The sequence below is a fragment of the Curtobacterium sp. MCBD17_023 genome (assembly GCF_003224415.1).
GTDB lineage: Bacteria > Actinomycetota > Actinomycetes > Actinomycetales > Microbacteriaceae > Curtobacterium.
On record NZ_QKLJ01000001.1, the window covers coordinates 335,226 to 391,067 of the forward strand.

General features: G+C 70.5%; 53 protein-coding genes, 3 tRNA genes and 1 pseudogene (2 of these 57 running past the window's edge). 28 read left to right on the forward strand and 29 right to left on the reverse strand.

Annotated elements, in window-relative coordinates; all coding sequences use genetic code 11:
• The 4 genes in view from yidC to rpmH are tightly spaced (at most 17 nt apart) and all read right to left on the reverse strand, a layout consistent with a single transcriptional unit that may run on beyond the window.
• Positions 1-748: the 5' portion of a membrane protein insertase YidC gene (gene yidC, locus DEI84_RS01615; protein ID WP_110889425.1), read on the reverse strand. 227 nt of this gene lie to the left of the window's left edge; 748 of the gene's 975 nt are visible here — the first part of the coding sequence; its start codon is at positions 746-748; the stop codon falls past the left edge of the window.
• A gap of 7 nt (positions 749-755) precedes the next feature.
• Positions 756-1,121 carry a membrane protein insertion efficiency factor YidD gene (yidD, locus tag DEI84_RS01620; protein ID WP_110825776.1) on the reverse strand — a complete coding sequence of 122 codons (366 nt, stop codon included), beginning with the start codon at positions 1,119-1,121 and terminating at the stop codon, positions 756-758.
• Positions 1,118-1,468: a ribonuclease P protein component gene (gene rnpA / locus DEI84_RS01625; protein WP_110889426.1), complete on the reverse strand. Its 351-nt coding sequence runs from the start codon at positions 1,466-1,468 to the stop codon at positions 1,118-1,120. Before rnpA ends, yidD begins: the two co-directional genes overlap by 4 nt.
• Positions 1,469-1,485: 17 nt before the next feature.
• Positions 1,486-1,623, reverse strand: coding sequence for a 50S ribosomal protein L34 (gene rpmH / locus DEI84_RS01630; RefSeq protein WP_043595303.1), 138 nt, complete (start codon positions 1,621-1,623; stop codon positions 1,486-1,488).
• A 490-nt stretch (positions 1,624-2,113) separates the two neighbouring features.
• Here rpmH and dnaA point away from each other — a divergent pair, with 490 nt between their 5' ends.
• The 10 genes from dnaA (at position 2,114) to DEI84_RS01685 (ending at position 13,619) form a co-directional block, all read left to right on the forward strand.
• A complete protein-coding gene (gene dnaA / locus DEI84_RS01635; protein ID WP_110889427.1) occupies positions 2,114-3,568 on the forward strand; it encodes a chromosomal replication initiator protein DnaA in 1,455 nt (484 codons plus the stop codon).
• A 456-nt stretch (positions 3,569-4,024) separates the two neighbouring features.
• Complete coding sequence (gene dnaN / locus DEI84_RS01640) at positions 4,025-5,185, forward strand: DNA polymerase III subunit beta (protein WP_110825773.1); 1,161 nt, start codon at positions 4,025-4,027, stop codon at positions 5,183-5,185.
• 70 nt (positions 5,186-5,255) lie between these two features.
• The gene (gene gnd / locus DEI84_RS01645; protein WP_110889428.1) at positions 5,256-6,143 is read left to right on the forward strand and encodes a phosphogluconate dehydrogenase (NAD(+)-dependent, decarboxylating); all 888 of its coding nucleotides are present in this window, start codon (positions 5,256-5,258) and stop codon (positions 6,141-6,143) included.
• Positions 6,144-6,180: 37 nt separating this feature from the next.
• The gene (recF, locus tag DEI84_RS01650; RefSeq protein WP_220032853.1) at positions 6,181-7,497 is read left to right on the forward strand and encodes a DNA replication/repair protein RecF; all 1,317 of its coding nucleotides are present in this window, start codon (positions 6,181-6,183) and stop codon (positions 7,495-7,497) included.
• Positions 7,497-7,997, forward strand: a complete 501-nt coding sequence (locus tag DEI84_RS01660; RefSeq protein WP_110825770.1) for a DUF721 domain-containing protein — start codon at positions 7,497-7,499, stop codon at positions 7,995-7,997. The genes recF and DEI84_RS01660 overlap by 1 nt, the downstream gene beginning before the upstream one ends.
• A gap of 133 nt (positions 7,998-8,130) precedes the next feature.
• Positions 8,131-10,146: a DNA topoisomerase (ATP-hydrolyzing) subunit B gene (gene gyrB, locus DEI84_RS01665; RefSeq protein WP_110825769.1), complete on the forward strand. Its 2,016-nt coding sequence runs from the start codon at positions 8,131-8,133 to the stop codon at positions 10,144-10,146.
• A 112-nt stretch (positions 10,147-10,258) separates the two neighbouring features.
• On the forward strand, positions 10,259-12,943 hold the full coding sequence (gene gyrA, locus DEI84_RS01670) for a DNA gyrase subunit A (RefSeq protein ID WP_181420299.1): 2,685 nt from the start codon (positions 10,259-10,261) through the stop codon (positions 12,941-12,943).
• On the forward strand, positions 12,936-13,343 hold the full coding sequence (locus DEI84_RS01675; protein ID WP_110825768.1) for a DUF3566 domain-containing protein: 408 nt from the start codon (positions 12,936-12,938) through the stop codon (positions 13,341-13,343). The genes gyrA and DEI84_RS01675 overlap by 8 nt, the downstream gene beginning before the upstream one ends.
• Before the next feature lie 73 nt (positions 13,344-13,416).
• Positions 13,417-13,493, forward strand: a tRNA-Ile gene (locus DEI84_RS01680).
• A 53-nt stretch (positions 13,494-13,546) separates the two neighbouring features.
• Positions 13,547-13,619, forward strand: a tRNA-Ala gene (locus DEI84_RS01685).
• Between the two features lie 519 nt (positions 13,620-14,138).
• Here DEI84_RS01685 and DEI84_RS01690 read toward each other — a convergent pair.
• On the reverse strand, positions 14,139-14,699 hold the full coding sequence (locus DEI84_RS01690; protein WP_110889429.1) for a hypothetical protein: 561 nt from the start codon (positions 14,697-14,699) through the stop codon (positions 14,139-14,141).
• Positions 14,700-14,814: 115 nt separating this feature from the next.
• Between DEI84_RS01690 and DEI84_RS01695 the strand changes: the two genes are divergently transcribed.
• Complete coding sequence (locus DEI84_RS01695; RefSeq protein WP_110825766.1) at positions 14,815-15,354, forward strand: peptidylprolyl isomerase; 540 nt, start codon at positions 14,815-14,817, stop codon at positions 15,352-15,354.
• A gap of 5 nt (positions 15,355-15,359) precedes the next feature.
• Positions 15,360-16,211 carry a rhomboid family intramembrane serine protease gene (locus tag DEI84_RS01700; protein WP_110889430.1) on the forward strand — a complete coding sequence of 284 codons (852 nt, stop codon included), beginning with the start codon at positions 15,360-15,362 and terminating at the stop codon, positions 16,209-16,211.
• A 370-nt stretch (positions 16,212-16,581) separates the two neighbouring features.
• On the opposite strand, the gene DEI84_RS01705 is transcribed toward DEI84_RS01700, so the two are convergent.
• Entirely contained in the window at positions 16,582-16,836 is a 255-nt protein-coding gene (locus DEI84_RS01705; protein ID WP_110825764.1) for a cell division protein CrgA, read from the reverse strand.
• A gap of 81 nt (positions 16,837-16,917) precedes the next feature.
• Between DEI84_RS01705 and DEI84_RS01710 the strand changes: the two genes are divergently transcribed.
• Positions 16,918-17,556 (forward strand): aminodeoxychorismate/anthranilate synthase component II, encoded by a 639-nt coding sequence (locus tag DEI84_RS01710; RefSeq protein WP_110825763.1) that lies wholly within the window; start codon positions 16,918-16,920, stop codon positions 17,554-17,556.
• Positions 17,557-17,569: 13 nt separating this feature from the next.
• On the opposite strand, the gene pknB is transcribed toward DEI84_RS01710, so the two are convergent.
• The 7 genes from pknB to DEI84_RS01745 all read right to left on the reverse strand — a co-directional run bounded on the left by pknB (position 17,570) and on the right by DEI84_RS01745 (position 26,766).
• Positions 17,570-19,387 carry a Stk1 family PASTA domain-containing Ser/Thr kinase gene (pknB, locus tag DEI84_RS01715; protein ID WP_258371654.1) on the reverse strand — a complete coding sequence of 606 codons (1,818 nt, stop codon included), beginning with the start codon at positions 19,385-19,387 and terminating at the stop codon, positions 17,570-17,572.
• A gap of 150 nt (positions 19,388-19,537) precedes the next feature.
• Positions 19,538-21,268, reverse strand: a complete 1,731-nt coding sequence (locus DEI84_RS01720; protein ID WP_110889432.1) for a serine/threonine-protein kinase — start codon at positions 21,266-21,268, stop codon at positions 19,538-19,540.
• A complete protein-coding gene (locus tag DEI84_RS01725; protein ID WP_110825760.1) occupies positions 21,265-22,719 on the reverse strand; it encodes a penicillin-binding protein 2 in 1,455 nt (484 codons plus the stop codon). Before DEI84_RS01725 ends, DEI84_RS01720 begins: the two co-directional genes overlap by 4 nt.
• Entirely contained in the window at positions 22,716-24,155 is a 1,440-nt protein-coding gene (locus DEI84_RS01730) for an FtsW/RodA/SpoVE family cell cycle protein (protein WP_110825759.1), read from the reverse strand. The genes DEI84_RS01725 and DEI84_RS01730 overlap by 4 nt, the downstream gene beginning before the upstream one ends.
• Positions 24,152-25,519: a Stp1/IreP family PP2C-type Ser/Thr phosphatase gene (locus tag DEI84_RS01735; RefSeq protein WP_110825758.1), complete on the reverse strand. Its 1,368-nt coding sequence runs from the start codon at positions 25,517-25,519 to the stop codon at positions 24,152-24,154. Before DEI84_RS01735 ends, DEI84_RS01730 begins: the two co-directional genes overlap by 4 nt.
• Positions 25,520-25,525: 6 nt before the next feature.
• A complete protein-coding gene (locus DEI84_RS01740) occupies positions 25,526-26,089 on the reverse strand; it encodes an FHA domain-containing protein (protein ID WP_110889433.1) in 564 nt (187 codons plus the stop codon).
• On the reverse strand, positions 26,086-26,766 hold the full coding sequence (locus DEI84_RS01745) for a DUF3662 and FHA domain-containing protein (protein ID WP_110825816.1): 681 nt from the start codon (positions 26,764-26,766) through the stop codon (positions 26,086-26,088). The genes DEI84_RS01740 and DEI84_RS01745 overlap by 4 nt, the downstream gene beginning before the upstream one ends.
• 85 nt (positions 26,767-26,851) lie before the next feature.
• Here DEI84_RS01745 and DEI84_RS01750 point away from each other — a divergent pair.
• Positions 26,852-26,938: transfer RNA gene (locus DEI84_RS01750), tRNA-Leu, on the forward strand.
• 128 nt (positions 26,939-27,066) lie between these two features.
• Here the strand turns inward: DEI84_RS01750 and DEI84_RS01755 are convergent.
• Together DEI84_RS01755 and DEI84_RS01760 are read right to left on the reverse strand one after the other, a co-directional pair.
• Entirely contained in the window at positions 27,067-27,366 is a 300-nt protein-coding gene (locus DEI84_RS01755) for a hypothetical protein (RefSeq protein WP_110889434.1), read from the reverse strand.
• A 113-nt stretch (positions 27,367-27,479) separates the two neighbouring features.
• Positions 27,480-28,157: an SDR family NAD(P)-dependent oxidoreductase gene (locus DEI84_RS01760; protein WP_110825756.1), complete on the reverse strand. Its 678-nt coding sequence runs from the start codon at positions 28,155-28,157 to the stop codon at positions 27,480-27,482.
• Between the two features lie 184 nt (positions 28,158-28,341).
• On the opposite strand from DEI84_RS01760, the gene DEI84_RS01765 reads away from it, so the two are divergent.
• From DEI84_RS01765 to DEI84_RS01785, 5 genes are all read left to right on the forward strand, one after another.
• Positions 28,342-29,178, forward strand: a complete 837-nt coding sequence (locus tag DEI84_RS01765) for an SDR family oxidoreductase (RefSeq protein ID WP_110889435.1) — start codon at positions 28,342-28,344, stop codon at positions 29,176-29,178.
• A gap of 37 nt (positions 29,179-29,215) precedes the next feature.
• Positions 29,216-30,097 carry a manganese catalase family protein gene (locus tag DEI84_RS01770; RefSeq protein ID WP_110825753.1) on the forward strand — a complete coding sequence of 294 codons (882 nt, stop codon included), beginning with the start codon at positions 29,216-29,218 and terminating at the stop codon, positions 30,095-30,097.
• Positions 30,098-30,287: 190 nt separating this feature from the next.
• Positions 30,288-30,470, forward strand: coding sequence for a hypothetical protein (locus DEI84_RS01775; RefSeq protein ID WP_110825752.1), 183 nt, complete (start codon positions 30,288-30,290; stop codon positions 30,468-30,470).
• Positions 30,471-30,525: 55 nt separating this feature from the next.
• The gene (locus DEI84_RS01780) at positions 30,526-31,101 is read left to right on the forward strand and encodes a MarR family winged helix-turn-helix transcriptional regulator (protein WP_110889436.1); all 576 of its coding nucleotides are present in this window, start codon (positions 30,526-30,528) and stop codon (positions 31,099-31,101) included.
• A 91-nt stretch (positions 31,102-31,192) separates the two neighbouring features.
• Entirely contained in the window at positions 31,193-31,828 is a 636-nt protein-coding gene (locus DEI84_RS01785; RefSeq protein WP_110825750.1) for a TetR/AcrR family transcriptional regulator, read from the forward strand.
• Between the two features lie 103 nt (positions 31,829-31,931).
• On the opposite strand, the gene DEI84_RS01790 is transcribed toward DEI84_RS01785, so the two are convergent.
• Both DEI84_RS01790 and DEI84_RS01795 read right to left on the reverse strand, forming a co-directional pair.
• Entirely contained in the window at positions 31,932-33,035 is a 1,104-nt protein-coding gene (locus tag DEI84_RS01790; RefSeq protein ID WP_110889437.1) for a Gfo/Idh/MocA family protein, read from the reverse strand.
• Positions 33,032-33,847 carry a sugar phosphate isomerase/epimerase gene (locus tag DEI84_RS01795; protein WP_181419481.1) on the reverse strand — a complete coding sequence of 272 codons (816 nt, stop codon included), beginning with the start codon at positions 33,845-33,847 and terminating at the stop codon, positions 33,032-33,034. The genes DEI84_RS01790 and DEI84_RS01795 overlap by 4 nt, the downstream gene beginning before the upstream one ends.
• A 189-nt stretch (positions 33,848-34,036) precedes the next feature.
• Here DEI84_RS01795 and DEI84_RS01800 point away from each other — a divergent pair, with 189 nt between their 5' ends.
• The 3 genes from DEI84_RS01800 (at position 34,037) to DEI84_RS01810 (ending at position 37,434) form a co-directional block, all read left to right on the forward strand.
• On the forward strand, positions 34,037-35,338 hold the full coding sequence (locus DEI84_RS01800; protein ID WP_110889438.1) for an MFS transporter: 1,302 nt from the start codon (positions 34,037-34,039) through the stop codon (positions 35,336-35,338).
• 133 nt (positions 35,339-35,471) lie between these two features.
• Positions 35,472-36,791 carry a carboxylesterase family protein gene (locus DEI84_RS01805; protein WP_110889439.1) on the forward strand — a complete coding sequence of 440 codons (1,320 nt, stop codon included), beginning with the start codon at positions 35,472-35,474 and terminating at the stop codon, positions 36,789-36,791.
• A gap of 61 nt (positions 36,792-36,852) precedes the next feature.
• Entirely contained in the window at positions 36,853-37,434 is a 582-nt protein-coding gene (locus DEI84_RS01810; RefSeq protein ID WP_146232829.1) for a TetR/AcrR family transcriptional regulator, read from the forward strand.
• Positions 37,435-37,555: 121 nt separating this feature from the next.
• Here the strand turns inward: DEI84_RS01810 and DEI84_RS01815 are convergent.
• The 4 genes and pseudogenes from DEI84_RS01815 to DEI84_RS01830 form a co-directional block, all read right to left on the reverse strand.
• Positions 37,556-37,960 (reverse strand): annotated as a pseudogene (locus DEI84_RS01815) (alpha/beta fold hydrolase); the annotation flags it as partial.
• Entirely contained in the window at positions 37,864-38,301 is a 438-nt protein-coding gene (locus DEI84_RS01820) for an AAA family ATPase (protein WP_110889440.1), read from the reverse strand. The pseudogene DEI84_RS01815 and the gene DEI84_RS01820, both read right to left, overlap by 97 nt.
• Before the next feature lie 66 nt (positions 38,302-38,367).
• Positions 38,368-40,218 (reverse strand): ABC transporter permease, encoded by a 1,851-nt coding sequence (locus tag DEI84_RS01825; protein WP_110889441.1) that lies wholly within the window; start codon positions 40,216-40,218, stop codon positions 38,368-38,370.
• A 3-nt stretch (positions 40,219-40,221) separates the two neighbouring features.
• Positions 40,222-40,974 (reverse strand): ABC transporter ATP-binding protein, encoded by a 753-nt coding sequence (locus DEI84_RS01830; protein ID WP_258371655.1) that lies wholly within the window; start codon positions 40,972-40,974, stop codon positions 40,222-40,224.
• A gap of 213 nt (positions 40,975-41,187) precedes the next feature.
• Between DEI84_RS01830 and DEI84_RS01835 the strand changes: the two genes are divergently transcribed.
• The gene (locus DEI84_RS01835; RefSeq protein WP_110889443.1) at positions 41,188-41,637 is read left to right on the forward strand and encodes an NUDIX hydrolase; all 450 of its coding nucleotides are present in this window, start codon (positions 41,188-41,190) and stop codon (positions 41,635-41,637) included.
• A 107-nt stretch (positions 41,638-41,744) separates the two neighbouring features.
• Here DEI84_RS01835 and DEI84_RS01840 read toward each other — a convergent pair whose 3' ends face one another.
• Positions 41,745-43,064: a PP2C family protein-serine/threonine phosphatase gene (locus DEI84_RS01840; RefSeq protein WP_110825740.1), complete on the reverse strand. Its 1,320-nt coding sequence runs from the start codon at positions 43,062-43,064 to the stop codon at positions 41,745-41,747.
• 134 nt (positions 43,065-43,198) lie between these two features.
• Between DEI84_RS01840 and DEI84_RS01845 the strand changes: the two genes are divergently transcribed.
• Both DEI84_RS01845 and DEI84_RS01850 read left to right on the forward strand, forming a co-directional pair.
• Positions 43,199-43,849 (forward strand): nucleoside/nucleotide kinase family protein, encoded by a 651-nt coding sequence (locus DEI84_RS01845; RefSeq protein ID WP_258371656.1) that lies wholly within the window; start codon positions 43,199-43,201, stop codon positions 43,847-43,849.
• Between the two features lie 44 nt (positions 43,850-43,893).
• The gene (locus DEI84_RS01850; protein WP_181420300.1) at positions 43,894-44,733 is read left to right on the forward strand and encodes an SDR family oxidoreductase; all 840 of its coding nucleotides are present in this window, start codon (positions 43,894-43,896) and stop codon (positions 44,731-44,733) included.
• 43 nt (positions 44,734-44,776) lie between these two features.
• Here the strand turns inward: DEI84_RS01850 and DEI84_RS01855 are convergent, their stop codons facing one another.
• The 4 genes from DEI84_RS01855 to DEI84_RS01870 form a co-directional block, all read right to left on the reverse strand.
• Positions 44,777-46,060: a CynX/NimT family MFS transporter gene (locus DEI84_RS01855; protein ID WP_110889445.1), complete on the reverse strand. Its 1,284-nt coding sequence runs from the start codon at positions 46,058-46,060 to the stop codon at positions 44,777-44,779.
• On the reverse strand, positions 46,057-46,731 hold the full coding sequence (locus tag DEI84_RS01860) for an HAD hydrolase-like protein (RefSeq protein WP_110825737.1): 675 nt from the start codon (positions 46,729-46,731) through the stop codon (positions 46,057-46,059). The genes DEI84_RS01855 and DEI84_RS01860 overlap by 4 nt, the downstream gene beginning before the upstream one ends.
• 116 nt (positions 46,732-46,847) lie before the next feature.
• Complete coding sequence (gene nucS / locus DEI84_RS01865) at positions 46,848-47,543, reverse strand: endonuclease NucS (protein WP_110825736.1); 696 nt, start codon at positions 47,541-47,543, stop codon at positions 46,848-46,850.
• A gap of 101 nt (positions 47,544-47,644) precedes the next feature.
• Positions 47,645-48,955, reverse strand: coding sequence for an MFS transporter (locus tag DEI84_RS01870; RefSeq protein ID WP_110889446.1), 1,311 nt, complete (start codon positions 48,953-48,955; stop codon positions 47,645-47,647).
• A 54-nt stretch (positions 48,956-49,009) separates the two neighbouring features.
• On the opposite strand from DEI84_RS01870, the gene DEI84_RS01875 reads away from it, so the two are divergent.
• A complete protein-coding gene (locus tag DEI84_RS01875) occupies positions 49,010-50,230 on the forward strand; it encodes a LacI family DNA-binding transcriptional regulator (protein WP_110889447.1) in 1,221 nt (406 codons plus the stop codon).
• 98 nt (positions 50,231-50,328) lie between these two features.
• On the opposite strand, the gene DEI84_RS01880 is transcribed toward DEI84_RS01875, so the two are convergent.
• Entirely contained in the window at positions 50,329-50,586 is a 258-nt protein-coding gene (locus DEI84_RS01880) for a hypothetical protein (protein ID WP_110889448.1), read from the reverse strand.
• Between the two features lie 157 nt (positions 50,587-50,743).
• Here DEI84_RS01880 and DEI84_RS01885 point away from each other — a divergent pair, with 157 nt between their 5' ends.
• On the forward strand, positions 50,744-51,124 hold the full coding sequence (locus DEI84_RS01885; RefSeq protein ID WP_181420301.1) for an ATP-dependent DNA ligase: 381 nt from the start codon (positions 50,744-50,746) through the stop codon (positions 51,122-51,124).
• A gap of 57 nt (positions 51,125-51,181) precedes the next feature.
• On the opposite strand, the gene ctaD is transcribed toward DEI84_RS01885, so the two are convergent.
• Together ctaD and DEI84_RS01895 are read right to left on the reverse strand one after the other, a co-directional pair.
• Entirely contained in the window at positions 51,182-52,945 is a 1,764-nt protein-coding gene (ctaD, locus tag DEI84_RS01890) for a cytochrome c oxidase subunit I (protein WP_110889449.1), read from the reverse strand.
• 226 nt (positions 52,946-53,171) lie between these two features.
• Positions 53,172-54,305 (reverse strand): glutamate--cysteine ligase, encoded by a 1,134-nt coding sequence (locus tag DEI84_RS01895; protein WP_181420302.1) that lies wholly within the window; start codon positions 54,303-54,305, stop codon positions 53,172-53,174.
• A 147-nt stretch (positions 54,306-54,452) separates the two neighbouring features.
• On the opposite strand from DEI84_RS01895, the gene DEI84_RS01900 reads away from it, so the two are divergent.
• Positions 54,453-55,842, forward strand: the 5' portion of a protein-coding gene (locus DEI84_RS01900; RefSeq protein ID WP_110889451.1) for a M20/M25/M40 family metallo-hydrolase. 35 nt of this gene lie beyond the right edge of the window; the window shows 1,390 of its 1,425 coding nt (coding positions 1-1,390); its start codon is at positions 54,453-54,455; the stop codon falls past the right edge of the window.

Genomic DNA, 55,842 nt, shown 5'->3' on the forward strand with positions numbered 1-55,842 from the left:
GCTGGGCCATCGTCCAGAGGTTCGAGGCGAGCCAGTAGAACATGACGCCCAGCGGGAACGACAGGCCGGAGATGACGAAGACCAGCGGGAGGATGTACAGCATCATCTTCTGCTGGCGGTACATCGGAGACTCCTTGGTCTCCGGCGACATGTTCTTGGCGACGAGCTGCAGCTGCGTGATGAACTGCGATGCCGTCATCACGACGATCATGGCGCCCGCGATGATCCGGACTTCCCAGCCCGACGCGTTCGTGAAGGTCTCGTGCAGCGGCGCACCGAAGAGTGCAGCGTTGCCGAAGTCCGCCGCCAGCTCGTTCGTGAGCAGACCGATGCCGGCCTTGTTGATCTGCGCCTCGTGCAGCACGGAGTACAGCGAGAAGAAGATCGGCATCTGGATGAGCAGCGGCAGGCAGGAGCTCAGCGGGTTCGTCCCCGTCTCCTTGTACAGCGCCATCGTCTCGCGGGACATCGCCTCGCGCGAGAACTGGTCCTTCTTGCCCTTGTACTTGTCCTGGATCTTCTTCAGCTGCGGCGCGACCTCGAGCATCCGTCGCTGCGACTTGATCTGCCGCACGAAGATCGGGATCAGCGCGGCCCGGACCACGAAGGTCAGGAAGATGATCGACAGGACCCATGTGATGCCCGCGGACGGGTCCATCCCCATGGTCTCGAAGAGCCAGTGGAACCCGACGAGGATCGCGGACACCACCCACTTGAGCGGCCAGAGGAGAGTGTTCAGGATCTCCATGAGGAGGTCACGCCTTTCGAGTGCGCTGGGGGAGCAGCACCGGGCGGATCATGCCGACCGGGTCCTGCTGTTGCTGCGGGCTCGGTGCGAGCACGAACCCGAACCGACTGACGTTGAAGGGGCGGCGACGTTCCCGGACGTCGTCGATCCCACCGGCGGCCCAGGGGTTGCACCGTGCGATCCGCCACGCTCCCATGGCCGAACCGCGGACGACCCCGTACTGCTGGATCGCCTCGAGTGCGTACCGGGAGCACGAGGGGTGGTACCGGCACACGTTGCCGTAGAGCGGCGAGATCACCGCTCGGTAGGCCCGGAGCACGACGACGCACGCGTTGCGCGGGAGCAACGCGACGACCCAGAGGAACCGGTTCATGCTGCCTTCTCCACACCCCGCGCGAAGGCACGCGTGATGTCTCCGAGCAGGGTAGGCCATCCGGCCTGCGCGGCGGCTGGCAGTGCGCGCACCACGACGTCGTACCCGAGCGGAGCGCTCGGCAGCAGACCGTGTGCGATCGCCTTCAGCCGGCGACGCACGAGGTTGCGCGTGACCGCGTTCCCGACGGTCTTCGCCACGATGAACCCGAACCTGGTGGGACCGCCGTCGTCATCGAGGCGACGGACCACCGACACGACGACGTGCGCCGTGGCGCTCCTGCGGCCACGACGCACGGTCGATCGGTAGTCGTCGCCTCGGACGATGCGGTTGGCTCGGGCCAACACGGCGAGGACCCCGCGGATCAGGCGGAGAGCTCGGTGCGCCCCTTGCCGCGGCGTGCGGCGAGGATGGCGCGGCCGGCACGGGTGCGCATGCGGGCGCGGAAGCCGTGCTTCTTGGCGCGGCGGCGGTTGTTCGGCTGGAAGGTGCGCTTGCTCATGATGATCTCCACACGGCTGCTCGCGGCGAGCCGTCACGTATGCATTGGTTGACGCGGATGGCGCGACCGAACGGCCGCAGTCAACTGGACAACGGTACGTGACGACGGCTGGGAGGTCAAACGATCCCGTCCCCGTCCGCGCTCCCACGGTGACGCCTCCGGGTTCTCCACACTGGGGACAACTCCCGTTCGGTGGGACACGGTGCGGTCCCGTACAGTTGTGGCACTGCACGGCCGGATGCCCGGTACTGCGGGGGAGTACCTCACTCGTCTCCGGTGGACCAGCCGGGGAGGACACTGTGGACAACCCTGTGGGAAGCTCGTCGTCGGACCAGCGCCCGCACCACCGCACCAGCCGTCCGCGGAACGCGGGAGCGGTTCCGCCCGCACCCGCGTGTCGTCGGTCGGTGGCCGCCACCGCCCGTCCCGACGGGCGAGAGACCACACCCGAAGCCGCAACCGAGCAACGAGACCAGGAGACGAGCGCGACATGACGCCGGCCGACCCCGTCGAGGACCTCTGGTCGTCAGTGCTCGGCATCCTGTCCGACGACGACCGGATCACCCCGCAGCTCCACGGCTTCCTCAACCTCGTCGAGCCCAAGGGCGTGCTGGCGGGCACCCTCTACCTGGAAGTGCCGAACGACCTCACCCGCGGCATGCTCGAGCAGCGCATCCGGGTCCCCATCACCGAAGCGGTCTCCCGGATCGGAGACGACTCGGTGGCGAACTTCGCGATCACGGTGAACCCCGACATGGCCTCCGAGCCCCGGGTCGACGCCGTCGCGGTGCCGTCCTACGCCGAACCGGTCCAGGAGCAGGTGCAGCAGAGCGCCGCTCCTCGGCAGTACATCGAGGCGCCGTTCGTCCCGAGCCAGGTCGACTCCCCGGGCACCAGCGGGCGCCCCGAGTCCCGGCTCAACCCGAAGTACAACTTCGACAACTTCGTCATCGGCGCCTCGAACCGCTTCGCCCACGCAGCCGCGGTCGCGGTCGCGGAAGCGCCGGCGAAGGCGTACAACCCGCTCTTCATCTACGGCGACTCGGGTCTCGGCAAGACCCACCTGCTCCACGCGATCGGCCACTACGCGGAGAGCCTGTACCCGGGCATCCGCGTCCGGTACGTGTCGAGCGAGGAGTTCACCAACGACTTCATCAACTCGATCGCGAACAACCGCTCGAACCAGTTCCAGCAGCGGTACCGCGACATCGACATCCTGCTCATCGACGACATCCAGTTCCTGCAGGGGAAGGACTCCACGCAGGAGGCCTTCTTCCACACGTTCAACACGCTGCACGACCACAACAAGCAGGTCGTGATCACGTCGGACGTCGCCCCGAAGCACCTCACCGGCTTCGAGGACCGGATGCGCAGCCGCTTCGAGTGGGGTCTCATCACCGACGTGCAGGCGCCGGACCTCGAGACCCGCATCGCGATCCTCCGCAAGAAGGCGCAGTCCGACCACCTGCAGGTGCCGGACGACATCATGGAGTTCATCGCGTCGAAGGTCTCGAGCAACATCCGGGAGCTCGAGGGCACCCTGATCCGGGTGACCGCGTTCGCGAGCCTCAACCGGACGGCCGTCGACATGGCGCTGGTGCAGACGGTCCTCAAGGACCTCATCACGCTCGACGAGGACAACGTCATCGCGCCGACGGACATCATCAACCACACCGCGGAGTACTTCAAGCTCTCGGTCGACGACCTCTACGGCTCGTCCCGGTCGCAGGCGATCGCCACCGCACGACAGATCGCCATGTACCTGTGCCGTGAGCTGACGAGCCTGTCGCTGCCGAAGATCGGCCAGCTGTTCGGCAACCGCGACCACACGACCGTCATGTACGCGAACAAGAAGATCGCCGAGCTCATGAAGGAGCGGCGCTCGATCTACAACCAGGTCACGGAACTGACGAGTCGGATCAAGCAGGACCGCCGCTACCGGTAGCGAGCATCTCGCTGCCACCCCCCCGTCCAGGAGGCCCGTCCCAGACCCGGGATCGGCCTCCTTCTGGGTGCGTCCACCATCTGAGACGGTTCCATGCGGCGGATTCCCCACAGTGTGGAAAGCCTGTGGATAACTGTGGAGGACACGCCGCTCCGTTGTTCACAGCTGGTGGGGTGTCTGTGGAAACTGGGGATGGAAGTGGATAGATGATTTTCCTTCATCCATAGGCCGCCCACACGCCGCCAACAAGTGACACGGTTGTAGTTCCCTGTCGCCGAGCGGCATCCCCAGAGTTGTCCACAGTGTGCACAGGCGTTAAGACCATTACTCCTCTCTTCTCTCTCCCTCTCCCTGGGCCAACCCCTGGGGACGGCGGATGACACGGATCGGCGGTCTGCCGCCGCTGTGCCACAATGGGGCGGCCGGACAGTCAACCGATCGACAGGGGTCCACGCTGTGAAGTTCGAGGTCAACCGGGACGTCTTCTCCGAAGCCGTCTCCTTCGCGGTGAAGCTCCTCCCACAGCGCACGACCCTCCCGATCCTGTCCGGTGTGCTCATCCACGCCGACGGTGATCGTCTGACGCTCTCGTCGTTCGACTACGAGGTCTCGGCACAGACGTCGATCGCCGCCCAGATCGACGACCCCGGCACGGTGCTCGTCTCCGGCCGGCTGCTGAACGACATCGCGAGCCGGCTGCCGAACGCCCCGGTCACGTTCTCCACGGAGGACTCCCGCATCACCGTCACCTGCGGATCCGCGCACTTCACGCTGCTGTCCATGCCGGTGGAGGAGTACCCGACGCTGCCGGAGATCGGTCCGCAGACCGGTGTCATCCCCGGCGACTCGTTCTCCGAAGCCGTGTCGCAGGTGGCCGTCGCCGCCAGCCGCGACGACGTGACCCCGGTCATCACCGGCGTCCAGCTCGAGGTCGGCGAGAGCGACGTCTCGCTCATCGCGACCGACCGCTACCGGGTCGCCGTCCGCACCATCCAGTGGGACTCCGGCCGTCCGGGCGGAGACGCCGAGCCGGCGCCGACGCTGCATGCACTCGTCCCGGCCCGCACCCTGCAGGAGGTCGGCCGCACCTTCGGATCGGCCACCACCGTCTCCGTGTCGATCAGCGGTGGTTCGGACCGTGAGCTCATCGCGTTCCAGGCCGACGACAAGACCGTGACGTCGCTGCTCATCAAGGGCAACTACCCGCCGGTCCGCCGGCTCTTCCCCGACACGGTCCAGGACCACGCGGTGATCAACACCGCGGAACTGGTCGAGGCCGTCCGACGGGTCTCCCTCGTGCTGGAGCGCGAAGCCGCACTCCGTTTCTCCTTCTCGGTCGACGGGCTCACGCTCGAGGCGATCGGTTCCGAACAAGCGCAGGCGTCAGAGTCGATCGATGCGTTGCTGACCGGTGAGGAAACGGTGGTCTCCCTGAAGCCGGCCTTCCTCCTGGACGGGTTGAATGCAGTGCACTCCGAGTTCGTCCGGATCTCCTTCACGAAGACGGAGAACCCGAACAAGCCCGGACCGGTGCTGATCACCGGGCAGTCCTCGCGAGAGGAAGCTGCCACGGACGGGTACCGGTACCTGCTGCAGCCCAACCTGCTGCTGCGCTAGCCGCAACAGACATCCAGCGCTGGCGCGTGGACACCAGCACCAGCGCGACATCGACGAAGAAGAGGAAATCATGCAGATCGGTCTTGTCGGCCTCGGGAAGATGGGCAACAACATGCGTGCGCGTCTGCGCAACGCAGGGATCGACGTCGTCGGGTACGACGCCAACCCCGCCGTCTCGGACGTCGCCGACCTCGGCGCCCTGGCAGAAGCCCTCACCGACAGCAAGCGTCTCGTGTGGGTCATGGTCCCGCACGGCAAGATCACCGACGACGTGATCACCGACCTGGCCGGCGTGCTCAGCGAAGGCGACCTCGTCATCGACGGTGGCAACTCGAAGTGGCTCGACGACACCGTCCACGCCGAGCAGCTGGCTGCCAAGGGCATCCGCTACATGGACGCCGGCGTCTCCGGCGGTGTCTGGGGCAAGGACAACGGCTACGGCCTCATGGTCGGCGGTGCTGCCGAGGACGTCGAGTTCGCGATGCCCGTCTTCGACGCACTGCGACCCGAGGGCCCGCGCGAAGAGGGCTTCTCGCACGCCGGCGGCATCGGCGCGGGCCACTACGCGAAGATGGTCCACAACGGCATCGAGTACGCGATCATGCAGGCGTACGGCGAGGGCTACGAGCTCCTCGAGGCGAAGGACATCATCAAGGACGTCCCCGCCGTGTTCGCCGGATGGCAGCGCGGCACCGTCGTCCGCTCCTGGCTGCTCGACCTGATGGTCCTCGCGCTGAACGAGGACCCGAAGCTCGACGCCATCGAGGGCTACGTGGAGGACTCCGGCGAGGGCCGGTGGACCCTGGAAGAGGCCATCGAGCACGCGGTGCCGATGCCGGCGATCTCGGCGTCCATCTTCGCGCGCTTCGTCTCGCGTCAGGGCAGCGCGTCCCCGACGATGAAGGCCGTCGCGGCACTCCGCAACCAGTTCGGCGGCCACGCCGTCAAGAAGGCGTAGCCGGTCGGGGTAACCCCCTCGACCCGTTTCGGCCCGCGTGCACGTCGACCATCTGCAACTCTCCGACTTCCGGAACTACCGGGAGGCGGACGTCGACTTCGCACGCGGGCCGAACCTGTTCGTCGGTCGGAACGGCCAGGGCAAGACGAACCTGGTCGAGTCGATCGGGTACCTCTCGACCCTCGGGTCGCACCGCGTCCCCACCGACGCGGCGCTCGTGCGACAGGGATGTGACTCGGCGATCGTCCGGGCACGGCTCGCGCACGAGGACCGCAGCATCCTCGCCGAGGTGCAGATCAACCGGACGGGGTCGAACCGGGCGCAGGTGAACCGGTCCGCGATCAAGCCCCGCGAGCTCCCGCGCTACTGCACCAGCGTGCTCTTCGCCCCCGAGGACCTGGCACTCGTCCGCGGCGAGCCGTCGGGGCGCCGGCGGATGATCGACGAGCTCCTCGTCCAGATCGCCCCGCGCATGCAGGGCGTGCTCGCCGACTACGACCGCACGCTCCGCCAGCGGAACACCCTGCTGAAGTCGGCCCGCGCGACCGGGGCGAAGGCCGGGGCGCTCTCGACGCTCGACGTCTGGGACGACCGGCTCGTGGCGTTCGGCGCCGAGATCATCGCCGCCCGCGACCACCTCACCCGGCGGCTCGCCCCGTTCGTCACCGAGTCCTACGCGACGGTCGCGGGCGAGCGGCACCAGGCGTCGATCGCCGGTGTCCTCAGCGTGCGGGGTGCTGATCCGGAGGACGCGGCGGCCACCGACCCGGTCCTCGGGACGCCCGAGGAACCGGTCACGACCGCGTCCGCGGCAGAGGCGTTCCGCGTGGCGCTCGAGCGCCGTCGGCGGGACGAACTGGACCGCGGCCTGACGCTCACCGGACCCCATCGGGACGACGTGCTCTTCGAGCTGAACGGGTTACCGGCCCGCGGGTACGCCAGTCACGGGGAGTCCTGGTCGTTCGCGCTCGCGGTGCAGCTGGCGTCGGCGACGATCCTGCGTGCCGAGTCATCCCTCGGCGACCCGATCATCATCCTCGACGACGTGTTCGCGGAGCTCGACGAGTCACGGCGGGAGCGCCTGGCCGGGGCGGTCGCCGACTACGAGCAGGTGCTCATCACGGCCGCCGTGCACGGCGACGTGCCCGGTCAGCTCGCGGCACACACCGTGCGGATCGAAGCGGGCGCGATCGTGCGGGACGCGGACGACGCGGGTCGGGCCTCCCGTCCGGAGGCGCCGGAGGCGGCCGACGCCGCTCCGGCCGACGCCGCTCCGGCCGAACCCGCCCCGGCCGATCCCGCTCCGGCCGACCCCGCCCGGTCGGCCGACGCCGTGGACCGGACGGCACCCTGATGCCGAAGCCCTGGAGACCGGCCGAGCCCTCGCGGGTGTACCAGCACTTCAAGGCCGTGTTCGGCGACCCGTCGAAGCGGGGGGTCGACGCGCGTCGGCGCCGGGCCGCCGGACAGGACCCGGACTCGGTGCCGTACGGGAAGGGACGGGAGCCCACCGGCCTCGGCGACGTGATGGGTGCGCTGACCGCCGAGCTCGGATGGACGGAGCCACTGGCCCGCTCGGAACTGTTCGTCGACTGGCCGAGCGTCGTCGGTGACGAGCTCGCGAAGCACTCCACGCCGGTGACGATCGAGGACGGTGCACTCGTCATCCGGTGCGACTCGACGGCGTGGGCGACGCAACTCCGACTCATGCGCGGGACCGTCACGACGACCATCGCCCAGCGGTACCCCGCGGCGGGCGTCGAGTCGATCCGGGTTTCCGGCCCGGACGCCCCCACATGGAAACGCGGCCTCAGGTCGGTCCAGGGGCGCGGCCCCCGCGATACCTACGGCTGACCAGACGAAATCATCCATCCGTCTGAGATTCGTCGCTCTGCGAGGCGTACGGCCCCCGGACGGAGCCCTGCCTGCGGTAGACTGGGACGTGCAGTGTGCGGGTGTTCCGCGCGCAGGCAGGAGCACTCCCGACATGACATCTGAATCTGACGACGACCAGCGAGACCCGCAGAACGACGAGGCCCAGCCGCAGGCCCCGCAGAGCGAACCATCGTACGGCGCAGACCAGATCCAGGTGCTCGAGGGGCTCGAGGCCGTCCGGAAGCGCCCGGGCATGTACATCGGGTCGACCGGTCCGCGTGGTCTCCACCACCTGGTGCAGGAGATCGTCGACAACTCCGTCGACGAAGCCCTGGCCGGGTACTGCGACACGATCGACGTCACCATCCGCGAAGACGGTGGCGTCCGCGTGGTCGACAACGGCCGTGGCATCCCGGTCGACATCCACCCCAACGAGGGCATCTCGACCGTCCAGCTCGTCCTGACCGTCCTGCACGCCGGCGGCAAGTTCGGCGGTGGCGGGTACGCCGTCTCCGGTGGTCTGCACGGTGTCGGGTCCTCCGTCGTCAACGCCCTGTCCAGCGAACTCGACGTCGAGGTCCGTCGGCAGGGCCACGTCTGGCGGCAGAGCTACACGGACGGGGTGCCGGTCGCGCCGCTCTCGCAGGACGAGGCCTCCGACGTGACGGGCACGACCATCACGTTCTGGCCGAACGCCGAGATCTTCGAGTCGGTGGAGTTCGACTACGAGACCCTCCGTACCCGGTTCCAGCAGATGGCCTTCCTCAACAAGGGCCTGCGCATCACCCTCGTGGACGAGCGGACGCCGGCCGAGGGCGAAGAGGCGCGCAAGGACTCGTTCCGCTACGAGCGCGGTCTCGCCGACTACGTCGAGTACCTCAACGCGCAGAAGAAGGCCGACCTCGTGCACCCCGACGTCATCGGGTTCGAGGCCGAGGACCCGGAGCGCAAGATCGCGCTCGAGGTCGCGATGCAGTGGAACACCTCGTACCAGGAGAGCGTCCACACCTTCGCGAACACGATCAACACGCACGAGGGCGGCACGCACGAGGAGGGCTTCCGCGCTGCGCTGACGACCCTCGTGAACCGCTACGCGCGCGAGACGAAGATCATCAAGGAGAAGGACGACAACCTCACGGGTGACGACATCCGCGAGGGCCTGACCGCCGTCATCTCCGTGAAGCTCGGCGAACCGCAGTTCGAGGGCCAGACGAAGACGAAGCTCGGCAACACCGAGGCGAAGTCCTTCGTCCAGCGCGTGGTCGGCACGGAACTCGTGCACTGGTTCGAGAGCAACCCGTCACAGGCGCGCGACGTGGTCCGCAAGGCGATCCAGGCCTCGCAGGCGCGTCTCGCCGCCCGCAAGGCCCGCGAGACGACCCGCCGCAAGGGCCTCCTGGAGTCCGGCGGCATGCCGGGCAAGCTCAAGGACTGCCAGTCGAAGGACCCGACGCTGTCGGAGATCTTCATGGTCGAGGGTGACTCCGCCGGCGGTTCCGCCGTGCAGGGTCGGAACCCGATGACGCAGGCGATCCTGCCGTTGCGCGGCAAGATCCTCAACGTCGAGAAGGCCCGCCTGGACCGAGCCCTGGCCAACCAGGAGATCCAGTCGATGATCACGGCGTTCGGTGCCGGCATCGGCGAGGACTTCGACCCGGACAAGGCCCGGTACCACAAGATCGTGCTGATGGCCGATGCCGACGTCGACGGCCAGCACATCACCACGCTGCTGCTCACGCTCCTCTTCCGCTACATGCGTCCGCTCATCGAGCGCGGCTACGTGTACCTCGCGCAGCCGCCGCTGTACCGCCTGAAGTGGTCGAACGCCGCGGACCAGTACGTGTTCAGCGACCGGGAGCGCGACGCGATGCTGCAGTCCGGCATCGCCGCCGGCAAGCGCATCCCGAAGGACAACGGGATCCAGCGCTACAAGGGCCTCGGCGAGATGGACTACAAGGAGCTCTGGGACACCACGATGAACCCGGACACCCGCACGCTCCTGCAGGTCACGCTCGAGGACGCCGCCGCGGTGGACAGCGTCTTCGCGACGCTGATGGGCGAGGACGTCGAGTCCCGTCGCCAGTTCATCCAGCAGAACGCGAAGGACGTCCGCTTCTTGGACATCTAGGCCGGGAGGCGCGGCGGACGCCGCGTCGACCCGTCCCGACACCTCGTGGTCGCGCCCGGCGTGACCAACGGACGACGAGCCTCCAGGCTGTCAAGGAAGGCAACGCAAGCACATGGCTGACGACAACGAGAACGGCGCCGACGAGCCCGAGATCGTGCACGGCTCGAGCGGGGACATCGTCGTCTCCGGTGACCGCATCTCGCAGGTGGACCTGCAGCTCGAGATGCAGCGCTCGTACCTCGACTACGCGATGTCCGTCATCGTCGGACGCGCCCTGCCGGAGGTCCGCGACGGCCTGAAGCCCGTGCACCGCCGCGTGATCTACGCGATGTACGACGGCGGCTACCGACCGGACCGGGCCTTCTCGAAGTGCTCGCGCGTGGTCGGCGACGTGATGGGCCAGTTCCACCCGCACGGTGACAGCGCCATCTACGACGCACTCGTCCGACTGGTGCAGCCGTGGTCGCTCCGGTACCCGCTCGCGCTCGGTCAGGGCAACTTCGGGTCCCCGGGCAACGACGGCGCCGCGGCCCCGCGGTACACCGAGACCAAGATGGCCCCGCTCGCGCTCGAGATGGTGCGGGACATAGAGGAAGAGACCGTCGACTTCCAGGACAACTACGACGGTCGCACGCAGGAGCCGTCCATCCTGCCGTCGCGCTTCCCGAACCTGCTCGTCAACGGCTCGGTCGGCATCGCGGTCGGTATGGCCACGAACATCCCGCCGCACAACCTGCGCGAGGTCGCCGCCGGCGCGGTGTGGGCGCTCGAGCACCCGGACGCCTCGCGCGAGGAACTCCTCGAGGCGCTCATGCAGCGCATCAAGGGTCCCGACTTCCCGACCGGCGCGCAGATCCTCGGCACCCGGGGCATCGTCGACGCCTACCGGACCGGTCGCGGATCGATCACGATGCGGGCGGTCGTCAACGTCGAGGAGATCCAGGGCCGCACCTGCCTCGTCGTCACCGAACTGCCGTACCAGGTCAACCCCGACAACCTCGCGATCAAGATCGCCGAACTCGTCAAGGACGGCCGTCTCGCCGGCGTCGCCGACATCCGTGACGAGACCTCCGGCCGCACCGGGCAGCGCCTGGTCATCGTGCTGAAGCGTGACGCAGTCGCCAAGGTCGTGCTCAACAACCTGTACAAGCACACACAGCTGCAGGAGAACTTCGGCGCGAACATGCTCGCGATCGTCGACGGCGTGCCCCGCACCCTGGCGCTCGACGGGTTCATCTCTGCCTGGGTCGACCACCAGATCGAGGTCATCGTCCGGCGGACCCGGTTCCGCCTGCGCGAGGCCGAGAAGCGTGCGCACATCCTGCGCGGGTACCTCGCGGCGCTCGACGCCCTCGACGAGGTCATCGCCCTCATCCGTCGGTCGCCCGACGTCGAGGAGGCCCGCAACGGCCTGATGGAGCTGCTGTCCGTCGACGAGATCCAGGCCCGCGCGATCCTCGAACTCCAGCTGCGTCGTCTGGCCGCACTCGAGCGTCAGAAGATCCACGAGGAGGCCGAGGCGCTCGAGCTCAAGATCGCCGACTTCGAGGACATCCTCGCCCGCCCGGAGCGCCAGCGCTCGATCATCATCGACGAACTCACCGAGATCGTCGACCGCTTCGGTGACGACCGTCGGACCGAGATCATGCTCGGCTTCGACGGCGACATGAGCATGGAAGACCTGATCCCCGAGGAGGAGGTCGTCGTCACCATCACCCGCGGCGGCTACGTCAAGCGCACGCGGAGCGACCAGTACCGCTCGCAGCACCGCGGTGGCCGTGGTGTCCGCGGCGCCCAGCTCCGCGCGGACGACGTCGTCGAGCACTTCTTCGTCACGACGACCCACCACTGGTTGCTGTTCCTCACCGACCAGGGTCGCGTCTACCGTGCGAAGGCGTACGAGCTGCAGGAGGCCGGGCGTGACGCCAAGGGCCAGCACTCGGCGAACCTCCTCGCCATGCAGCCGGACGAGCAGATCCAGCAGGTGCTCGACATCCGCGACTACGAGGCGGCGCAGTACCTCGTCCTCGCCACCGAGCAGGGTCTCGTGAAGAAGACCGCGCTCACCGAGTACGACACGAACCGCACCGGCGGCATCATCGCGATCAACCTGCGCGAGGGCGACAAGCTCCGCTCGGCGCTGCTCGTCGACGAGCACGACGACCTGCTGCTCGTGTCCCGGCACGGCATGTCGCTCCGCTTCACCGCCACGAACGACGCACTCCGGCCGATGGGTCGGTCGACGTCCGGCGTGAAGGGCATGTCCTTCCGCGGCGACGACACCCTGCTCTCGGCCTCGGTCGTCTCGGACGACGGTTTCGTCTGGGTGATGACCGAGGGCGGCTACGCCAAGCGCACGTCCGTCGACCAGTACCGCATCCAGGGACGCGGCGGACTCGGCATCAAGGTCGCCCGTCTGGCGGCCGATCGCGGCGACCTGGTCGGTGCGCTCATCGTCGGTGCGGACGACGAGGTGCTCGTCGTGCTGCAATCGGGCAAGGTGGTAAGGTCTGCCGTGGCCGAGGTCCCCGCCAAGGGACGCGACACGATGGGGGTCGTCTTCGCGAGGTTCGCGGAGAACGACCGGATCATCGCCGTGGCCCGGAACAGTGAGCGGAACCTGGACGACCAGGAGGACGCCGAGATCGAGCCCGCCGGCCCGGTCGAGACCGTCAGCCCGGACGACGCGGTCGCCGACGCCGCCGACGCAGAGCTCGTGGAGGAAGTCTCCGCGGACGCACTGCCCACCGACGCCGAGCCTGCCGAGGCCGGAGAGGACGAGTCAAGCAATGAGTAGTGTCGCCGAGAAGCTCCAGCGGAAGGCGAAGCGGCCCGTCGGCACTCGTCAGGTGCGACTCCGTCTGGTCTACGTCGACTTCTGGTCGATGGTGAAGCTCTCCTTCCTCATCGCCCTGGCCGGCTCGATCGTGATCGTCGTGGCCACGGCGCTGGTGTGGATCATCCTGAACCAGACCGGGGTGTTCGAGCAGATCGACAGCCTGCTGAAGGACGTCACGGGGCAGAACAGCTACTCGATCATGGACCAGTTCTCGCTGGGCCAGGTCCTTGGCTTCTCGGTCGTCGTCGGCATCCTCAACGTCGTGGTCGGGACCGTGCTCGGCGCGATCGTCAGTGTCCTGTACAACCTCAGCGTGCGGATCACGGGCGGCGTGCTCGTCGGCTTCACCAACAACTGACCCGGTCCGGGTGGCGCCCATCGCCTCGATTTCGCTCCAGCGTGATCGTGGGGTAGGCTTTCATCCGGTCTGAGGGGCTATAGCTCAGGCGGTTAGAGCGCTTCGCTGATAACGAAGAGGTCCAAGGTTCAAGTCCTTGTAGCCCCACCACAACTCAACTCCCGCGTCGGAAGTCTCGACGTCGCGACCGGTCCGGTCGCTCCGGGGCCTTAGCTCAGTTGGTAGAGCGCTGCCTTTGCAAGGCAGATGTCAGGAGTTCGAATCTCCTAGGCTCCACTCCCTCTGCGTGAGCTCTGCTCCGCTCGTTCCTCGCTCCGCCGCGGTCGGCCGTCGTGCCGTTCGGCGCCGCTGCTCCTGCGTCGTGCCGTGCCGCGCCGCGCCGCGCGCTGTCCGTCGAGGTTCCGCAATGTGCTGCTCTCGGCGCTCGAGATGCGCGAATTGTGGAACCTCAGCGATCGGGTCACGGCGTGTTGTGCGACCTCGAGCTCCGACATGACGCGGGTCAGGGTGCTCTGATGGGGCCGTGCTCGCTCGGGCATCGGTCCTCGCGGGGTCACCTCGGCGGTTGCAGCGAGGTTGCACGACGTGCCGCGCGCTGTCCGTCGAGGTTCCGCAATTCGCTGCTCTCGACAGTCGAGGTGCGCAAATTGTGGAACCTCGACGTTCGGGCGGCGGCGAGTCGTGCGACCTCGGGGCCGGGGCGGGGCCGGGACGGGGCGGGGCGGGGCGCCCGGGCCTCCGGGAACGACGAAGGGCCCCGGCGCGGTGCCGGGGCCCTTCGAACGAACCAGGAGGTCAGGCGGCGGGCTTGCCCGCGTTGTCCGCATCGTCGGCGACCCAGAGGTCGTCGTCCGCACGGAGCGTCTGGTACGCGGCGTAGGCAGCGCCCGCGACCGCGACGACACCGACGACGATGAGGGCGACCCCACCGAACCCGATGCCCTTCTTCTCCGGGACGGGAGCCTGCTTGAGGAACTTCCCGCCGCGCTTCTGTGCTTCCTGCACGATCTTCTGCACCCGCGGGTCCTTCGCCAGGTCGCCGACGCTGAGCACGGAGCCCGCGGTCGAGATGAGGCCGGGCACGACCTCCGACTGGAACCGGTGCGAGGCACTCTGCGCTGCAGAGGTCGCGGCGTGCACACCGGTGGCCACCGCGGGACGGATCCCGTTGTCGATGGCATTCTGGACGCGGGGAGCGAGGTCCTTCCGGGCAGCATCTGCGGCGTGGCCACGAGCTTCGGCCAGGATCGCGTTCGCGTGCTCCAGGACCTTCCGCTGCTCACCGAGGAGCGTGGCGGTCTTGCCCTTGAGCTTCTTGATCTGCTTCCGACGCTTGCGCGGGATCTCGATCGACATTCGGTACCTCCATGGGTCGACGTGCCACCCATCCTGCCACCAGGACGCCTGACAGGTCACAGATCACCGGCTGTGCGTCCCGTGCACATCCAGCGGCACATGCGAGAATCGGGTCATGTCTCTGCACACCGCTGTCGCAACGATCCACACCAACAAGGGCGACATCCGCGTCAACCTCTTCGGCAACCACGCACCGAAGACCGTCCAGAACTTCGTCGGTCTCGCGACCGGTACGCAGGAGTGGACGCACCCCGGCACCGGCAAGGTGTCGACCGACAAGCTCTACGACGGTGTCGTCTTCCACCGCATCATCAAGGACTTCATGATCCAGGGCGGCGACCCGCTCGGCCAGGGCATCGGTGGCCCCGGGTACCGCTTCGACGACGAGATCTCCCCCGAGCTCACGTTCCAGAACCCCTACATCTTCGCCATGGCGAACGCCGGCATCCAGGGCGGCCGTGGCACCAACGGTTCGCAGTTCTTCATCACCACGGTGGCGACCCCGTGGCTCCAGGGCAAGCACACCATCTTCGGCGAGGTCGCGGACGACGAGTCCCGCGCGGTCGTCGACACGATCGAGGGCGTCCAGACGGACGGCCGTGACAAGCCGGTCGAGGACGTCGTCATCCAGAGCATCGACGTCGAGGACGTCTGACCCGAGTGACCGATCCCACCTCGGCGTCGTCGAACACCTGCTACCGGCATCCCGATCGGCAGAGCTTCGTGCTCTGCCAGCGCTGCGGGCGGACCATCTGCCCGGAGTGCCAGACGCCGGCGGCGGTAGGGGTGCACTGCCCCGAGTGCGTCCGCGAGCAGCGGGCGAAGTTCACGGAGAACCGTCGGGCTTCCGGCCCGAGCAGCCTGACCGTCGCGCGGCGCCGCTTCGCGATGCTCGACCAGAAGGCGACGGTCGTCCTGATCGCCGTCTCGGTGGTCGTCTGGTTGCTCGACCGGCTGTCCGGGGGCTTCCTGGCGCAGTGGCTCGCGTACAACTCGGCGCTCCTGCCGACGCAGCCGTGGCGCATCGTCACCGTGCTGTTCGTGCACTCGGGTGTCTTCCACATCCTGTTCAACATGTGGGCGCTGTTCATCTTCGGACGGATGCTCGAGAACATGCTCGGCACGTGGCGGTTCCTGGCGCTGTACGTCATCTCCGGGATCGCCGGGTCGATGCTCGTGACGTTCCTGGCCCCCGGCACGTGGGTGGTCGGGGCGTCGGGCGCCATCTTCGGACTGTTCGCGGCGTTCTTCGTCCTGCAGCGCAGCCTGGGGAACAACGCGGTCCAGTTGCTCGTGATCATCGGCCTGAACCTGGTGATCGGGTTCCTGCCCGGCACCAACATCTCCTGGCAGGCCCACGTCGGCGGCGTCCTGGCGGGCTTCGTCACCGGGTTCGTCTTCGCGCGGACGCGGAACGTGCGCCAGCGCGGACTGCAGGCCACCCTGCTCGGCCTGGAGGCCGTGGTCGCCATCGCGCTCTGCTTCGTCGGGTACGCACTCACCTCCGCCTGAGACAGCTCGGCACCATTTCGAGAACGCCCCGTCGCCTCAGCGACGGGGCGTTCTCACGTTCGCTGCCGGCTGTCCTGCCCGGCGCACTTCTGCGGAGGGACGGGATACCGCGGTTGTCCACACCATCCGCAGGACTTCTCCACAGGTGTGGACAAACCAGTGAGTTACAGCGGTGTGATTATCCCCACTGTGGAAGAGGCTGTGGACAACTCCCTGACGGGGGTGTGGACCGATGTGTGGAGAACCGGCTGATCTGTGGAGAAGCACTGCCGAGCCTCCCGTCCGGCGCGTGAAGAGCGACGAGCTTGTGGAGAAACGACGACGCCCGCCGCACCAGCGGGTGCGACGGGCGTCGATCGGGCAGTGGCGCTCAGCGCCACCGCGTGGTCATCAGGAAGCCGACGAACATGATGCCGAAGCCGATGAGGATGTTCCAGGAGTTCAGCGTCGGGACCGGGAGCGTGCCGCCGGAGACGTAGAAGACGATCACCCACGCGAGGCCGATGAGCATGAAGCCGAACATGACCGGCTTGAACCACACGGGGTTGGGCTGGTCCCCCGCGGTGTCCACCGAGTCGGCTCGGGTCGTCCGGGCGGGCTTGGTGCGGTCCTTGTCCATGGCCATGGCCGGTATCCTACCGTCACCAGGCGTGAGCGCGGGCCGACGGAGGCTGCTCACATCTCCCACGAGTACGGTGAACGGCCCATGACCAAGATCCTCGTCGTCGACAACTACGACAGCTTCGTGTACACCCTCAACGGCTACGTCCAGCAGCTCGGTGCCGACACCGACGTGGTGCGCAACGACGCCTTCCCGGAGGACGAGATCGCGGACCGGATCGCCGAGTACGACGGCGTCCTGCTGTCGCCCGGCCCTGGCACCCCGGCGGACGCGGGCGTCTCGATCCCGACCGTCCGTGCGGCCATCGCCGCCGACAAGCCCCTGCTCGGCGTGTGCCTCGGGCACCAGGCCATCGCGGAGGCGCTCGGAGCGACCGTCACCCACGCCGAGGAGCTCATGCACGGCAAGACCTCGCAGGTGGACCACGACGACAGCGTGCTGTTCTCGGGTGTCCCGCACCCCTTCACCGCGACCCGGTACCACTCGCTGGCCATCGTCGACGGCACCGTCCCGGACGAGTTGACCGTGACGGCACGGACCGCCGGCGGCGTCATCATGGGCGTGCAACACCGCGGCGCCCCGGTGTACGGCGTGCAGTTCCACCCGGAGTCGGTGCTCACCGAGGGCGGCTACCGCATGGTGGGCAACTGGCTCGAGACGACCGGCCTCGGCGGCGCAGCGGAGCGTGCAGCCGGGCTCGGACCGCTCATCACGGGCCGCTAGTCAGACCGGGCGGTCAGTCGTCCCCGTCGTCGTCGCCCTGGAACCCGGCGCCGTTCCCACCGTCGTCCCCGCCCGACGGTGCCGCGGGTACGTCCGGCCGACGGGTGGGCTGGACGGACGCCGCGCAGTACGTCAGGACGACCGTGCTGCCCTGTGGGACGTCGCCGCGCGGGACGCTCTGCTGCGTGACGGTGTTGCCCGCGCAGACGTTCGTGGGCGACCCCTGCACCGTGAGGCCGAGGCCGCGCAGGGTCGAGTCGGCCGTGGTGAACGGCTGCTGGGTCACGTCGGGGAGCTGGACCTTGCCGTTCGACACGACCAGGTCGATGACCGAGCCCTTCGGGAGCGTGCCGCCGGAAGCCGGGTCGGTGCTCATGACGGTGCCTTCGGGGATGGTGGCCGAGTAGTCGGAGGTGACGGCACCGACCACGAACCCAGCGTCCTCGAGCTGCTCGGTCGCGGCGTCCTGCGCGGCCGAGCCGACGTCCGGGACGGCGACCTCCTCGGGGCCGGTCGAGTACACGACGCGGACCTCCTGCTTGCGGGCGACCGACGTCCCCGATCCGGGCTCCGACCGGATGACATCGTTCTTGGCCACGTCGTCGGAGGACTCCCCGACACCCACCGGTGTCAACCCGCGCGTGAGGAGTCGTTGGCGCGCGTCCTTGTAGGTCTGCCCGGCGACGGACGGCACCTTGATCGAGGAGCTGACCGGGGGCTTGCCCGGCTCGAGGTTCACGACGAAGTACGCGACCGCTGCGATGACGGCGATCGTCAGGAGGATGCCGAGCCAAATCCACGCCACCGGCGGGCGGTTCTGGGTGCGCTGGGGCGGCCGTTCCTGCGTGTCGTCGAGCTCACGGAACGCCACGTCGGCGGTGGCCGCCGCTCGCGGGTTGACCCCGAACAGCAGGGAGGCGTCGTCGGCAGCGGCCGCGGCGAGCTTCTTCGACGAGGTGGGCACGTGACCAGCGGCCGCCTGCTGCAGGTCGCGACGGAACTCCGCCGCGTTCTGGAAGCGTCGGGTGCGGTCCTTCACGAGGGCGTGCAGTGTGACGGCATCGAGCGCCGGTGACACGGTGGTCGTGATGGTCGACGGCGCGACCGGCTGCTCGCTGACGTGCTGGTACGCGACCGCGACCGGTGACGCGCCGAGGAACGGCGGCCGGCCGGTCAGGAGCTCGAACAGCACGATGCCGGTCGAGTAGAGGTCCGTCCGGGCGTCAACGAGCTCGCCGCGCGCCTGTTCCGGTGAGAAGTACGACGCGGTGCCGAGGATCGACGTGGTCTGCGCCACCGTGGCCGACGTGTCGGTGATGGCGCGGGCAATGCCGAAGTCCATCACCTTCACCTGGCCGGAGTGCGTGATCATCACGTTCGCGGGCTTGATGTCCCGGTGGACGACGCCGGCCCGGTGCGAGAACTCGAGGGCGGTCAGGATGCCCTCGACGATGCGGGCCGCTTCCTCCTGCACGACCGGACCCTCGGCCACGATCTCGCTGAGCGGACGCCCCTCGACGAACTCCATGACGATGAAGGGGACCTGCACCTCCGAGCCCGTGGACTCGCGGACGGTCTCCTCGCCGGCGTCGTAGACGCGGACGATGGTCGGGTGCGCCATGCGGGCAGCCGCCTGGGCCTCCTGCCGGAACCGCGTGCGGAAGGCGGGGTCGTTGGCGAGGCTCGGCTTGAGCAACTTCACGGCGACCCGCCGACCCAGTCGAGTGTCGGTCCCGACGTGGACGGTGGCCATGCCCCCTCGACCGATGACCTCACCGATCTCGTAGCGGTTGGCGAGGAGCGTGATCCCCGCGGTCACACCTTCTGGCACGTACTCCTCCGAATGTCCGTCCGGGCAAGTGTACGGCAGGGGTTTCTGGTGAGACCCTGGCCGGCGGCCCGCCGGAGTCAACCGTTACCGGAACGTGGCGAGGCCCCGACACGGATCGTGTCGGGGCCTCGGAACGGCTCTTCCGTCGCGTCAGTCCTGCGGCGTCTCCGTCGGCGTCGGCGCGTCGGTCGGCTCCTGCGGCTGCACCCACGTGGCGGTCGCCGGGTCCGAGCTGCTGGACGCGGCGAGGTTGCCGCAGGTGACCGTGTACGACAGTGTCACGTCGTTGCCGGGCTGGTCGGCCTGGATGTCGACGGACGTCTCCGACGTGTCGCCGCTCGTCGCGCCGGACCCGTCCTTGCCGCCCGAGACCGTCCAGGAGTACTTCGAGACGGTGTACCCGGTCGGGCAGGTCGCGGTGGACCAGCTGAACGTCACGGCGCCGGTGGCCGAGACAGCGCCCGCGCTCGGGGTGTTCGGCTTGTTGACCGACGGCGGCGCGGTGTACTCCCGCAGGGTCACGAGCGCGCCCTCGGCGAGGCTCCCGGTGGGGCTGATCGACTGCACGGTGTTCGCCTGCTCGGCGGAGGCGGCCGGGTCGCCGTCCTGCACCTGCACGTCGAAGCCGAGCCCCTGGAGCTCCGAGCGGACCTCGGCGGTCGGACGTCCGACGTAGTCGCCGGGGTCGATCGTCGTCCGCACCGCGGTCGGCTGGGGTGCCGTGGTCGGTTCCTGGCTGGGTGTCCTCGTCCGGCTGGGCGCCGATGACGGGGTCGGGTCGGGATCGGGACCGGCGTCCTGGTCCCGGTTCGCGAACACGACACCGCCGATGACGAGTGCCGCGACGACCACGGCCGCGATGACCCACCAGATCCAGGCGCGGCTCTTCCGCTCGTCGTCCTCGTCCTCCGGCCCGACGGGCGTCCGAGGGGCGCCGCCGACCACGGGGGCGTTCGGCTGGGTGCCGATCAGGGCCGTGGCGTCGTCGTTCCCGGCGGGCGGGTTGAAGGCGACGGTCCCGGCGCCGGCGAGGGCGGGTACGGCCACGGTCGCCGCGGCGACGTCACCGCGACGGAGGGCCTGGGCGGCGCGCGCGAGGTTCGCGGCCGTGGCCGGACGGTCGGCGGGCTTCTTCGCGATGCAGGACATCACGAGTGCCGCGACCGGCTCCGGGACCGTGCCCGGGAGCGCGGGCGGCTGCTCGTTGATGTGCGCCATCGCGATCGCGACCTGCGACTCGCCCGTGAAGGGTCGGCGTCCGGCCAGGCACTCGTACGCGACGATGCCGAGGGAGTAGATGTCCGTCGAGGGGGAGGCGGGGTGACCGCTCGCCTGCTCGGGCGAGAGGTACTGGACCGTGCCCATGACCTGGCCCGTGGCCGTCAGCGGGACCTGGTCCGCGATGCGGGCGATCCCGAAGTCGGTGATCTTCACGCGGCCGTCGGGGGTGATGAGCAGGTTGCCCGGCTTGATGTCGCGGTGCACCAGTCCGACCGCGTGCGCGGCCTGCAGCGCGTTCGCCGTCTGCGCGACGATGTCGAGGACCTTGTCCACCGGGAGGGTGTGCTCCCGCTCGATCATCGTGGAGAGCGCCTCGCCCGGGACGAGCTCCATCACGAGGTAGGCGCTGCCGTCCTCCTCGCCGTAGTCGAAGACGTTGGCGATGCCCTCGTGGTTGACGAGTGCGGCGTGCCGGGCCTCCGCGCGGAACCGCTCGAGGAACCCGGGGTCGCCGAGGTACTCGTCCTTGAGGATCTTCAGGGCGACGGTGCGACCGATGACCAGGTCGGTCGCTTGCCACACCTCTCCCATGCCGCCGATGGCGACGCGGGACGAGAGCTGGTACCGCCCACCGAAGGTGAGTCCGCTGGTGGGTCTCATTTGTTCAGCACCGCCTCCATGACTTTCTTCGCGACGGGAGCCGCGACCGTGTTGCCGACCCCGGACTGCCCGAGCCCGCCGCCGTTCCCGACGACCACGGCGACCGCGACCTCCGGGTCCTTCGCCGGGGCGAAGCCCGTGAACCAGAGTGTGTACGGGTCACCCGTGCCGCCCTCGGCGGTGCCGGTCTTGCCCGCGACGTCGACCCCGTCGATCTTCGCATTCGTTCCCGTCCCGGCGGCGACGACGCTCTGCATCGCCTCGGTGAGGTCGGCCGCCTGGCCGGACGACAGGGGAGCGCTGAACTGCTGGGGGGTGAAGGACTCGACGGTCTTCAGGTCGCTCGTCTCGATCGACTCGATGAGCGACGGCTTCATCACCCGACCACCGTTCGCGATGCCGGAGGCCACCATCGCCATCTGCAGCGGGGTCACCCGGTCGTTGGCCTGGCCGAACGCGCTGAGCATCAGCTGCGCGGTGGACTCCGGCTCCGGGTACTGGCTCGGTGTGGCCGAGGTCGGGATGTCGATGACGTCGCCGAACCCGTAGGCGTCGGCGGTCTTCTTGATCGTGTCGTACCCGAGCTTCTGACCGAGTTCCGCGAAGGGGATGTTGCACGAGTACTGGATCGCGACGCGCAGCTTCACCTCGTCGCCACCACCACAGCTGCCACCCTCGGCGTTGTTGATCCGCGAGCTCGTGCCCGGGAGCGTCAGGGTCGACGGGTTCGGCAGCGTCGAGTCGAGGGTGAAGTCCCCGCTCGCCAGCGCGGCCGAGGCCACGACGAGCTTGAAGACCGACCCGGGGGTGTACAGGTCACCGGCGATCGCACGGTTCTGCAGCGGCTTGGACGCGTCGGCCTCGAGTGCCTGGTACCGCGCGATCACCTCGTCGGTGTCGTGCGAGGTCAGCGTGTTCGGGTCGTACCCGGGCTTCGACACCATCGCGAGGATCTTGCCGGTCTTCGGCTGGATCGCGACGACCGCGCCGGTGTTCGCGCCGAGGGCGTCGTACGCGGCCCGCTGCACGTCCGGGTCGATCGTCAGGTTGACGTTGTCGCCCCGGACGTCCTGGCCGGTCAGGATCGCGTTGAGGTTCTGGAAGAAGGACTCGTCGGAGTTGCCCGACAGGACGGCGTTCTCGGCGCTCTCGATGCCGGTGTTGCCCTGGCCGATCGTGAAGTGCCCGGTGACCGCGGAGTAGAGCTCGCCGTCGGTGTACTCGCGCTGGTACTGGTACTGGTCGTCGACTGCAGTGGACTGCGCGATGGGCTTGCCGTCGACCAGGATCGCACCACGCCTGGTCGAGTAACTGTCCAGGATGGTCCGAGAGTTCCTGGAGTCCGCGCGGAGCGAGTCCGCCGAGAAGAACTGGATCGACGTCGTCGACACGAACAGGGCCACGAACATGAGCACGATCACGGTCGAGACGCCGCGGAGTTGGCGGTTCATCGGCGCTCCTTCCTGGGTCGGCGGCGGCCGGTGTCGCCCCGCTCGGCGACCGCACCCTGCTGGATGCGCTGCTCGGCGGGGATGGAGTCGGTCAGCCGCAGCAGCATCGCCGCGATGATCCAGTTCGCCACGAGGGACGAACCACCGGCCGCCATGAACGGCGTCGTGAGGCCGGTGACCGGGATGATCCGGGTGATGCCGCCGACGACCACGAAGACCTGCAGGGCGATCGTGAACCCGAAGCCGATCCCGAGCAGCTTGCCGAAGTCGTCCTGCGCCATGAAGCCGACGCGGATGCCGCGGGAGACGAGGACCACGAAGAGCCCGAGGATCGCGAAGACCCCGATGAGCCCGAGCTCCTCGCCGAGGGAGGCGATGATGTAGTCGGCGTTGGCGACCGGCGTGATGTACGGGCGGCCCTGGCCGAGGCCGGTGCCCGTGATGCCGCCGTTCGCGAAGCCGAAGAGCCCCTGCACGAGCTGGTAGCTGCCCTGGGTCTGCCGCAGGAAGATCTGCTGGTCGAACGGGTCGAGCCACTGCTCGAACCGGCCCTGCACGTACACGAGGGCGCTCGCCGCTGCGAGGGCACCGCCGATGAACAGCCCGAGCCCGATGACGACCCAGCCGAGGCGCGCCGTCGCGACGTAGATCATCACGAGGAACAGGCCGAAGTAGAGCAGCGCCGTGCCGAGGTCGCGCTGGAACACCAGCACGCTCATGGCGGCGCCCCAGACGATGAGGATCGGGCCGAGGTCACGGGCCCGCGGGAAGGTCATCCCGAGGAACTTCTTGCCGACGATCGACAGGCTGTCCCGCGCGGTCACCAGGTAACCGGCGAAGAACAGGGCCATCGTGATCTTCGCGAGCTCGCCGGGCTGGAACGAGAACGGTCCGATCTGGATCCAGACGCGGGCCCCGCCGATGTTCGTGCCGATCCCGGGCAGCATCGGCAGCAGGAGCAGCGCGATGGTGAGCAGCATGAAGATGTAGCGGTAGCGCTGCAGGAACCGGTGGTTCCGGACGAGCAGCAGCGTCGCGATGGCGAGCACCATGGCGAGCAGGGTCCAGACGATCTGCTTGACACCGATCGCGTCCCACCCGGTGTCGCCGTTGTGGATGTCGATCCGGTAGATCTCGGCGATCCCGATGCCGTTGAGCACGAGTGCGACCGGCAGGACGAAGGGGTCGGCGTTCTTCGCGACGACCCGGAGCACGACGTGCATCACGAGGGCGAGCCCGAGGATCGCCGCACCGGTCCACAACACCGACGTGTCGAAGACCCTGCCCTTCGTGCCGAGCTGCACCAGGACCATCGCGCCGGCGCAGATGCCGCACGCGATGACGAGCAGCACGAGTTCGAGGTTCCGGGCGCGCGCGGGCTCGCGGAGCTTGATCGTGATCGCCTGGGTCAGCGACGGTGCGGTCGTGGCGCTCATCGTGCGCTCCTGGACGGGGAGGGGGACGGCGACGGGCTGCGCGTCGACGACGGGCCGGGCGAAGGTGAGGACGACGGACGGTCACCGGAGCCGCCGGTGCCGCTCTGGTCCTGGCCGGTCTCGGCCGCGGTGCGCAGTCGCTCGACGATCTCGCGGGCGTCGTCGAGGGACGTCGCGTTGATCGTGGAGCGGACGTTGTCACGCGTGAAGTCGGGGAGTTCGGCGATCGCGATGTCGGTGTCCTCGTAGACCTCGGACAGGGACACCGGCCCGATGGTCTGCTGGACGCCCTTGTAGATCGCGACCGAGCCGCCGTCGGTGCCCACGTAGTAGTGATCCTGCACGATGCGGTAGCCGATGAACACCGCTCCGACGAGGACCAGGACCGCCACGACGAGCGCGACCGACCACGAGATGCGACGGCGGATGCGGCGACGACGGTCCTCGGCGATGAGCTCGGCGAAGTACTGGTCCGACTCGGGCTCGAAGTGCGAGTCCTCCGGGGCGGTGGACACCTTGAGCGGGTGCAGCAGGATCGTGGGGAGGCGGATCGGCTTCCGGCCGGTGGGCGCCTCGAACGTCAGCGGGGCCGCGGCGGACCCCACGGTGGTGGCGGCGTCGTCGTCCTCGCCGGGCTCGGAGTCGGTGACGTCGAGCACGACGACGGTGACGTTGTCGGGCGCGCCGTGGTCGAGCGTCTCCTTGACGAGGCGCTGCGTCACCTGGTTCGCGTCCATCGAGGACGCGAGGGCGTGCCGGATGCGCTCCTCGGCCAGGTACGAGGACAGGCCGTCGGAACAGAGCAGCCAGCGGTCGCCGGGGCGGATGTCCATGACCGCCGTGTCGACCTCGGGCGCCGCGTCGACGTCGCCGAGGACGCGCATCAGCACGGAGCGCCGGGGGTGCACGGCGGCTTCCTCGGGCGTGATCCGACCGCTGTCGACGAGCCGCTGCACGAAGGTGTGGTCGGACGTGATCTGCTGCAGTTCGCCGTCGCGCCAGCGGTAGATCCGTGAGTCGCCGATGTGCGCGATCGCGAGCTGGTCGCCGACGCGGATCATGGCGCTCACCGTGGTGCCCATGCCGGTGAGCTCCTGGTGCTCGAACACGGTCTCGGTGATGAGCTGGTTCGCGGCGATCAGGGCGGACTGCAGGGCGAACTCGGCGTCGTGCGCGGAGGTGAACTCGCGGTCGACCTCGCGGATGCGACGGATCGCGATCGCCGATGCCACGTCACCGCCGGCGTGCCCGCCCATGCCGTCGGCCACCGCGAACAGGTGCTGCCCGGCGTAACCGGAGTCCTGGTTGTTCGCGCGGATGCGCCCCACGTGGGACACAGCGGCGCTCAGCGTGCGAGCCGGCATCCGGGCCTACCGCCGCAGCTCGAACGTCGTCGTCCCGATGGTGATCGGGGTGCGTTCCGCGACGGTGGTGGGGGCAGTGACCTTCTGTCCGTCGACGAAGGTGCCGTTGGTCGACCCGAGGTCGGTGAGGACCCATGCCCCGCCCTGCAGGTCGAGCCGGGCGTGGTTGGTCGACGTGTAGTCGTCGCGGATCACGACGTTGCTCTCGCTCGAGCGACCGATCGTGATCGGACCGCCGCCGAGCGGCATCTCCATGCCCTCGCGTGCGCCCTCGGTGATGACGAGGCGGGTGGCGACCGACGCGGCGGGGGCGGCCGGGCCTCCTGTCTGACCGATCAGCTCGGTGAACGCGCTGGCGGAGGAGCTGTTCCGGGCGGCGGCAGCACCGGTCCCGGCGGGCACCGGCGGCGTGGTCGGCCCGGAGGGGCCGGCCTTCGGGTCGGTGGGGATCGCGCGCACACGCTGGCCGAAGAGGTCGCTCCGGAGCGCGAAGACGATCACGAAGACGAACAGCCACAGCACAGCGAGGAACGCGAAGCGCAGCACGAGCAGGGTCAGGCCTGTGGTCATCGCGCACCTCCGTCGTTCTCCGGGATCACCCGGAACACCATACGGGTACGACCGATCTCGATGGTGGAGTCCGGCTCGAGGATCGCCTGCTGGAAGCGTTCGCCGTTCAGCTTCGACCCGTTCGTCGAGCCGAGGTCGTTGACCTGCGCGTGCTTGCCGTCCCACAGCACCTCGACGTGCTTCCGGCTGGTCCCGGTGTCGGCGACCGTGATGTCGGCGTCCGTGCCGCGCCCGATGACCGTGCGTCCGCGGTGCAGTCGGTGCCGCTGGGAGCCGATGTCCAGGACGGCCACCCACGCGACGTCGCGCTGCACGGTGGTGGAGTCGATCTCGAGGATCCCCGTCGACAGCGTGCCGTCCTGCTGGAGGCGGATCGTCACCGGACCGGAGAACGAGTAGTTCTGCGCCACGGCGTGCTGCTGCACCCGCTGCGTGAGCTCGTCGATCAGGGGGCGTCCGACGTCGTTCATGCGCGTGTGGTCCGGCGGAGCCAGGCGCACCGTGAACTCGTTCGGCACGAGGATGCGCTCGCGCGAGACGACGGCCGCCTTGGTGTCGAGCTCGCGTCGGAGGGCCGCAGCGATCTCGACCGGCTGCACACCGGAGCGGAAGGTCTTGGCGAATGCACCGTTGACGGCGCGCTCCAACCCTCGCTCGAAGTTGTCCAGTAGGCCCATGGTCTCCACGTTCTCGGTCGCTGACCACTGCATGGTAGTGGTTGGCTCCGGGGGCCGTCTGTGCGTGGTAATGTTCTCGTCGCTGGCGCGAGTGGCGGAATTGGTAGACGCGCACGGTTCAGGTCCGTGTGCTGGAAACGGCGTGGGGGTTCAAGTCCCCCCTCGCGCACCAGGGCTCTCCGGTGGAGAGCAGCACGACGAAGGCCCCGGTCGGGAGACCGGGGCCTTCGTCGTTCCCGCCAGCCTCGTCGGGCCGGTCGCTCAGCCTCGTCAGGCCGGCTTCAGCTCGTCAGGCCGGCTTCAGCGCCGCCGCTCGGCGAGAGCCGCGCTCGTCATCGCGCAGCCCGAGAGGACCAGCGCCAGGAACACGATGAGGACGAGGCCGGTGGCGATGTCGACGCCGGTGTCCTGGGCGAGTGTGGTCCAGACCCGGATCACCATGACCACCAGGGCGACGGCCGCGCCGAGGAACGACGCCAGGGCGACGACGAGCAAGCCCAGGGCGCGGCCACGCCACGGCGCCGCTCGGTCGGTGTCGGGCGCCGCCGGACGACGGTCTCCGTACGGGGCGGGTGTCCGGTCGCGGGCGTTCGAGGACATGGGCGGCTCCTCTGCGTCTCGGGTGGCAGCACATCGCTGCACGACGAGTCTCCCGCATCGTGGCCCGAGGACGGGCGAGCCCGCGGCAGGGTCCGAGGGCGCGCGAGCCCTGGTCAGACCGTCGCGCTCCCGAGGACACGGTGCGCCACGGAGATCGACTCCCCGGAGACGACCGACAGCGGGGACGACAGGAAGGCGACGAGGTCCGCGATCTGCTGCGGGCTGGACGCACCACCGGCACCCGGCCGGACCTCCGCGCTCGGGGTGTCGGTGACCGCGCCGGGGTTGACGACGTTCACCGTGACGCCGGTGCCGGCGAGCTCGTCGGCCAGGTTCTTCGCGATGACGTTCGTCGCGGCGTTCCGGAGCGAGGTCGTGATGTTGCCGGTCAGGTAGGCGTTCTGTCCGCTGACGACGACGACCCGGCCGAAGCCCGCGGCCCGCTGCAGGGGCAGGACGGCGTTCGCGACGCGGAGGAAGCCGAGGGCCTTGCCGTCGATCGCGGACGCCACCTGGTCGGGGTCCGAGCGTCGCTCCGGGTCGAGGGTGCCGGCGGCCGGTGCCGCCGTCACGACGAGGACGTCGATGCGACCGTGCTGCTCGAGCACCGTGGCGACGGCGGTGTCGACGGAGGTCTGGTCCGTGGTGTCCACCGTCACGCCGTCCGTCGTGGTGCGCGAGGCGACGACCACCGTCGCACCCTCACGACGGAGACGGTCGGCGACGGCTGAGCCGATGTACCCGGCGCCGCCGACGACGAGGGCGACCCGGTCCTGCAGTTGGAGGTCCACGAGCGTGACGGTACGCCGCGGTGCCCGCGGACGGACGGGAGGCCGGTACGGACGGGAGGCCCGGCCGCGTCCGACCGCCGCCGCTGCCCCGGCCGCGTGATCTGAACACTCTTGACGAGCACACAGCGAGCCCGGCCGACCATCGCCCTCGTACGACGAACCACATCCGTCACGAGGGAGCGACATGAGCGATCAGCAACAGCAACCTCCGGGTTCCGAGCAGGCGATGACGCCGAAGCCGGACCACGGCGAGACGAGCTACACCGGCTCGGGCAAACTCACGGGCAAGCGCGCCGTCATCACCGGCGGGGACAGCGGCATCGGCAAGGCGGTCGCGATCGCCTACGCGCGTGAAGGAGCGGACGTCCTCATCTCCTACCTGCCGGAGGAGGAAGAGGACGCGCAGGAGACCAAGCACTGGATCGAGGAAGCGGGCCGGAAGGCCGTGCTGTTCCCCGGCGACGTGAGTGACCCGGCGTACTGCCGGAGCATCATCGAGACCGCGGTGTCCGAACTCGGCGGCATCGACGTGCTCGTCAACAACGCGGCGTACCAGATGACCCACGAGACGCTCGAGGAGATCTCCGACGAGGAGTGGGACCGCACCCTCGCGACGAACCTCAGCGCGTACTTCCACCTCGCGAAGGCGGCACTCCCGCACATGACCGCGGGTGCCTCGATCATCGGGTCCAGTTCGGTCAACTCCGACAACCCGGTGCCGACCCTCCTGCCGTACGACGTGACGAAGGCCGGCATCGCGAACTTCTCGGCCGCGCTCGCGCAGCTCGTCGGGGAGCGCGGCATCCGCGTGAACAGCGTCGCCCCGGGGCCGATCTGGACGCCGCTCATCCCGGCGACCATGCCGCCCGAGCAGGTCGAGCAGTTCGGCAAGCAGACGCCCCTCGGTCGCGCCGGACAGCCGGCGGAGCTGGCTCCGGTGTACGTCCTGCTCGCGAGCGACGACGGCAGCTACGTCTCCGGTGCGCGGATCGCCGTCACCGGCGGCACGCCGATCCTCTGACCGCCCACCAGAACCGACACAGAAACAGGAGAACGATTTGTACTTCCACAAGCAAGAGCTCCAGTTCAAGTCCACCCCCGACAAGCCCGACGCGGTCTACGCCCGCAAGCTCCAGGAGGTGCTCGGCGGCCAGTACGGCGAGATCTCCGTCGCGATGCAGTACCAGTTCCAGGCGTGGAACATGCACATCCCGGGCAAGTACCGCGACATGGTGTTCGGCATCGGCGCGGAGGAGATGGGCCACGTCGAGATGCTCGCGACGATGATCGCGCAGCTGCTCGAGAAGGCCCCGCTCGGCATCACCGGCGACGCGGTGCAGGACGACCCGACGGTCGCCGCGGTCCTCGGCGGCACCGACATCCAGCACGCGATCGTCGCCGGTGCCGGTGCGCGCCCGGTCGACAGCATGGGCAACCCCTGGCAGGGCTCGTACATCACCGCCAGCGGCAACCTGCTCGCCGACTTCACGGCGAACGAGAACGCCGAGATGCAGGGCCGCGTCCAGGCTGCCCGGCTCTACCACATGACCGACGACCACGGCGTGCGGGACCTGCTGAAGTTCCTCATCGCCCGCGACACCATGCACCAGAACATGTGGGCGACCGCGGCTGCGGAACTCCGGGAGTCCGGTCTCGAGACCATGCCGGTGCCGAGCAACTTCCCGCAGCACAAGGAGAACCAGGAGGTCAACTACCAGTACCTCAACTTCTCCGACGGTGCCGAGGCGAAGAACGGCCCCTGGGCGAGCGGCCCGTCGTTCGACGGCAAGGGCGAGTACTCGTACCACGACGGCCCCACCACGTCGTCGCCGATGCCGCCGCCCACGCACCCGGACTCGCGCTTCTACGGCACGACCGAGCTGCCGAACACGATCGAGAAGATCGCCGGCACGGTGCAGGACAAACTCAACAAGGAGTAGTCCGACCCCGGTCCATGCACGAGCCCCTCCTCACCACGAGGAGGGGCTCGTGTCGTTCCACCAGGCCGCCTGGTGGTTCGGCGCGCGAAATGTACAACGAGCCGAAAAGTTCGTTGACCACATAGTTCACGGTGTGAAAGAGTTTCCTCGTCCAGACGGACAGCAGTCTCTCGACGAGGAAGGCGCCATCATGCAGAGCACGTACCACACCACGTCACTCGACACTCGCTTCGGCGGCTCCCACCCGCGCGTGGGCCTGACCGACCCGGCCGTCATCGAGGCCTACGTCGCCCGACGGATCCAGGACCCGTCGCTGCTGTCCCGCCGCTCGGAGGTCTCGTACGCCGACTTCTTCGTCGCCCCGGCCGCCTGAGCCGAGCACGGAGCACCAGCACGACCGCCCGAGTGGGTGAGGGAGACCACGACCCATGCCGTTGACCGTCGTCCGACGCGAACACGTCCACCTCTACGCCCGTGAGCCGCGCACCCGGTCCGCGAAGACCGCCGTCGACGCGCTCCTCCGCCTGCAGCACGCGGAGGAGGACCAGCTCGAACGCGCCCGGGTCGAGAGCGGCCTGACGAAGAACGAGTTCCTCACCGTCCGCTACATGCTCCAGGCGCACCGCGACGGCCGGAGCATGGGACCGAAGGACCTCGCCGTCATGCTCGGGGTGTCGAACGCGTCGGTGACGAAGATCGTCGACGGGCTCGTCGAGAAGGGCGACCTCGTCCGGTCGCCACACCCGACCGACCGTCGTGCACAGGTGCTCGAGCCGACCGTGCAGGCGGCGCGCAAGATCGACGTGTCGTACGAGACCTTCCACCAGGCGGTCGTCGAGGTCATCGACCACCTCTCCGCCGAGGACAACGAGGTCCTGACCCGGTGCCTCGGTCAGATCACGGCAGCGCTCGACGCGGGTGCGCCGACACCGGTGGACGAGTACACCGTCGACGGGGTCGCCGTCCGCTCCCTGCCGGACCCGACGGCGGACGACGGCTCCTGACACGAACCGGACGGGAGGCCCGGCACCCGTGGTGATCCGGGCCTCCCGACCGGTACTGGCCGCGAAAACCTTCCAGCGGTAAGTTGGCAGGATGACCCACCCCGCCGACGAGGACGACGCGGCTCCGCCGCGCCGCGGCGGGTACCGCAAGGGCACCGAGCGACGTGCGCAGATCCTGGACGAGATGATCCGGATGGTCGCGGAACAGGGCGTCGACGCGTCCTCGCTCCGCTCCGTGGCCGACGCCCTCGGCATCACGCACGCGGCGCTCCGGCACTACTTCCCGAGCCGCGACGACCTGCTCCTCGCCGTCTACCGCGAGCACGAGGTCCGCGAGCAGGGTGCTCCGGAACGGATGAAGTCCGCGATCGGCGACATGCGGGAGAGTGCCGCCCGCAACCGAGCCGTCCCCGGACTCGTGCAGCTCTACACGACCCTCTCCGCCGACGCCGTGCAGGAAGGGCACCCGACCACGCGCGAGTTCATGCGTGACCGGTTCACCCGGTTACGCGCGGACCTGAGTGAGCTCATCCGCCGGGACCAGGCCGCCGGCCGGATCCGCGACGACCTCGACCCCGAGGACCTGGCGAGCCTGAGCATCGCGGCCTCGGACGGGCTGCAGGTGCAGTGGCTGCTCGACCCGGACGCCGTCGACGGGGAGCGGGTGCTGCGCCTGCTCGAGCGGATCGTGCCCGCGGGTGGCGCGGAGGAGCAGGCACCGCGCTGACCGGTTTCGACGGCCGTCGTCCTGCTCCGGGTCGACGGGCCGTGGAACGCGGAACGGCCGGCCCCCGGAGGGAGCCGGCCGTTGGCGTCGAGGAGCGGTGGTGCTACGCGGTGAGGACCGCGGCGGCCGGGTCGAAGTCCTCCGGCAGCGGCGGGACCGCGTCGACGGACGACGTGATCTCGACGGCCGACCCCGACTCAGCGGCGTCACGGATGCCGAGCAGCACGTCGAGGACGTGCAGCGCGACGGCACCGGAGGCGCGCTCCGGGCGGTCCTCGGCGATGGCGCGGGCGAGCTCGACGACACCGGTGCCACGGCCCCAGGTGGAGCCGACGGCCTCGAGCGTCTCGGGCTCCTCCTGGCCGTAGCGCCAGAGCTGCGAGGACCCCTCGAACGTGTTCGGGTCCGGGAGCGAGATCGTGCCGAGCGTGCCGTTGATCTCGACGAAGCCCATCCGCGGCAGCGCGTGCTGGAACGAGAACGTCGACTGGGCGGACTGCCCGCCGGCGAACTCGATGAGCGCGGCGTGGTGGGTGGGCACCTCGACGGGGAACGTCTCACCGGCGCGGTCACCCGACGCGATCGTGCGGCGGTCGAGCGACTTCGACGACACGGCCTGCACGCGGCTGGCGGTGCCGAAGGCGTGCACGAGGGTCGTGACGTAGTACGGCCCCATGTCGAACAGCGGGCCGGCACCGGTGGCGAACAGGAAGTCCGGGTTCGGGTGCCAGGCCTCGGGTCCGGGCACGTGGAACAGCGTCGTCGCGGTGAGCGGCTCACCGATGTCGCCGCGGGCGATGGCCCGGAGTGCCGTCTGGATCCCGGCGCCGAGCACGGTGTCCGGGGCGGTCGCGACGCGGAGGCCCTTCGCCTGCGCCGATGCGAGCACGGCAGCGGCCGAGTCGTGGTCGGTGGCGATCGGCTTCTCGCTCCACACGTGCTTGCCGGCGTCGATGATCTGCTGGTCGACCTCGGCGTGCGCGGCCGGGATCGTCAGGTTGATCACGATGGCGATGTCCTCACGTGCGAGGAGTTCCTCGACCGTGCCGGAAGCGGCGACGCCGTAGGCCTCCGCCTGGGCGGCGGCACGGTCGGTCAGGACGTCGGCGACGAAGCGGACCTCGACGTCGGCGAACTGCGTGAGGTTCTCGAGGTACTGCGTCGAGATGTTGCCGGCACCGATGATGCCGACCCCGACACGGCTCACGCGGCGTCCCCGGCGGTGTCGTTCGCCTGCAGCCAGGTGAGGGACTCGGCGATGCCCTCGAAGACGTCGCCCTTGTACGCGTCGAACTCGACGACGCGGATGGCCTGCGGCGCCGCGGCGAGGATGCCCGCCACGTCGACGTCGCCCTGGCCGGCCGGGGTCTGGTTCTCGAAGGCCCGCTGGAGGGCCTCGGGCACGATGAGTGCGCTCTCGGACGAGGGCAGCGCGGTGCGGATGTCACCGTCGACCTTGCCGTCCTTGACGTGGATGGCGACGACGCGCTCGCCGAGACCGCGGAGCACGGCGGGGGCGTCCGCACCGCCGACGGTCGCCCAGAAGGTGTCGACCTCGAGCACTGTCTCCGGGGACAGCTGCGACACGAAGAGGTCGTAGACGGTGCGGCCGTCGACCTTGTTCGTGAACTCCCACTGGTGGTTGTGGTACCCGAACTGCAGGCCGCGGGCGGCGGCCTCGGCGGTGAGGACGTTGACGCGCTCCGCGATGGCCTTGACGTCGTCGGCGGTCTGCCAGCGGTCGGTCGGGATGAACGGGTCGATGACCGTGCGGATGCCGAGGCGCTCGGCGGCGTCCCAGATCGGCGCGGTGTCCTCGGCGTCGATCACGGCGACGTGACCCGACGGTGCGTGCAGGCCGGTGGCGGCGAAGGCACGTTCGAGGTCGGCGGCACGCTCGACGAACGCGTAGGGCTCGACGTTCTCGTAGCCGATCTCGCGGACCCGCGCGATGGCCGCGTCGAGGTCTTCGGCGATGGCGTCGCGCAGTGAGTAGAGCTGCACAGAGGTGGTGGGCATTGCAGAGGCTCCTTCGATCCTGACTGGTGTGCGGCCGACGGAGACACTGCTCCACGGCGAGACGATGACGACGCTACCGCAGAAACCACCCGGTGTGTAGTTTTCGCTGTCGCGGAGTTCCCGGTGGCATGTATGCTCGCCCTCGAAAAACCGTGCGAGGTATGGTTTTCATCGACTCAAGGAGGCGTCATGAGCACACCCGAACCCGCGGAGACCCCGGTGCTGGTCCACCCGGAGCAGGGGATCACCCAGCCGGTCAGCACCCTGCGTGTCAGCGTCGGCTACCAGATCGCACTGTTCCTCGGGCAGTTCGGCCTGTTCGTGGCCCTCATGGCGCCGGTCTACGTGAGCATGCAGCTCAAGGCGGAGGCACTCGTCGGCAGCGACGCCGCGAACGTCATCGGCTCGGTGCTGCCGATCGGCGCGTTCGGCGCGCTCATCATGAACCCGCTCGCCGGCGCGCTGTCCGACCGCACCCGGACGCGCTGGGGTCGGCGGCGTCCGTGGATGCTCACCGGCGTGGTCGTCTTCGCGGTCGCCCTCGCCTGGATCGCGTACGCCCCGGACACCCTGCAGCTGACGCTCGGGTGGCTCCTCGCGCAGCTCGCGGCCAACACCGTGCTCTCCACGCTCACCGCGAGCTTCGCGGACAACGTGCCCGAGTTCCAGCGCGGGAAGTCGTCGAGCATCATCGCGCTCGCCCAGAACACCGCGGTCCTGGCAGGCACGTACCTGTCCGTGTTCTTCGTCGCGAACCTGCCCGTGCTGTTCATCGCGCCGGGCATCCTGGCGATCGTGCTCGTGGTCGTCTACGCCGTCGTCGCCCGGGACGAACTGCCGACGTACCCGCTGAAGAAGTTCACGTTCCTGAACCTGATCTCGTCGTTCTGGACGAACCCGGTCAAGAACCCGGACTTCGCGTTCGCGTGGTGGTCGCGCTTCCTCATCATCTTCGCGACGTTCATGTTCACCACGTACCGACTGCTCTACATGAAGGAGCACATCGGCCTGTCGAGCGACGCCGAGGCCACCGCCGCCGTCGCGTTCGGCGTCCTGCTGTACACGATCGCGCTCCTGGTCAGCGCTGCGCTGTCCGGCTGGGCCTCGGACCGGCTCGGGCGCCGGAAGGTGTTCGTCGCCGGGTCCACCGCGCTGTTCGCCGTCGGGCTCATCGTCCTCGCCCACGCCGAGACGGTGAACGGGTTCTACGTCGCCGAGGTCATCATGGGCTTCGCCTACGGCATCTACTCCGCGATCGACACCGCGCTCGTCGTCGACGTGCTGCCGAACGCCGACCGGCCGGGCAAGGACCTCGGCGTCATCAACATCGCGAACGCACTGCCGCAGTCCCTCGCTCCCGCCGCGGCGCTGTTCTTCCTGAAGTTCGGCACCGGGGGCACGCCCGACAACTACGAGCTCATGTGCTGGGCGGCAGGAGGCGTCGCCATCATCGGCGCACTGGTGGTGCTGCCGATCAAGCGGGTCCGCTGACGCGACCCGGACCGGACGGGAGGCTCCCCACCGGTCACGGCCGTCCCGCCGCTGGCGCGTCGGTCCGGGACCGGCCGGCGAGGGCCCGGCGGCCACGCGGCCACGGGCCTCCCGTCCGTCGTACGGTTGCGGGATGACCACCGCGCCGACCCGCACCTTCACCGCCCCCGTCGGCCGGATCGTCGGCCACCACGACGGCGCGGTCGTCCGCGCGCTCGGCATCCCGTACGCCCGGTCGGAGCGGTTCGCGCGTCCGGAGCCGGTGCCGCCGTCCACGGAGGACTTCGTCGCCGACACCCCCGCCCCTGTGCCGCCGCAACCGTCGACGCCCGTGCTCGAGGCGCTCATCCACCCCATCGAGGCCGAGGTCTCCGAGCAGTGCCAGGCGCTGTCGGTGACCGTGCCGGCGGACGTCCGCGACGACGAGCGGCTGCCCGTCATGGTGTGGATCCACGGCGGCTCGTACGTCGTCGGCGGCGGGGACATCCCGATCCACGACCCGCGCGCCCTCGTCGAGGAGCAGCGCGTGGTCGTCGTGGCCGTGACGTACCGGCTCGGGGTGCTCGGGTTCCTCGGCGACGGGGAGCGGGTACCGGCGAACCTCGGGCTGCTCGACATCGTCCAGGCGCTCCGGTGGGTGCGTGGGAACATCGCGGCGTTCGGCGGCGACCCGGAGTCCGTCACCCTGTTCGGGCAGTCCGCGGGCGGCGACGCGATCGCCCACCTCATGGCGGCGGACGGCACGGCCGGGCTCTTCCGCCGGGCGATCGTCCAGAGCGCGCCGCTCGGTCTGTCCCGCCGCCGTGCCCGGATGAACCGCGCCATGGTCCGGGCCGTCCGCACGGTCGGGCCGGAGACCGGACTCGACGAGGTCCTGTCGCTGCAGGCCGCGGCGGAGCGGGTCGCGCTGCCGTACGGCCTCCGCGGCGGGATGCCGTTCGGCACGCAGTACGGGCACGCGCCACTGCCGGCCGAGCGCCACCTCGACGCGGCCTGGCGCCGGGCAGCACCGCACGTCGAGGTCCTGATCGGGTCCGCCTCCGACGAAGCCGCGCTCTACATCCCGATGATCCCCGGCCTGGCGGCGCTCTGCCGGACGCGCGCCGGCCGTGCGCTCGTCCGCTGGCTGCTCGTCCGACCCCTCACCGCGGTCATCTACGGCCGGGACGCCCGTGCGTTCGCCGCACGACATCGCGCCGCGGGTGGCCGTGCCGTCGTCTACCGGCTGCACCGCGGGGTCACGGTCCGACCGACCGGGGCCGTGCACATGAGCGACGTGCCGCTGCTGCTCGGCGACCGTCAGGCCTGGGCCGGCAGCCGCTTCGTGCCGGAGCGGGACTGGGCGGCCGTGGAGCGGCGCGGTCCGGGGATCCGCGCGGTCTGGGCGGAGTTCGCCCGCACCGGACGCGTCACGGTCGCCGACGACGAGACGCTGACGTTCGACCGGGGCTGACCCGCCGCCCCCCTCGAACTGGCGGTCGCGCCGTCGCCGCCCGCGACGGATGATCGTCCTCATGCCCGACGCCGATCTCCGCCACCGCATCGTCACGGCAGCGGTCGAGGCCTTCCGGCGGTCGGACTTCCACAGCGTCGGACCGGCCGAGGTCGCGGCGCTCGCCGACGTCACCGTCGCCCAGGTCACCGACGCGTACCCGGTCTGGGAGCTGCTCGTCGTCGCCGTCATGGACCGCTGGGACAACGGGGACCGCCGGCGACTGTGGCACCTGGCCGAGGAACAGGGGGCAGCCGCCTACCTCCGCGCACGCCTGCAGTCCGGTCTCGCCGACCCCGCGCTCGTCCGGATGCGCATCGCCACGCTGAGCGCCGCCTCCGCGCCGTCACACCCCGCTGCCGGGTGGTTCCACACCCAGTACGAGCACGCGTTCGACGACGTCACCCTGGCCCTCGTCCGCGACGTCGTGGCCGGACGCGAACCGCGCGGGACCTCCCCGAGACACGCTGCCGAGCAACTGGTCGCCCTGTACGAGGGGTTGCAGCTGCAGGCCATGCTCCGGGACGACGCGGACCTCCTCTCCGGCTGGGACCGGGCCGTCGCCCGGATGCGCGCCGGATGGGGTGCGGTCGCGCTCGTCTGAGCAGCCGCCGGCGACCTGCCGGGACCGGCGGTGAGGGACGGGAGGCGCGGTGCGGGTGAGCCGGTCGGCCCTCCTGCACCGCGCCTCCAGTCCGGACCGCTGCGGACGCAGCGACGCGGTGTCAGCCGCGGATGAACGCGAGGATGTCGGGGTTGATGACGTCCGCGTGGGTCGTCAGCATCCCGTGCGGGTAGCCCTCGTAGATCTTCAGCGTGGCGTCGCTGAGCAGTTCGGCCTGCTTCACGGCGGCGTCCTGGTACGGCACGACCTGGTCGTCGTCGCCCTGCAGGACGAGGACGGGCACGGTGATGGCGCGGAGGTCCTCGGTCTGGTCCGTCTCGGAGAACGCCTTGATGCCCTCGTAGTGCGCGACGGCGCTGCCCGTCATGCCCTGACGCCACCAGTTGTCGATGACCGGTTCCGACGGCGTCACACCGGGACGGTTGTAGCCGTAGAAGGGGCCTGAGGCCACCGCGCGGAAGAAGTCGGCGCGGTTCGCCGCGAGGGCCTGACGGAACCCGTCGCGAGGAGCGGTGACGGCTGCACGCCTGGTTCGACCCCGAACGCGACGTCCAACGCCCGCCGCTGCGGTGCCGGCAGGTTCGGGATGCCCGCACGCAGCGGGTACAGGAGCATGTGGAGGGCGGCGTACGGTTCCGCCGACTCGTCGAGCGTGCCGGTCGTCGTGAGGACCCGCACGCCGCGGCTGTCCGCGTACTCGACCACGTCGGCGACGAGCGACGACTTGCCGATCCCCGCCTCGCCGTCGACCACGAACGCCGAACCACCGCTGTCCACGTCCCGGATCGCGGTGCGGAGGGCCGCGATCTCCCGCTCGCGCCCGATGACGGGCTGCGCCATCGTCATGCCGTCAGTATGCCAGCGGCGCTGCCCCGGTCACGTCCGGGGCAGCGCCGCACTCCCGCTGACCCGTCACCGCCCCCGCGCGATCCGCCCCGCCACCGGCAGCACCCCTACGACCGCCACGACGACCGCCGCGAGCGAGAACCCGGCCCAGGACGCGAGGTCGAACCCGGCTGCCGGAGCACCGGCGAGCCCGAACCCGACGCCGACCAGCGCCGGCAGGACGGCGAGGGTCCCGATCACCACGGCTGCGACCGCGGTGTAGGCCGTCTCGACCCCGGCCATCCGCAGCAGCTGGACGCGGGTGGCGCCCGTCCGCTGCAGCAGCCCGAACTCGTCGCGGCGACCCCGGGTGGTGGTGAGCAACGTGTTGCCCGCGGCGGCAGCCACGAAGGCGAGGAGGGCGACGACGAGGACCAGGGACAGCCGCCGGTCGCCGTCCCCTGACCGGAGGGCGGTCGTGACGTACCCGTCGATCGAGGTGACGTCCGCACCGGTGGCGAGCAGGGCCTCCCGGACGGCGGCACGGTCACCGGCGGCCGTGTCGACGAGCAGCGTGCCGGCCGGGCCGCTCGTCCGGTCGCGCACGAGGACGTCACCGAACGCCAGGCCGCGGTCGTAGACCGCGACGACCCGCGCCGGGGTCGTCGGTCCGTCACCCGTCCGCATCCGGATGGTGTCCCCGAGGCCGGTCGGGGTGAGGGCGATGACGTCGGTGCTCACCGCGACGGTGCCCGGCTCGTCGAGCGCGTCGAGGGAACCGGCGCGGACGGCGGGGTCGACGCGACCGTCGTCGCCCGACAGTGCACGGATCACGGTCGGTTCCCACTCGAGGTCGCCGAGGGCGGGGAGGTCCTCGTCGGCCTGCTCGATCTGGACCGAGCCGGCGGTGTCCCGCATCGTCGTCGTCGCGCGGACGCCCGGCATCGCCGCGATCCGGTCCGCCTCGGCAGCGGTCACGCCGTCCGCTCCGATCACGACGAGGTCGGCCTGGAGGCCCGCCCCCAGTTGGTCCCCCGTCGCACGCTGGACGGCGGCGTCCGTCCCGGTCTGCACCGTCCCGAGCGCGACGAGGAGCGCGAGCGGCACCACCGCGGCGCTGAGCCGGCGGGAGGCCCCGCGGGCGTTGAGGAGCGCGAGCGTGGCCGCCGGTCCGGAGGCCCCGCGGAGGGCGCGCCGCGCACCCCACTGCACGAGGAGCGGCCCGGCGAGGGCCGCCGCGACCACGAGCACGATCGCGGAGGTGGCGCCGGTCGCACTGCCGACCAGGCCGGGGGTGAAGAAGGGCGTGGTCGCGGTCGCGAGGCCGATGAGCGCGGTGACCCCGGCTGCGATCCGTCGACCGCGCGAGAGCGTGGGGACGTCGGTCGTGCTCGCACGGACGGCGTCGGTGGGGCTCGGGCGGGTCGCTGCCCGCGCGGCCATCGCTGCGGCCAGCAGTCCGGTGGGCACGAGGACGACCAGCGTGCCGACCAGCGGCACGATCGTCGGGGTGAGCGTGAAGCCGGCGGGGACGACCGCGCTCGAGCGCAGGAGGGGTGTCACGAGGGGCGCGACGAAGGTGCCCACGAGTGCGCCCGCGGGTGCGACGAGTGCGAGCAGGACCAGGACCTCGGTGCGGACCGTGCCGCGGATCTGCCCGGCGGTCGCACCGATCGCCCGGAGCAGGGCGAACTCGCGGCGCCGTTCGCGGAGGACCCCCGCGAAGACGCTCGCCACCATGAACACCGTGATGAGCAGCAGTGTCCCGGCGAAGGAGCCCGCGACGGTGGAGAGGAACGGGGCGTCCGGATGCCGGATGCCGGCCTCGAGCCAGGCGCCCGTGACCGCGAGGAGCACGGCGGCCAGGGCGACGACCACACCGGCGCCGACGACGGCCGCGCGGTTGACGACGAGCAGGGAGCGGAGAGCGGCGCGCACGGCTCAGCGCCCCAGGCCGAGGACGCGGGCGGTGACCGACTCGAGCGTGGGGGAGTGGAGCTCGTCGCGCACCCGACCGTCGGCGAGGAACACGACCCGGTCGGCGAAGGCCGCGGCCCGGGGGTCGTGGGTGACGAGCACGAGGGTCTGCCCGAGTGACCGCACCGCGTGCTGCAGGAGCTGCAGGATCCGTTCCGCGGTCGCGGTGTCGAGCGCACCGGTGGGCTCGTCGGCGAACACGACGTCCGGCCCGGCGACGAGGGCCCGCGCGATGGCGACGCGCTGCGCCTGGCCGCCGGACAGCTCCCCGGGCAGGCGGCCGGTCATGCCCCCCAGGCCGACGGCGTCGAGCAGCTCCGCGATCCGCTGCTCGTCGGCGCGGGTGCCGGCGAGTGTCAGGGGCAGCCGCACGTTCTCGCCGACGGTCAGGTGCGGCACGAGGTTGTAGCCCTGGAACACGAAGCCGACGTGGTCGCGGCGGAACCGCGTCACGGCGTCCGGGCGCAACGCGCCGAGGTCGATGCCTCCGATGACCACCCGGCCACTCGAGGGGGTGTCGAGACCGGCTGCACAGTTGAGGAACGTGGACTTGCCGGACCCGGACGCACCCATCAGGGCCGTGAAGCTGCCGGAGGCGATGTCGAGCGAGACGCCGTCGAGCGCGGTCACGGTCGACGGGCCGTTCGGGTACGTCTTGGTGACCCGGTCGAGGTGCACGGCGGTGCCGGTGCGGGCGGGTGAGAGGACTGTGGACACGAGGACTCCTGACGAGGACGGTGCGGGACGGCGTGCGTCGTCCACGCTAGGAACGCGAGCGCTCGCGGCCGAGGGCCGAAGGGTGGGACCCGGGAGGTTGCATCCTCCGATGCAGGCGGCGGCGGTCGTGCCGCCGGACCGGTCCACGACCCGCTGGACGGGAGGCACGGCGCGGCTCGCCGGCATCGGCCCGCCTGCTGCGATGGTCTGGTCATGGAGTACACGGACTACGACACCCGGCTGGCGTCCTACGCCGTGGTCACCGACGGCGACCGGGTGCTGCTCGCACGGCTGAGCTGGCCGGACGCCGGGCTCTGGACGCTGCCCGGCGGCGGGGTCGAGCTGGACGAGACGGTCGAGGAGGGTGCGGTCCGTGAGGTCCGCGAGGAGACCGGGTACGACGTCGTGGTCGAGGGGCTGCTCGGGATCCGGTCGCACGTCGTGCCGCCGGAGCGTCGGAAGCACCAGAACGGTCGACCGATGAAGGCCGTGCAGGTGGTGCACCGGGCTCGGGTGGTCGGGGGAGCGCTGCGCCACGAAGCGGTGGGGACGACGGACATGGCGCGGTGGGTGCCACTCGACGAGCTCGGGGCGCACCGGCACGGGCTGCTCGTGGTGCAGGCGCTCCGGTGGGCCGGGGTCGGCGGGGGCACCACGGTTTGACCGCGCAGGGCCGCCGGCACCGAGCGGTCCGGTGCGCTGGCCGGTCCGGGGCGCAGCCGTCCGGTGCGCTGGCCGGTCCGGGGGGGGCAGGCCGGACCGGGCGGTGCCTAGGACCGGGAGACCTCGAGCTCCGGGTCGTACCGGATCGCGAGCACGGTGACGTCGTCCTCGTTGTGGCCGGCGCGACCGCGCTCCTCGAGCCGCTCGACGAGGTGGTCGGGGTCCGGGTCGGCGACGGCGAACTCCGCGAACCGGTCGACGGCGTCGAGGCCGTCGCCGAACAGGTCGAGGACACCGTCGCTGACGCTGAGGATCACGTCGCCCGGACGGAGCACCGTCTCCTGCGTCGTCCAGGACGTCCCGACACCGATCGGCAGGTCGACGCTCCGGAGCCACTCGTGGCTGCCGTCCGCACGGAGCAGCAGGGTCAGGCCGTGCCCGGCGTCGACCCAGCGCGCGATCCCGTCGACGCTGACGTGCACGTGGAAGCAGGTCGTGAACTGTTCCGTGGCGGGCGCGTCCAGGCCCACGTCGAGGCCCGTCGCGGTGCGGCTCACCGCCTCGTCGGGCGCTCCCTCGCGGACGGACGAGCGCAGGACCGAACGCACGACGGCGGCGATCATGCCCGCTCCGACGCCCTTGCCCATCACGTCCCCGAGCGTGAAGGCGGCGCCGTCCGTGATCGGGAACCAGTCGTAGAAGTCGCCGCCGACCGAGCGTGTCGGGAGGCACACGGCCCGGACCGTCAGCACGGCCGGGATGTCCACGGCGGTGACGGGCAGCAGGGAGCGCTGCACGAGGGCGGCCTGGCTGATCTCCGCCTCCGCCTGTTGTCGCAGGTCCTGCATCGCCTGCAGCCGGACCACGGCCTGCCGGGCGAGCTCGTTCGTGACGCCGGCGACCCCGACGAAGACCACCAGGACGACCACCAGGCGCACGACCTCGCTGGCGCCGAGTTCGGCCTGACCGACGACCGTCGGCAGGAGGAACGTCACCGCGGTGCCGATCAGCGGGTAGACGACGTGCTGCCGACCCGGTCGGGCGGCGATCCAGATCAGCGGGAGGAGCACGGCCGCGAGGAAGGGCGACCGGGCGTCGCCGGTCCCGAAGCGCAGCAGGCCGATCGCGATGAAGTCGAGCGCGGGGACGAGGAGCTCGAACCGTGCGAGCCCGGGTCGCGCCACGAGCAGTCCGGTGAACGCCAGCCCGAGGAGCGCGAGTCCCGTCCCGGCCCACATGCTCGGCGCGTTCGTCACCGTGAGCCAGGGGAGCAGCACGCTGCAGACCGCGGCGACCACGGACACCGCGGCGATGACCGCCTGGTTCGTCAGCGGGGTCGTCCTGGCCGAGGACCGCACGGCCAGCGGCGCCGCACGGTCGGGAGCGGTGACCTGTGCGACGGCCGGGCCGGATGTCGTCTGCGCCATAGGTGACGAACGCTACCGGCCGTCCGCCGCGGGGGGAACGCGCCCGTTCGTGGGGCACGGCGCCCGGCGACGGCGAGCGGACGCGTCGGCGGGATCGCCCTCCGTCCGGGCACTCGATGCACGAGGATGGACCCGTGCGCACCCAGGAGACCCTGTCCGTCGACCAGGCCGTGGCGCGTGCGGTGGCGCTCGCCGAGGCGGGCGGCCGCAGCGTCGTCGGCATCGCCGGCGCTCCCGGGGCGGGCAAGTCCACGCTCGCCCGACGGGTCGTCACCGAGGTCGTGACGCGGCTCGGTCCGGGCGTCGCCGTGCAGGTGCCGATGGACGGGTTCCACCTCGCGAACGCGGCCCTCGACACCCTCGGCCGGCGCGGACGCAAGGGCGCGGTCGACACGTTCGACGCCGCCGGGTACGTCGCACTCGTCCGGAGGTTGGCCGCGACCGGGGGGACCGACGGCACGGTCTGGGCTCCCGACTTCGACCGTCGCGTCGACGAGCCCGTGGCCGGCAGCATCGCCGTCCCGCGGGAGACCGTGCTCGTGGTCTCCGAGGGCAACTACCTGCTCGACCAGACCGCCCCGTGGCGGGAGCTGCCCGACCTGTTCACCGAGACGTGGGCGTGCGTCGTCGACGACTCCGTGCGGATCGACCGACTGGTCGGTCGCCACATGCGGCACGGCCGCGACCACGAGGCCGCCCGACGGTGGGCCGTGGAGGTCGACGGCGTCAACGCCGATCGGGTGACGGCGGACCTGCACCGGGCCTCCGTCCTGGTCCGGACCTGACCGGACCCACCGACGACAGCAGCACCGACCGACAGGAGCACGACGTGACCATCGCCATCACCGGGGCCACCGGCAACATCGGCGGCGCCGTCGCCCGCGCGCTCGCCGCGGACGAGGTGCCCTTCCGCATGGTCGTCCGCGACGCCTCCCGGGCCCCACGGCTGCCCGGGGCCGAGGTCGCCGTCGCGACGTACGCCGACGGCGACGCGGCCCGCGCCGCCCTCGAGGGCGTCGACGTCCTGTTCCTGGTGTCCGGCGCGGAGGCCCGTGACCGGCTCGACCAGCACCGCACCGTCGTGCGCGCAGCGGCCAGTGCCGGCGTGCAGCACGTCGTCTACACGTCCTTCCAGGGCGCGGCCCCCGACGCGACCTTCACGCTCGGCCGCGACCACTGGTGGACCGAGCAGGCGGTGCGCGACACCTCGATGGCGCACACGTTCCTGCGCGACTCGTTCTACCTGGACTTCGTCGAGGACCTCGTCGGCGAGGACGGTGTCATCCGGGGCCCGGCGGGCGACGGGGCGATGGCCGCCGTGGCCCGGGCCGACGTGGCACGTGTGGCGACCGCGGTCCTCCGTGCGCCGGAACGGCACATGGACCGCACGTACGACCTCACCGGACCCGCGGCGATCACGCTCGAGCAGGCGGCCGCGACCGTCAGCGCGGTCCGGGGACGGCCGGTGAGCTACCACCGCGAGACGGTGGAGGAGGCCTACGCCTCCCGGCAGCGCTGGGACCCGGAGCCGTGGCAGGCCGACGCGTGGGTGAGCACCTACACGGCGATCGGCGAGGGCGCGCTGGCGAAGGTGTCCGGGGACGTCGAGCGCGTCACCGGGCAGGCGCCGATGTCGCTCCGCCAGGTCCTGGAGGCCCAGAGCGCCTGACCGCGCCGGTCGCGGCCCGCTCCCGGTGCGCGGTGCGGGAGGCTCAGCGCACCTTCCGTGCGGACAGGGACCCGACGACGCCGAGGAGCAGCACCGCCACCAGGACGGTCAGCAGCGGTGCCGTCCAGCCGCCGGTCGCCCCGTGCAGGGCCCCGGCCACGAGCGGCCCCGCCGACCCGATCAGGTACCCGCCGCCCTGCACGAACGCGGACAGCCGGCGGGCGTCGTCGTCGTTCGACACGAGCCGCACGATGACGATGAAGATGATCGTGATGCCGCCGCCCTGGGCAGCGCCGCCGAGCACCGACCACAGCAACCAGAGCTGTGGGGCGACGAGCAGGCCGAGGGGCATCGCGAGCCAGAAGAACGCGACGAGGGCGATGATGGCGCGCGGCCGGGACCGGCTGGCGAGCACCGGCACCCCGAGCGCCCCGACGACCGCCAGGATCTGGAACACCGAGGAGCTCGCCCCGGACGACGCCGTGTCGAAGCCGATCTCGTCGTGCAGCAGCGTCGGGATCCAGGCGGTCAGCGCGTAGTACGAGAACGCCTGCCCACCGAACGCGAGCATGAGCCCCCACGTCACCCAGCGCTTGGCGGGGTGCGGCAGGGTCGCCACGACGGGGGCCGCCGGGACCGTGCGGACCGCACCGGTGTCCAGGACCTGGTCGATCGGTCCGGTCGCCGGCACCGGTCCGGAGTCGCGGTCGGCACCACGCCATGCGGCACCCGCCCCGACCGCGTAGGTCCACGCGGCACCGGCGACGACCGCGAGCACGGCCCAGATCGCGATCGCGACCGGCCAGCCCCAGACGGCTGCGATCGGTGCCGTGCCGAGCGAGGTCGTCATCGACCCGACGTTGAGCGCGGAGGTGTACACGCCCGTGACCAGGCCGACCCGTTCCGGTGAGGTGTCCCGCCGGATGACGACCGGGATCACCACGTTGCCGATCGTGATGCCGATGCCGATCACCGCGGTGCCGACGAGCAGCGCGGCCTCGTGCGGGACCGACCGGAGGACGGTGCCGACGAGCACGATGAGCAGCGACAGCGACACGGCGCGCTCCGCGGTGAACCGGGCGATGACCCAGCTGGCGAACGGCGTCGCGAGGGCGAAGCAGAGCACCGGGATCGTGGTGAGGAGCCCGGCGACCGTCGCCGTCATGCCGAGGTCGACCCGGATGTCCCCGATGACCGGCGCCGGCGCGACGATCGGGCCGCGGAAGTTCAGCGCGACGAGGACGATCGCGGCGGGCAGCAGCCACGCGGCCCCGCGGAGTCCGGCACGGCGAGCTGCCGCGCCGGTGGTCTCGCCGCCGCCGCTCACGTGCTCGGCAGCAGGATCGGCAGCAGGTCGAGCGGGGTCGCCGCCTGCGCGACGGTGCCTGCGGCCTCGGCGGGGGAGCCGTACCCCCACTCGGCGAAGACGGTCGGGACGCCGTGCGCAGCCGCCCCCTCGACGTCGTGCAGGCGGTCCCCGACGAGCACCGGACGGCTGATGTCGAACCCACGGGCGTCGAGCCGGCGCAGGGCCTCCTCGACCACGTCGGCCTTGGCGGAGCGCACCTCGTCGTCGCTCGCCCCGGTGATGACGTCGATGTCCCCGGTCAGGCCGTAGTGCTCGAGGATGTAGGTCGCCGGGGTCTCGGGCTTGCTCGTCGCGGTCGAGATCGGCACGCCGGCCTCGTGCAGGGTGTGCAGGACGACGTCGATGCCCGGGTACATGCGGGAGTCGAGTGCTCCGTGCGAGAAGTAGTGCTCGCGGTACACGGCGAGGGTGCGCTCGGTGAGCTCGTCGTCCATGCCCATCGCGATGCGGAAGGTGTCGAGGATCGGCGGCCCCACGAACGACATGAGGGTGTCCTGGTCGGGCACGGGGACGCCGACCTGTCGGAACGTGTGCGTCAGGCTCTCGATGATGCCCGGCGCCGAGTCGCTGATGGTGCCGTCGAGGTCGAACAGGACGGCGGTGAAGGGGCGCTCCGGGCTGCTTGTCATGTCCCACCCAGCCTAGCCGCGCCGCCGGAGCCGCCCGGCGGCGGGGTGAGCCGCCCGCCGGGGGCGGGTCGGGCCTCCCGGCCCGCGGTCGGAACCGAGTCGCGGCGCCGGCGCGCTCAGAAGAGCCGCGCGTGCCCGCCCTCGATGCCGCGCATCTCGTCGTAGTCGAGGACGAGGCAGCGGATGCCGCGGTCCTCGGCCAGGGTGCGGGCCTGGGGGGCGAACGACTGTGCCGCCAGGACGCCCTGCACCGGCCGCAGGTGCGGGTCGCGGTTCATGAGCTCGAGGTAGCGGGTGAGCTGCTCGACGGCGTCGATGTTGGCGTTCCGCTTCATCTCGACCGCGACGCTCGCGCCCGCGTCGTCCCGCGCCAGGATGTCGACCGGACCGATGGCGGTCATGTACTCGCGGCGGACCAGCGTGTGGCCGTCACCGAGGAGCTCGATCTGCTCGGCGAGGAGCTGCTGCAGGTGCGCCTCCACCCCGTCCTTGACCAGACCGGGGTCGACGCCGAGGTCGTGCGACTCGTCGGCGACCACCTCGTGGATGCTGACGATGAGGCGGTCCTGCGTCTTCTTCTGTGTGACCGTCCACACCTGCGTGATGCCCGCGGACGCCTGGTCGTCGTCGGGTTCCGCGATCGCGATCGAGCACGGCGGGCTCATCCAGTTGAGTGGCTTGTAGCTGCCGCCGTCCGAGTGGACGAGGAGCGAGCCGTCGGCCTTCAGCATGAGGAGCCGGGTCGCGAGGGGCAGGTGGGCCGACAGGCGACCGGCGTAGTCGACGGAGCAGCGGGCGATGACGAGACGCACCCGGGAAGCCTAACCGGGATCGCAGGCGGCCCGGCGGGTCGCCCACCGGCCCCTGTGCTCGCTGCTCGCTGCTCCGGGCGGAGGCAGGCGGTGCCGGCGGCTCAGCGTCGCCGGTCGGCCGTGTCGGTCCGGTCGGCCACGCCAGCCCTGCCAGCCGCGCCGCCCGGGAGGCCGGGGTCGCCGCCGGTCCGTCCGTCGCCCGGGCGGGTGGTCGCGGTCCGCTCCCGCGCGGCACCGGACGCGAGGCCGGCCGCGATGATGAACACGAACACGATGAGGAGCCCGTTGAGGAGGCCGACGTGCTCGCCGGCGAACCCGATGATCGGCGGTCCGGCGAGGAACGCCACGTAGCCGATCGTCGCGACGGCGCTGACCTTGGCGGCCGCGGTGCGGGGGTCGTCCGCGGCGGCCGACATCCCCATCGGGAACCCGAGCGAGGCACCGAGCCCCCAGAGCACGACACCGACGATCGCGATCGGGACGTTCGGCACGAAGATGAGCATGCCGAGGCCGACGACCGCGACCACCGCGCTCGCCCGGAGCACCGGGACCCGTCCGAACCGGTCGATGAGCGGGCTGCCGGCGACGCGGCCGACGGTCATCGCGGCGAGGAAGACGGCGAGCACGGCCGAGCCGCCGTCGTTCGCCAGGCCGTGGCCGTCGATCATCGCGAGGGGCAGCCAGTCGTTCGCGGAGCCCTCGGCCAGGGCCATGCCGAGCACGACGACCCCGATGAGGAGGGTCGACGGCTGCTTCCAGATCGCCCACCGCGAGACCGGCAGTGCCACCGGGCTGGTGTCGGTCGGCTCGGGCTCGACGTGCCGGTCCTCGCCGAACCAGCGGATGGCGACGAGCATCGCCAGGCTCGTGAGGACGCCGACGACCACGAAGTGCAGCGCGACCGGGACCTCGAAGCGCTCGGCGAGGGCGCCGATGCCCGCGCCGGCGAGCGTCCCGACGCTGAACGCCGCGTGGAACAGCGGCATGATCGTCCGGCCGCCGAGTCGCTCGGCGGTCGCTCCGGACACGTTCATCGACACGTCGCACAGGCCGTTGCCGAACCCGAACGCGATGAGGCAGATCCAGATCGCGGCGAAGCCCCAGTCCATCGTGACGGCGATGCCCGCGGCCACCATGCCGAGCGCCAGGCACGCGGCGGCCACGAGGACACCGCGACGGGCACCGAGCCTCGCGACGATGTGGCCGGCGAAGGTCAGGCCGGCGATCGACCCGACCGACATGCCGAGGACGAGCAGGCCCATCGTGAAGGTCGAGGCGTCCAGGGAGTCCCGCACGCTCGGCACGCGTCCGAGCCAGGTCGCGATGTCGAGCCCGGACAGGGTGAACACCACGAACACCGCGTTGCGCCAGGCGCGGGTCGTCGGAGCGGGGCGGGTGCCGGCCGTCGTCATGGAACTGTCCGATCGAATCGATTCGAGGAGGGGTAGCCGATACGCTAACGAGCGATGGACGACACGGCAAGTGACCCCGGCGCGTCGGGCCCCCGCCCGGGCGTCGACCGCACCGACGGTCCGGATGACGCCCCCACGGCCGACGCTGCCCGGAGACCCGACGCTGCGGGCGCACCCCGGGCCTCCCGGTCCGGTCGCCCCACGCGCCCGACGCTCGCCGCCGTCGCCCGTGCGGCCGGCGTCGCGCCGTCCACCGCCTCCCTCGCCTTCAGCGGTACCGGCCCGGTGTCCGAGGACACCCGCCAGCGCATCCTCGCCGTCGCCGCCGAGCTCGGCTACGACGGACCAGACCCACGCGCCCGCTCCCTCCGGCGTGGGCGGTCCGGCGTGATCGGCGTCGTGCTCGACGACCGTCTGAGCGACGCGTTCCGCGACCCCGTGAACGTCCTCACCCTGGACGGCATCGCCGAGGTCGCCGGAGCCGCGGGGGTGTCGCTGCTCCTCGTCCGGAGCCCGCTCGACGACGAGCGCGGCATGGCACCGCTCGTCGACGCCCCGATGGACGCCGTCATCCTCATCGGGTGCAACGTCCGGATCGACCCGGCGGTCGCCGTCCTCCGGCGACGCTCGATCCCCGTCGTCGCGATCGAGGCGGACGCCATCGAGGGCGCCGTCCCCGTGCACCTCGACAACCGCGACGCGTCCCGACGGGCTGCCGCGTTCCTCCACGACCTCGGCCACCGGCAGGTCACCGTCGTGACCCTGCCCCTCGACAGCGCCCGGGAGCGCGGTCCCGTCAGCGCCGAGCGGGAGCGCGCATCGTCCGCGTTCACCACGACCGAGCGACTCCGCGGCGTCCGGGACGTCTACCCGGACGCACCGGCGATCGCGTCGGCGGGCAGCTCGGTCGAGGAGGGCCGCATCGCCGGAGCGGCGCTATTCACCCCCGGCGTCGAGCCCCCCACCGCGGTCGTCGCACAGAGCGACCTGCTCGCGGTCGGAGTGATCTCGGCCGCGCTCGACGCCGGACTCCGCGTCCCCGAGGACGTCAGCGTCGTGGGCTTCGACGGCATCCACGTGGACGACAGCCTGCTCTACCGATCCCCGATCCGGCAGTTGACGACGCTCGTGCAGCCGTTCGTGCCGAAGGGCGAAGCGGCAGCCCGCGCCGCACTCGCCATGCTCGAGGGGGAGTCGCCCGAGCCGGCGTCGTTCCGGTCCGAGCTGCGGATCGGCGACACGACGGGACCGCCGAGCGGGCGACCGCGCGACTGACGGCGTGGACCGCGTCTCGTCCGTCGGTGGGCGGACGGGCGAGCGGCCCTCGGCCGTGCGCGTGCGTCCGCTCGCGCCCGCGCCGCGGGTCACCGCGACTACCCGTTGAACGCCTCGAAGTCCGGGACGTCGAACGGGTTGTCGAGGTCGCCGTCGTCGCGGTCCTCGTCGGGGACGTCCTCGACCTCGAACGTGATCGCCACGCCGGGGGTCACGACCACGTCGAGTGCCCGGTTCCCGTAGAGGGTCACCGTCACGACGTCGGCGCCGGCACGATCCGCCGCCACCACGGCTGCTTCCAGCGCGTGCAGGTCCTGGCCCTGCGCGAGCGCGTGCGACGTGCCGTCGACGGTCATCGTGATCCGGCGCAAGGGGTTCCCGTCTGTCGACCGTGCCCGAGTAGGCTGCGGCTACCGGCCATCCAAGCAACACGGCCCAGGAGCCATTCCCAGCTACCGGGTGGTTCGAGCAGCGGCGGCTCCCGTCATCACCCGGTGGCCTGGCGAGGTCGGCATGGGATCCATCAGCTACGACAGTCTGGTCGTCGTCGTGGACGACCGCACGCTCACCCATCTCCAGATCGTCATCGTCAACAAGCTGCGTCGGGGCGAGGCGTTCCTGATGTCGTGGAAGGACGCCGCGGACGTGGGGTCCGGGCGGAGTTCGATCTGGCTGCACCCGAACGTCCTCGTGCACTTCAAGTTCGACGGCAGTCGTGTCCCGGCGATCAACGAGCGGTGGTTGCGGGAACTCGCCGCTTCCGCTTCGAGTTCCCGGGGGCTGGTCGTCACGCGCGAGGACGGCGACGTGACGGACCTCCGTCCCAAGCCCGGTCCGCCACGCCGCACGACGGCACTCGCCGCCACCGCACCGGGCGACGAGACGGCGCCGTAGCGGGACCACCGCCCGCACAGCGCGGCGGTCCCGGAGGGAGCGGAGTGGGATCCGTGGTCAGAACTGCTGGCCCGTGCCCGACGCGTTCCGGGTCCTGCCGCTCGCCTGGTCGTGCGTGGCTGCGTCCGGGGCGTCCATCGCCGGACCGACGCCGACGGGAACGCCTGCCTCGGGGTGGTTGAGGTCGAAGGCCGGGGACTCCGAGCGGATACGAGGGACCGCGGTGAAGTTGTGCCGAGGCGGCGGGCAGGAGGTGGCCCACTCGAGCGAGCGGCCGTAGCCCCATGGGTCGTTGACCCGCACGCGCTGTCCGTGGCGCATCGTCTGCACGATGTTGAGGAAGAACGGCAGCATCGAGGCGGCGGTGAGGAACGCACCGACCGTCGAGACCTGGTGCAGCCAGGTGAACCCGTCGCTCGGCAGGTAGCTCGCGTACCGGCGCGGCATGCCGATCACGCCCAACCAGTGCTGGATGAGGAAGGTCATGTGGAACCCGATGAACAGCATCCAGAAGTGGATCTTCCCGAGACGCTCGCCGAGCATCTTGCCGGTCAGCTTCGGCCACCAGAAGGTGAAGCCGGAGAACATTGCGAACACGACGGTGCCGAAGACGACGTAGTGGAAGTGGGCGACGACGAAGTAGGAGTCGTGGACGTGGAAGTCCAGTGGGGGTGATGCGAGGATCACGCCGGTTAACCCGCCGAAGGTGAACGTGATGAGGAACCCGATTGCCCAGAGAATCGGTGTCTCGAAGGTAACCGAACCTTGCCACATGGTGCCGACCCAGTTGAAGATCTTCACTCCGGTGGGAACGGCGATGAGCATGGTGAGGAGCGAGAACCACGGCAGCAGCACACTGCCGGTGGCGAACATGTGGTGCGCCCAGACGGTGATGGACAGTCCGGCGATCGAGATCGTGGCGTAGACGAGGGTCTTGTACCCGAAGATCGGCTTGCGGCTGAAGACCGGGAAGACCTCGGAGACGATGCCGAAGAACGGCAGTGCGATGACGTAGACCTCGGGGTGGCCGAAGAACCAGAAGAGGTGCTGCCAGAGCAAGGGGCCGCCGTTGGCCGGGTTGTAGATCTGCGCGTCGAAGGCGCGGTCGAGGAGGAGCCCGAACAACGCCGCTGCGAGCACGGGGAACGCCATCAGCACGAGGATCGACGTGATGAGCACGTTCCACGTGAAGATCGGCATCCGGAACATCGTCATGCCGGGAGCGCGCATCGTGATGGCCGTCGTGATGAAGTTCACCGCACCGAGGATGGTGCTGAACCCGGTCATGCTCAGGCCGGCGACCCAGAGGGTGCTGCCGAGTCCGGGCTCGAAGGTGGTGTCGGACAACGGCGCGTACGCCGTCCAGCCGAAGGACGCCGAGCCCGCCGGCGTGAGGAAGCCGCCCATCGCGATGGCGCTGCCGAACGCGTACATCCAGTAGGACAGGGCGTTGAGTCGGGGGAAGGCGACGTCCGGTGCGCCGATCTGCAGCGGCATGATCGCGTTCGCGAAGCCCGCGAACAGTGGTGTCGCGAACAGCAGCAGCATGACCGTGCCGTGCATGGTCATGAGCTGGTTGTACTGCTCACGGGTGTCGATGACGTCGAGTCCGGGTGTCGCGAGCTCGGTGCGCATGACCACGGCCATCAGCCCGGCGACGCAGAAGTAGCCGAACGCCGTCACCAGGTACAGGTTGCCGATCGTCTTGTGGTCCGTCGACGTGTGCCAGTTGACGGCACGGATGCCGGTGCGCAGCGGACGACGTCCGAGGAGTTCGTCGGGTTCCTCGCCGAGGGCCGGCGGTGTCGTCGTCTGCGTCATGGGGATCCTCCGTCGATCGGTGGCTGCGTCGACGATCCGGCGGCAGTGGGGCCACTCTCGCCGTCATGTCCGCGGTTGCACAGGGGCACTGGTGGACGTGCCGCGTGATGCGGACTCCGGAGCGGCCTCCAGGGCGGAACCCGCGGGATCCGGCTCGGACCTGCTCCGGGCATGACGGGACGGGACGCGAGCGGTCGCGGCTCCCGGACGACGCACGCTGCGGTCGTCACCGTAGGGTCCGCACGGCGGTCTCCGGGAGGGTCGACGGGGTCGGCTCCGCGCCTGCGGCTCGGACGGCGACCTGCCCGAGGTCCCCGGACGTGGCGTGGACGGCGCGCTGACGGGTCGCCCCGTTGCCCGAGACGAAGGCCTCGTGGACGGCGTGCTCGACGAGCTGGTCGTCGCCGTTCGCCGTCAGGGCGGGTCGGAGGTGCTCGAGCAGCATCAGGACCACCTCGTGCGCGGGGAGCGGCCGGTTGGTGAGCGGTTCGACGAGGTGGCCGTCGAGTCCCTCGATCGCGGCCCGCCAGTTCGCGAGCCGGATGATGCAGGCAGGCGTGGCGGCAGGCGGCTTCCCGGCGTGCCACTCGTCGACCGCGGTGTCGACGAGCGCCCGCACGAGCCCGGCCACGGCGACCGTCATCGTCGGGTCGAGCGGTACGTCCGTCACTCGCACCTCGACGGTCGGGTGGTTGCGGGACAGTCGGGCGTCGAAGTAGAGCATCGCGGGGTCGAGGAGGGCTCCGGTCCCGTTGATCGCGGCGGTGAGCCCCCGGTACCCGGCCACCGTCTCGTACCGTTCCGCTGGTCCGGCGGTCGGCCACTGGTTCCACGTCACCGACCGGAAGCTGGCGTGACCGGTGTCCTCACCCGCGTGGAACGGCGAGTTCGCGGTCAGGGCGATGAGGATCGGCAGCCAGGTCCGGATGCGGTCGAGGACCGCGACGCCCTCGTGGTCGGACTCGACGGCCACGTGGACGTGCAGTCCGCAGGTGAGACTGTGCCGGGGCACCGCGCCGAACCGCTGCACCATGCGTTCGTACCGGTCGGAGGAACGCAGGTGGGGGACGGTGGGCAGCGGTGAACTGGCGAGCGGCGCCGCGAGGGCACCGTGCTCGCCGGCGAGCCGCATCGCGAGGGCACGGTTGTCGAGGACCTGCCGGCCGAGCGTCGCCAGCGTCGAGTGGGGACGTGTGATGACCTCGAGCATCTCCAGCTGCATCTCACCGGCGAACTCCGCGCCGTCGAGCGGCAGCCGCTCCGCCCGGGCACGTTCGAGCACGAGGTCCGCGATCGGGACCGGGGCTCCGGTGGTCCCGTCCACGAGGAGCAGTTCTTCTTCGACGCCGATGGTCCGCATGCCCTCAGCCAAGGCGTCCGACACCGTGTCCCCTCCCCGTTCCCGCGTTCGGTGGCCCATGTCCGCCGTGCGAGCCGTCTGTGACGCCTCGGCCCCTGACGGGGGGACCGTGTGCGAGGAACACCCTCGACGTCAGGACCGAACACCATGGACTCCACGCCCTCCCTGCCCCTGCCCGGACCGTCCGACCCCTCGGGTGTCGGTCGCTTCCTGGCCGACAACCGCGAGGAGGTGCTCGGCCAGCTCGAGCACTGGGTGCGGATCCCGTCGGTGGCGTCCCAGCCCGAGCGCTCCATCGACGTGGAGCGATCCGCCCGGTGGCTCGCAGCGGCCATGCGCGAGGTCGGGCTCACCACGGACATCCTCTGGGCGGGCCCGTCACCCACCGTGGTCGGCGAGTGGATCGTCGATCCGGCGAAGCCGACGGTCCTGGTCTACAGCCACCACGACGTCCGGCACGCCAAGCCGGAGGAGTGGGCCGAGACGGAGCCGTTCCAGCCGGTGCTGCGCGACGGGCGGTTGTACGGGCGGGGTGCCTCCGACGCGAAGGGACAGGTGATCGCGCACCTCTGGGGTCTCCGCGCGCACCTCGCCGGACGGGGCGACGCCGGTCCGGCGGTGAACCTGAAGTACGTCGTCGAGGGCGAGGAGGAACTCGGATCGACGCACTTCGCGTCGCTGCTCGACCAGGAACACGAGCGCCTGTCGTGCGACGTCGTCGTCTTCTCGGACACCCTGCAGTGGAAGGACGGGGACCCGGCGGTCGTGACCTCGATGCGTGGGATGACCGGTGCGACCCTGACCGTGACCGGGCCCCTGCGCGACGTGCACAGCGGAGCCGCGTCAGGACCCACACCGAACCCGGTCCACGCACTCGTCACCGTGCTGGCCGCGTTGCACGACGACGACGGACGCATCGCGCTGCCCGGTTTCTACGACGACGTGGAGGAACTCACCGACGAGCGCCGGGAGCAGCTCGGCGACCTGTCGTTCGACACCGACGTGTGGCTCGAGCGCACCGAGACCCGGAGCGTCACCGGTGAGTCCGGTCACACGGTCGAGGAACGTCTCTGGGCACGACCGGCCATCGAGGTGCTGACCCTGCTCGCGGGCGACCCGACCGGGTTCCCCCGGGCGGTGATCCCCCGCGAGGCAACGGCGGAGATCAGCATCCGCACCGTCCCCGGACAGCACGTCGCGGCCGTCGCCGACCAACTCCGCCGCTTCGTCGGATCGACGATGCCCGACGGGGTCGAGTACGAGCTGACCATCCCGGAGGAGTCCGGCCAGGACCCCTACGTGACCCCGGACGGGCCGGCACTGGAGGCACTCGTCCGCGCCATGGAACGAGGGCACGGTGGTGGGACCGCCGGACGCATGGGGAACGCGGGCGGCGGTCCGGCGGAGCTCCTCGGGCGCACCTTCGACGCACCGGTCCTCTTCATCGGCACCGGCCTGCCCGAGGACCACTGGCACTCGAGCGACGAGAGCATCGACGTCGGGATGCTGCTCGACGGCGCCGCGTCGATCGGACACC

Excerpts from the sequence above, each read along its gene's own strand:
- DEI84_RS01800 (WP_110889438.1), top strand. The coding sequence starts at position 34,037 with ATGAGCACACCCGAACCCGCGGAGACCCCGGTGCTGGTCCACCCGGAG.
- DEI84_RS01875 (WP_110889447.1), top strand. The coding sequence starts at position 49,010 with ATGGACGACACGGCAAGTGACCCCGGCGCGTCGGGCCCCCGCCCGGGC.
- DEI84_RS01805 (WP_110889439.1), top strand. The coding sequence starts at position 35,472 with ATGACCACCGCGCCGACCCGCACCTTCACCGCCCCCGTCGGCCGGATC.
- DEI84_RS01840 (WP_110825740.1), bottom strand. The coding sequence starts at position 43,064 with ATGGCGCAGACGACATCCGGCCCGGCCGTCGCACAGGTCACCGCTCCC.
- ctaD (WP_110889449.1), bottom strand. The coding sequence starts at position 52,945 with ATGACGCAGACGACGACACCGCCGGCCCTCGGCGAGGAACCCGACGAA.
- DEI84_RS01810 (WP_146232829.1), top strand. The coding sequence starts at position 36,853 with ATGCCCGACGCCGATCTCCGCCACCGCATCGTCACGGCAGCGGTCGAG.
- DEI84_RS01835 (WP_110889443.1), top strand. The coding sequence starts at position 41,188 with ATGGAGTACACGGACTACGACACCCGGCTGGCGTCCTACGCCGTGGTC.
- gnd (WP_110889428.1), top strand. The coding sequence starts at position 5,256 with ATGCAGATCGGTCTTGTCGGCCTCGGGAAGATGGGCAACAACATGCGT.
- DEI84_RS01740 (WP_110889433.1), bottom strand. The coding sequence starts at position 26,089 with ATGACCACAGGCCTGACCCTGCTCGTGCTGCGCTTCGCGTTCCTCGCT.
- gyrA (WP_181420299.1), top strand. The coding sequence starts at position 10,259 with ATGGCTGACGACAACGAGAACGGCGCCGACGAGCCCGAGATCGTGCAC.
- gyrB (WP_110825769.1), top strand. The coding sequence starts at position 8,131 with ATGACATCTGAATCTGACGACGACCAGCGAGACCCGCAGAACGACGAG.
- DEI84_RS01745 (WP_110825816.1), bottom strand. The coding sequence starts at position 26,766 with ATGGGCCTACTGGACAACTTCGAGCGAGGGTTGGAGCGCGCCGTCAAC.
- DEI84_RS01795 (WP_181419481.1), bottom strand. The coding sequence starts at position 33,847 with ATGCCCACCACCTCTGTGCAGCTCTACTCACTGCGCGACGCCATCGCC.
- DEI84_RS01755 (WP_110889434.1), bottom strand. The coding sequence starts at position 27,366 with ATGTCCTCGAACGCCCGCGACCGGACACCCGCCCCGTACGGAGACCGT.
- rpmH (WP_043595303.1), bottom strand. The coding sequence starts at position 1,623 with ATGAGCAAGCGCACCTTCCAGCCGAACAACCGCCGCCGCGCCAAGAAG.
- yidD (WP_110825776.1), bottom strand. The coding sequence starts at position 1,121 with ATGAACCGGTTCCTCTGGGTCGTCGCGTTGCTCCCGCGCAACGCGTGC.
- DEI84_RS01725 (WP_110825760.1), bottom strand. The coding sequence starts at position 22,719 with ATGAACCGCCAACTCCGCGGCGTCTCGACCGTGATCGTGCTCATGTTC.
- DEI84_RS01710 (WP_110825763.1), top strand. The coding sequence starts at position 16,918 with ATGACCAAGATCCTCGTCGTCGACAACTACGACAGCTTCGTGTACACC.
- DEI84_RS01775 (WP_110825752.1), top strand. The coding sequence starts at position 30,288 with ATGCAGAGCACGTACCACACCACGTCACTCGACACTCGCTTCGGCGGC.
- DEI84_RS01730 (WP_110825759.1), bottom strand. The coding sequence starts at position 24,155 with ATGAGCGCCACGACCGCACCGTCGCTGACCCAGGCGATCACGATCAAG.
- DEI84_RS01660 (WP_110825770.1), top strand. The coding sequence starts at position 7,497 with ATGCCGAAGCCCTGGAGACCGGCCGAGCCCTCGCGGGTGTACCAGCAC.
- DEI84_RS01690 (WP_110889429.1), bottom strand. The coding sequence starts at position 14,699 with ATGTCGATCGAGATCCCGCGCAAGCGTCGGAAGCAGATCAAGAAGCTC.
- DEI84_RS01675 (WP_110825768.1), top strand. The coding sequence starts at position 12,936 with ATGAGTAGTGTCGCCGAGAAGCTCCAGCGGAAGGCGAAGCGGCCCGTC.
- DEI84_RS01895 (WP_181420302.1), bottom strand. The coding sequence starts at position 54,305 with ATGCGGACCATCGGCGTCGAAGAAGAACTGCTCCTCGTGGACGGGACC.
- DEI84_RS01870 (WP_110889446.1), bottom strand. The coding sequence starts at position 48,955 with ATGACGACGGCCGGCACCCGCCCCGCTCCGACGACCCGCGCCTGGCGC.
- DEI84_RS01780 (WP_110889436.1), top strand. The coding sequence starts at position 30,526 with ATGCCGTTGACCGTCGTCCGACGCGAACACGTCCACCTCTACGCCCGT.
- DEI84_RS01720 (WP_110889432.1), bottom strand. The coding sequence starts at position 21,268 with ATGAGACCCACCAGCGGACTCACCTTCGGTGGGCGGTACCAGCTCTCG.
- DEI84_RS01885 (WP_181420301.1), top strand. The coding sequence starts at position 50,744 with ATGGGATCCATCAGCTACGACAGTCTGGTCGTCGTCGTGGACGACCGC.
- DEI84_RS01820 (WP_110889440.1), bottom strand. The coding sequence starts at position 38,301 with ATGACGATGGCGCAGCCCGTCATCGGGCGCGAGCGGGAGATCGCGGCC.
- dnaA (WP_110889427.1), top strand. The coding sequence starts at position 2,114 with ATGACGCCGGCCGACCCCGTCGAGGACCTCTGGTCGTCAGTGCTCGGC.
- DEI84_RS01705 (WP_110825764.1), bottom strand. The coding sequence starts at position 16,836 with ATGGCCATGGACAAGGACCGCACCAAGCCCGCCCGGACGACCCGAGCC.
- DEI84_RS01785 (WP_110825750.1), top strand. The coding sequence starts at position 31,193 with ATGACCCACCCCGCCGACGAGGACGACGCGGCTCCGCCGCGCCGCGGC.
- DEI84_RS01735 (WP_110825758.1), bottom strand. The coding sequence starts at position 25,519 with ATGCCGGCTCGCACGCTGAGCGCCGCTGTGTCCCACGTGGGGCGCATC.
- DEI84_RS01860 (WP_110825737.1), bottom strand. The coding sequence starts at position 46,731 with ATGACAAGCAGCCCGGAGCGCCCCTTCACCGCCGTCCTGTTCGACCTC.
- DEI84_RS01765 (WP_110889435.1), top strand. The coding sequence starts at position 28,342 with ATGAGCGATCAGCAACAGCAACCTCCGGGTTCCGAGCAGGCGATGACG.
- DEI84_RS01880 (WP_110889448.1), bottom strand. The coding sequence starts at position 50,586 with ATGACCGTCGACGGCACGTCGCACGCGCTCGCGCAGGGCCAGGACCTG.
- DEI84_RS01695 (WP_110825766.1), top strand. The coding sequence starts at position 14,815 with ATGTCTCTGCACACCGCTGTCGCAACGATCCACACCAACAAGGGCGAC.